Genomic DNA, 57,671 nt, shown 5'->3' with positions numbered 1-57,671 from the left:
AGCACGGTCTGAACTCAGAAAACTTCACTGTATTTAACCTAACAGAGCGCATGCAGCTGATCGGTGGTACGTGGTACGGCGGAGAAATGAAGAAAGGTATGTTCGCCATGATGAACTACTTCCTGCCGCTTAAAGACATCGCATCGATGCACTGTAGTGCAAACATGGGTGAAGAAGGCGACGTTGCGATCTTCTTCGGCCTATCTGGCACAGGTAAAACCACCCTATCAACTGATCCTAAACGCGCACTGATTGGTGATGACGAGCACGGTTGGGATGACGACGGCGTATTCAACTTCGAAGGTGGCTGTTACGCTAAGACCATCAAGCTATCGAAAGAGGCTGAGCCTGATATCTACAACGCGATCCGCCGCGACGCACTACTAGAGAACGTTACGGTTCGCAGCGATGGTTCTATCGACTTTGATGATGGTTCTAAGACTGAGAACACCCGTGTGTCTTACCCACTTCATCACATCGACAACATCGTTAAGCCAGTATCGAAAGGTGGCCACGCAAACAAAGTGATCTTCCTATCGGCTGACGCATTTGGCGTACTACCTCCAGTGTCTAAGCTGACACCAGAGCAAACTAAGTACCACTTCCTATCTGGCTTTACTGCTAAGCTAGCGGGCACAGAGCGTGGTATCACGGAGCCAACGCCTACCTTCTCAGCGTGTTTCGGTGCAGCATTCCTAACACTACACCCAACTAAATATGCTGAAGTACTAGTAAAACGTATGGAAGCAGCAGGTGCTGAGGCTTACCTAGTCAACACTGGTTGGAACGGTAGCGGCAAGCGTATTTCTATCCAAGATACGCGCGGTATCATTGACGCCATCCTAGATGGTTCGATTGAAAACGCTCAAACTAAACATATCCCTATCTTCAACCTAGAAGTGCCGACTGCTCTACCAGGTGTAGACCCAAGTATTCTTGATCCACGCGATACTTATGTTGACCCACTACAATGGGAAAGCAAAGCCAAGGATTTAGCAGAACGCTTTATCAATAACTTTGATAAATACACGGATAATGCAGAAGGCAAATCACTTGTAGCTGCTGGCCCGCAAGTTGACTAAGCTCAACGTGATTTAGTTACAAAAACACTTCACAAGCCCCTCTTTTGAGGGGCTTTTTATTGAAACCTCTTCAATATTGATACACTCTAAGCAGCAAGCTGGCCAAAGGTTCTCAATGGAATGAAGACAGTAATAAGGATTCTCACACTCGCTCTTGTCATATTGATTTGTGTACCAATCGTACTCGCGGGCTTGTTAACGACATCATACGCACCACAAACATGGCAGCTTATCTCACAGCCATTCCCCCTTAATTGGCAAGCCAAAAGTGTCCATTACCAATTTCCTTATCATATTTCTCTGCAGGGGGTAACAACATCCTCAGAGCAAATACCCTACATTGAACAAATCGACCTCTGGTTCAATCCAGATATCAGACGCGATAACCAATGGATACTAGACAGCCTGTTAATTGATGGCGTTGAAGCGCAGCATGGCCTGCCAGAAGTCCAAGTTCCAAGCAATATTTGGCTTCACCAACTCGCTCTAAAGAACATCAACTATGCTGATGACCGTTATACTGCTCGAAACGTAAATATTCAGATCCAAGATCCAATCTGGCTAACAAAAACACAAACCATACCCTATGGTGAGATTCAGTTGTCTGCCGACCAACTCTACTGGAAAGGGGAAGCGTTCAATCAACTGCTGCTTGATATCGATTACAAAGCGCAAGACAGCACGCTTTATGGCGCTTCATTTAACTGGCGTGGCAGCGAGGTCTCCGGTCAGGGAGAGCAGTACTCGCAAGGCTGGTCACTGGTAAATGTGACCGTAGATAAACTGAAAATCGATAACCTACAACTGCAATCTTTACTCACCAAACCATGGCAAGCACTGCCAATTAATATCACTCATATCAATAGCCTCGATCTATTGAACGCAGATATCGAGTACGGCGATTGGCACTGGCAAAACCTAGAATTGTCTCTCGAAAATGCCTCCCTACCACTGTCACTATGGAACACAACGGCACAGATTTCTCTGCAAGCCGACAGTGTCAGCTTTCAAGATCAAACTGCGGTAGAGCCTCGCTTGAATGCCCAGTTCAAACCGGGGGCGATTCAACTGCAAGAGCTGAGCTTGGATTGGCAACAAGGCACAATACAGCTATCAGGCATGTTTGAACCAAAGCATTGGACAATTAACAACGCCACCGTCAGTGGATTAAAATGGGCTATCCAGCCTGATGATAAAACCGACTGGTGGCAATTCACCACAGAAACGCTCCAGAAAGTCAATGTGAAGCAATTAGAGATTGAACGCAGCCAAGTTATCCAGTTATCTAAACAACCTTACTGGCAGCTTTCTGGGTTGAATTTGGAAGGTAACCAACTCGAAATAAAACACAGCAATGACAACTGGGGTATTTGGAACGGCAAGCTTGATGCTAGCGTTGTTAACGCCAGCTACGATCAAGTCATCACATCACACGCAGCAATTTCAACACGAAGTGATAATGGCTTGTGGCAACTGACGCGTTTGTTCGCCCCTCTGGAGCAAGGCTATATTGAAGGCTTAGGACAAATCGACCTTAGCACCACCAGCCAACCTTGGACGCTTAACCTCAACGCCGATGGACTCCCTCTGCAACTGTTCCACCCTTACTTACCAACGGTGCTCGCGGTCAATGGTTTCTCTGACTTAAGCCTCGACTTAAAAGGCTTAGCCGGCGATCAAAATATGCTTGCTTACAGCTTGTCAGGCGAAGTGGAAGCCAATCTGCGCGATACCACCTTAAAGTCACAAGCTGATGATTCACTCAAGGCGATCACCTTCAGCCCGCTGCGTTTACGTGCCCAACGCGGCGAAGTGAAGTTTCAACCAGTGACCATTTCAGGCAAAGCCATCTCGGGTAACCTTTCCGGAGAGTTTGATATGGCGAACAACCCAATTAGTGGTGTGATTTATCAGCTCAGAGAAACATGTGGTTCGATTCAAGGTGACCTGCTGAGTGGAGAAGTCAAAGCAAATGAATGCGTCAATATGTCAAAACAGACTGAGCCAGAAGAACCCAAACAGAGTTCACCGAAAGCGACGAACAGCACCAGCATTAAACCAATCAACTTAGAGCAATATGAGGAAGAATTAAGTGAAGAAGTGGTAGAAGAAAAAGAACCTACTGCTGCGCCGCCCTCAGAAGAGCAGCTTATCTCTGTTCAAGAAAGCTCCCTTATCGAAGAAAAGTCATCTGAAGAAAGCGCTACTTCAGAAGCAGATAACTCCAAGATAGAACCGGGCGCATCGCAAGAGCAAGATGCGCCACAAGAAGCACTAAAATCAACGGACCTAACAGCTGAGTAGCTTAGAGTAATTCGGCAGCAACATGTACGTACCAACAAAATCCACCGCAGGCACGTCGCCACTGTAAATCACCACGTGGATAACAATGCGCGCTTTACGCCCTGATGCGAGCCTGTCCAAATCACCACTGATACCATCTAGTGATGTACTCGCGACAGGGTTCTCTTCGACAGGATGGCGATAACGAATCGAACTGTCTGCCAATACAATATCACCGTGCAAACCACGCTCTTTCATTAACAACCACGCCATCCCCCACCCTGTAAGCGTCGCCAAGGTAAAGGCTGAACCAGCAAACATGGTATTATGTGGATTCAAATTCGGGTTAAGCTGTGCGCTGCATTCAAACTGATAGCCGGTGTATTGGTTAATTTTAATCCCCATTTTATCGGCAATTGGGATCTGCGCTTCCCAACGTTGTTGCAGCTCAGTACACCATTCAGGTCGACGAAGCACATCGGCCATCGGATCAAGTGGCTTTACCATTTGTTGGTGACGCACTGGACCGCGCTCGTCTGTGAGTTCACCGCGACGCTCGAAACCATTTTTTTCATAGAAGGCAATGGCATCTTCACGTGCATTACATACCAGACGCTTCGCCCCTTCTTGTCGTGCCAGAGACTCAAGCGCCACCAGCACCAGTGAACCCATGCCTTTGCTGCGACGGTTGTTTTTTACCGCCATGTAACGGATCTGACCGTCGTTATCTGGGGTAATGTACAAACGACCGATCGCCATCGGACGGCCACGACCGTCGGTAATCATCCGGTGATGGCTCATACCATCATACTCATCACGCTCAGAGCCTACAGGCATGCGCCATGGTTCTCGCAGCATCTGCCAACGAAATTGATAGTACTTGTTAAGCTGATTTTCAGTTTTTGGAGTTATAAGTTTGAACATATCAATCCTTTGAAAGCACAAATCAAATACAAGCCATAAGGCAAATAACCCAAGTAAAATCAATTCACTTGGGCTTAAAGCTTAGACTATGCAGCTAAGGTTTCCAGATTAGACCTGTAACCAAAAAGTCACCGGGCCGTCATTAATCAATGACACTTTCATGTCTGCTGCAAAGCGGCCACGTTGCGTTGGCAGTACTTCCTCACACAGATCTGAAAAGTAGTCATATAAACGCTCTGCATCCGCAGGATGCGCGCCGCGAGAAAAGCCTGCGCGAGTGCCCTTTTTGGTGTCGGCTGGTAACGTAAATTGAGACACCACCAAAACCTTACCATTCACTTGTTTGACGTTGAGGTTCATTTTGCCTTCATCATCTTCAAACACACGATAAGTGGTTACACGCTCCATCAAACGTTTTGCTTTTGCTTCATCATCGTCCTTTTCTACTCCAAGTAGGACAAGTAGACCTTGGTCGATTTCACCGACAACTTCACCGTCTACACGAACGGCTGCTTCACTGACTCGTTGAATTAGCGCTATCACGACTCTCGCTTCCTTCATCTGTTAATTGCAATTCAGCGGTCGAGTGTATCATTTCTAGGTCGTCACTCCAGTGCTCTCTTTCGCCCAGAGCGGCCGTGACTTCCGCGCCAATCAATACGATCAGCCAACACAAATACACCCACACAAACAGGATCGGAATCGCGGCAAGTGCGCCGTAAATCAGCTGGTATGACGGGAATTGGGTAATGTAGAACGCAAAACCTTTCTTACTCAATTCAAACAGCACCGCGGCGATAGCTGCACCAATGGCACCGTGAGACAGATAAACTTTTTTGTTTGGCACTAAGAAGTACAAACCCATGAATGCAAAGAATGACAATAACAATGGCAGCCAGCGCAAAAACAGGTTGTAAGCGCCCGATAAGGTTTCGTTTTCAATCAGCTTAAGCGATGTTACGTAAGAGGTTGCAGCAATACTCGCACCGACCAGAATCGGACCAAGGGTCAGCACCATCCAATACATGGAGAAAGAAAACACTGGGCGACGTTTGTCTTTCACTCGCCAGATGTAGTTTAAGTTCTTATCGATGTTGGAGATCAGCATCAGGGCTGCAACAAACAAAAACGCACCACCCACGGCGGTCATCTTGCCTGTGTTTGAGACAAACTCTTGCAACGCAGTTCTGACTGCATCACCAGAAGCGGGGACGAAGTTATCGATGATGTAACCCTGCAGCACTTCGCCGACATTCTCAAATACCGGAAACTTTGACAAAATCGACAGTAATACCGTCAACATCGGCACAATAGACAACAAAGTGATGTAAGCTAGATAGCCTGCATTAACGTTGACGCGATCGTGCGTCATACGCTTGAGCAAATATTTGAAAAACGCGACGCTCCCCGGCACGAGCTTGCTCAATCTCACCTTGTAACTCTCTGATAACTGGTTCATAGTTCATCCCATAAATTAGCGTCGAGGACATAAGAATGCCTTATTTATTAGCAATTGTACTATCAATTTTCACTTTGACAGGATGTCAGTCCGCATATTATTCAGCAATGGAGCAAGTGGGTTACCACAAGCGCGATATCATGGTAGATCGCGTGGAAGACGCCAAAGAGTCACAACAAGATGCACAAGAAGAGTTCACCAGTGCATTAGAAGCACTTTCTGCGCTGACCAACTTTGATGGTGGTGAACTGGAAAGCGTCTACAACAACATTAACGATAAATACGAAGACAGCGAAAAAGCGGCGCAAGACGTGCGCGACCGTATTGCTGCGATTGAAGATGTATCGGATGCCCTGTTTGATGAATGGCAAGGCGAGCTAGACCTGTACACCAGTGCGAAACTGCGTCGCTCTAGCGAACAGAAGCTGCGTGAAACCAAAGCGTCTTACAAAACCATGCTTAACGCCATGAAGCGTGCGGAAGACAAGATGACACCGGTTCTGAATACACTGCGTGACAACACGCTTTACCTAAAGCATAACTTAAACGCGAGTGCGATTGGCTCACTGAAAGGTGAATTCTCTAGCTTAGAGAAGGACATTCAATACGCAATTAAGCAAATGAATGCCGCGATTGCTGAATCAGACAAGTTCCTACAGCAGCTGAATCAAAAGTAATTCGATAAAGCCTCCTCCTCGTGAGGAGGTTTTGCTATTTAGCGGAAGAGCTAACTTATTCACCACGTAGTCACCCGTTTATCTTCCGAGCTCTATCAGCGTTTCTCACCTTCTACCTCAGCAACTAAGCCCATTACTTGTCGAACAAACGCCACTCGTTCAGCTACGCTTCCCCATGGCACTTCAACCACGTCATACCCCAGTTCAGTATAGGTATCGACTAAGGTTTGATGAATTTGTAGCGCCTCTTCAAAACTGTGTGGACGCACATCATCTTGAACATAAATAGAGGCCTCAGGTCGACAAGTGAGCACCTTACTCTGGTACCCAGCACTCTCGGTCAAGAAGGTTTGCTCAACAGGACAACCGCCTACTTGCAGGTATGCCACGATGTCTGGGATAGCGCGGTCAACGAAAGCGACCTCATGACTCAGTGCCTCTTGCTTTTGCTTGCCCATCAACTCAAGGCATAAGTTAGCGAACTCAGGTAGGTTGGTCCAAGGCAAGACACCGTTGTCCAGCTGGCTTTGCTGCTCAATCAAGCTACGAGAACCTTCAGCAAAGGTGGCATAGCCCAACTGACCTAAAGCATTCAACAAGGTGGTTTTACCTGCACCCGGACCACCGGTAATCACGATTGGCTTCATAGTGTTATTCCTTCAGATACAAAAAGCCCCGAGCATAACTCGGGGCTTGTTCTTAATCGAATCTGTTACAGCAGATTATTTTGCTGAACGTGAAGCACGCTTACGATCGCTTTCCGTTAGGAATTTCTTACGGATACGGATGCTTTCAGGTGTTACTTCTACTAGTTCGTCATCATCGATGAACTCTAGTGCTTGCTCAAGAGTCATCTTGATTGGCGGAGTAAGAACCTGTGCGTCATCTGTACCAGATGCACGAACGTTGGTTAGCTGCTTACCTTTCAGTGCGTTTACTGTTAGGTCGTTGTCGCGGCTGTGAATACCGATAACCATGCCTTCGTAAACTTCAACACCGTGACCGATAAATAGACGACCACGCTCTTGAAGGTTGAATAGTGCGTTAGTTAGCGCTTTACCCATCGCGTTTGCGATTAGTACACCGTTTACACGTTGACCGATGTTACCGCCTTTGTGTGGCGCGTAGCGATCGAACGTATGGTAAAGAAGACCAGAACCAGAAGTCAGCGTCATGAACTCAGTTTGGAAACCGATCAGACCACGAGATGGCATTTCAAAGTCCATACGTACACGGCCTTTACCATCTGGAGACATGTCTTTCAGCTCACCTTTACGCAGGCCGATGTTCTCCATGATGCCGCCTTGGTGCTCTTCCATAACGTCGATAGTTACTGTCTCGAACGGTTCCATTAGCTGACCATCTTCTTCTTTGATGATTACTTCTGGACGAGATACAGCAAGCTCGAAGCCTTCACGGCGCATGTTTTCGATCAGGATAGATAGGTGAAGCTCACCACGGCCTGATACGCGGAATTTGTCTGGATCGTCTGTTTGCTCTACGCGCAGTGCAACGTTGTGTACCAGTTCCTTCTCTAGACGCTCAAGGATGTTACGTGAAGTAACGAACTTACCTTCTTTACCAGCGAATGGAGACGTGTTTACTTGGAACGTCATTGTTACTGTTGGTTCATCAACAGACAGCGGCGGTAGAGCTTCTACTGCGTTTTGTGCACAGATAGTGTCAGAGATTTTTAGCTCGCCAAGACCAGTGATCGCAATGATATCACCCGCGTTAGCTTGCTCAACTTCGTGACGCTCTAGGCCAAGGTAGCCCATTACTGTACCTACTTTACCGTTGCGAGTTTTACCGTCAGCACCGATAACAGTTACTTGTTGGTTTGCTTTCACGCTACCACGAGTTACACGAGCAACACCGATAACACCAACGTAAGAGCTGTAGTCTAGCTGAGAAACTTGCATCTGTAGTGGACCGTCTAGGTCAACTTCTGGAGCCGCTACTTCTTCAACGATAGTTTCGAATAGTGGTTCCATGTTTTCGCCAGTTTCGCCCTCTTCTAGAGTAGCCCAACCGTTTAGTGCTGAAGCGTAAACCACTTTAAAGTCTAGCTGTTCGTCAGTTGCACCTAGGTTGTCGAATAGGTCGAATACTTGATCCATAACCCAATCAGGACGAGCACCCGGACGGTCAATCTTGTTGATTACAACGATTGGCTTAAGGCCGTGAGCAAATGCTTTTTGCGTTACGAAACGCGTTTGTGGCATTGGGCCATCAACAGCGTCAACGATAAGTAGCACTGAATCTACCATCGACATGATACGTTCTACTTCACCACCGAAGTCCGCGTGTCCCGGAGTATCTACGATGTTGATACGGTAATCATTCCAGTTGATTGCTGTGTTCTTAGCAAGAATGGTAATACCACGTTCTTTTTCGATGTCGTTTGAGTCCATGACTCGCTCTTCAGCTTCGCCGCGAGACTCTAGAGTACCTGATTGTTGTAGTAGTTTATCAACCAGTGTTGTTTTACCGTGGTCAACGTGCGCGATGATCGCGATATTTCTTAATTTATCAATCTGTGGAGTAGCCATGGATTAGATTCACTTAGATAGATGAAATGCCCCCACGCTGAGAACGGGTGCTCTCTGGTGACATTTGCTGATTAAAAAAACGGCCATAATGTACCAGATTTTAGCAAAAAGCCTAGAAATATGTGATCTACTCCCGAGCTTTTCTGCGAAATTTACGCTTAATGCCCACTTTCCCGAGCAAAGCGAATTGATTCAAAGCAATTTTATTCCAATCGTTGCTTATTAGAAATTGACTCTTGCTCAAAAACTGGGCTAGATAAGCAACGTAGTTGTCACATTGTGGTGCAATAATTAAAAGGTGCACCATTACAGTGCAATTAAAGATCATTTTGGTGCAATCGTTTGCACCAAACTTGCTCCTTAAAACATAATTCCTTGAAATTAATGGAATAATTTTTTTGGCACGGTTTTGGCTTTAGAGAAACCAGCATCGATTAATAAAATTTCAAGCAAATTAATCAATGCTGGATTTAATCAAGAACTCATAAATCGAGCTTTTACCGCTTTATTAACACTGGAGGTTATCCAAGATGTCAGTAGAAAACGTTTTATCACTGATCCAAGAAAACGAAGTTAAGTTTGTTGACCTACGCTTCACTGATACAAAAGGTAAAGAGCAGCACATTTCTATTCCTGCTCACCAAATCGACGCAGACTTCTTCGAAGAAGGTAAAATGTTCGATGGTTCATCAGTTGCTGGCTGGAAAGGCATTAACGAATCAGACATGGTTATGATGCCAGACGCATCTTCTGCAGTGCTTGACCCATTCACTGAAGATGCAACACTAAACATCCGTTGTGACATCCTTGAGCCTGCAACAATGCAAGGCTACGACCGCGACCCTCGCTCTATCGCTAAGCGTGCTGAAGACTTCATGCGTTCTACAGGCGTTGCTGACACAGTACTAATTGGTCCTGAGCCAGAGTTCTTCCTATTTGACGACGTTAAGTTCGCAACTGACATGTCTGGTTCTTTCTTCAAGATCGATGACGTAGAAGCAGCTTGGAACACAGGTTCTGATTACGAAGAAGGTAACAAAGGTCACCGTCCAGGCGTTAAAGGTGGTTACTTCCCAGTAGCGCCAGTTGATTCATCTCAAGACATCCGTTCTGCTATGTGTCTAGTAATGGAAGAGATGGGCCTAGTTGTAGAAGCACACCACCACGAAGTAGCAACTGCGGGTCAAAACGAAATCGCAACTCGCTTCAACACGCTAACAACTAAAGCTGACGAAATCCAAATCTACAAGTACGTTGTACACAACGTTGCACACGCATTTGGTAAGACGGCGACATTCATGCCTAAGCCACTAGTTGGTGACAACGGCTCTGGTATGCACGTACACCAATCTCTAGCAAAAGATGGCGTAAACCTATTTGCTGGTGATAAGTACGGCGGCCTATCTGAAATGGCACTTTACTACATCGGTGGTATCATCAAGCACGCTCGCGCAATCAATGCGTTTGCTAACCCATCAACTAACTCGTACAAACGTCTTGTACCAGGCTTCGAAGCGCCAGTTATGCTTGCTTACTCTGCACGTAACCGCTCTGCTTCAATCCGTATCCCAGTGGTACCAAGCCCGAAAGCACGTCGTATCGAAGTTCGTTTCGGTGACCCAGCGGCTAACCCATACTTATGTTTCGCAGCAATGCTAATGGCTGGTCTTGACGGCATTAAGAACAAGATCCACCCAGGCGAAGCGATGGATAAAGACCTTTACGATCTACCAGCTGAAGAAGCAGCAGAGATCCCAACAGTGGCATACTCACTGAAAGACGCGCTAGAAGAACTAGATGCAGACCGTGAGTTCCTAACTGCTGGCGGTGTATTCTCTGACGACTTCATCGATTCTTACATCGACCTTAAAGCGCAAGATGTAGAGAAAGTAAACATGACAACTCACCCACTTGAGTTTGAACTTTACTACTCTGTATAAGGTCTCAACTGTGTAAAATGTAAACACAGAAACAAAATATTAGGCTCGCCTCGCAGGCGGGCCTTTTTTGTATTCGCCTGATCAACCCAGACCTTTAGCATGGAGTGATAATGAGAAGATGCCAAGTCACCCTCACAGAGCCAATCGCGGGGATGTTACTTGAGTCAATAACGTGGAATCATAAAAAGAAGGTGAGCAATGAAAGTTCAGCTTTTATCAACCTTAATCATACTCGGCGGCCTAGTCACGGCTGCATCTCCCTTTGCACAAGTTGCATACACATGGGTCGACAAAGATGGCGTAATACACTTCAGTGATACGCCTCAAAATGGAGCAAAGGCAATCGCTTTACCTGACTTACAAGGTCAGGCACCAGCACCAAAGGTAGAAAGTACCGAAGCGCTTTCTACGTCACCACCACCCAACACGGTAAAGAAAGATAAACCAAAACAGCCAGAAGCTCCTAAGCCTCTGTCTTTAGCTATGCTGACCCCTGTGCATGACGAGACGATTCGCAGCAATCAAGGCTTGATTAACATCCAATTGGAAGCCAACCGCAAACTAGGTATTGGAGAACAACTGCAGCTAATGCTCGATGGAAAGCCGTACGCAGCCCCACAAACTAGACTCACTTGGCAAATTAACAATATCGATCGAGGCACCCACACCCTTGCTGTTCACGCCAAAAGAAGCGGCAAGCTTATTGCATCTACTAGCCCTATAACAGTGCATTTACATAGAGCGAGTGTGAAGCCTAAATTACCAAGGCCGAAACCAGAAAAATAGCGCAAATAACAGATGCTCTGAGTGCTATTTTACTTTTTCTTCTGAGATTTATTCGCCATACTTACGTTCTATCGCACCAATTTGGTGCAACGCACAACAATAACGCAAACAAGGACGTAATGTGGATACCAGTCTCTCCAGTGCCATTCTCAATAACATGGTGGCAGCAACGTTGATTCTTGATGACGGATTAGCGGTGCGCTATGCCAACCCTGCGGCAGAGTTATTGTTTTCGCAAAGTGCTAAGCGCATTGTTGAGCAGTCGCTATCTCAGCTAATTCAACATGCGTCATTGGATCTCGCACTACTCACCCAACCGCTACAAAGCGGCCAAAGCATTACTGACAGTGACGTTACCTTTGTCGTCGATGGGCGCCCTTTGATGCTGGAAGTGACTGTCAGCCCAATAACTTGGCAGAAACAATTAATGCTGTTGGTAGAGATGCGCAAAATTGACCAACAACGCCGTCTCACTCAAGAGCTTAACCAACACGCCCAGCAACAAGCGGCAAAGCTGTTAGTGCGTGGGTTGGCGCATGAAATAAAAAACCCACTCGGCGGTTTACGCGGGGCGGCACAACTATTAGAAAAAATGCTTCCCGATCCTTCATTGAAGGAATATACCCAAATCATTATCGAGCAAGCAGACCGATTAAGAGCATTAGTCGATCGTCTTCTTGGGCCGCAAAAGCCGGGTAAAAAGACCCAAGAAAACCTTCACCAAGTACTGGAGAAAGTGCGCCAGTTAGTGGAGTTGGAATCTCAACATTCGATTGTGATCGAGCGCGACTACGATCCGAGCTTGCCAGAAATCTTGATGGATGCTGACCAAATCGAGCAGGCGATGCTCAACATCGTCAGTAACGCAGCACAGATTCTGTCCCACCAAGAACACGGAAAAATAACCATACGCACCAGAACGGTGCACCAAGCTAACATTCATGGTCAACGCTGCAAACTCGCCGCACGTGTTGAGATCACGGACAACGGCCCGGGGATTCCACCAGAACTACAAGATACCCTTTTCTATCCAATGGTCAGTGGTCGAGAAGGCGGTACGGGTCTTGGCCTGTCTATTTCACAAAATCTGATCGACCAGCATAACGGCAAGATTGATGTCGAAAGCTGGCCCGGTCACACCACTTTTACGATTTATTTGCCAATCTGACTTGATTAAATGGCTTTTCGATTCGTCAGTTTTTAGGCTTTTGCTGCAAGGATTTATTACATGAGTAAAGGATATGTTTGGGTCGTCGATGACGACAGTTCGATTCGCTGGGTAATGGAGAAAACCCTTTCCTCTGCCAACATCAAATGCGATACCTACGCGGATGGAGAAAGTGTGCTGATGGCGCTGGAACGTGAAGTACCTGATGTGTTGGTTTCCGATATACGCATGCCAGGTATCGATGGTTTGGAGCTGTTAAAGCAAGTTCAACGTGATTATCCCGATTTGCCCGTGATTATCATGACGGCGCATTCCGATTTAGATGCTGCAGTGAACGCTTACCAAAAAGGCGCGTTTGAATACCTACCTAAGCCATTTGATATCGATGAAACACTCACGCTGGTAGAGCGAGCGATAGCTCATAGCCAAGAAACCAAGCGTGAGCAGATGTCTCACGAAGAGCTTCCAACCGATACGCCAGAAATTATCGGTGAAGCGCCAGCCATGCAAGAAGTGTTTCGTGCAATTGGACGTTTGTCTCGCTCTTCCATCTCCGTATTGATCAACGGTGAATCAGGTACGGGGAAAGAGTTAGTTGCTCATGCCCTGCACCGCCATAGTCCGCGCGCCAACAAACCTTTTATCGCCCTCAATATGGCCGCGATTCCAAAAGACCTGATTGAATCCGAGCTGTTTGGCCACGAAAAAGGCGCGTTTACTGGTGCAAACAGCGTTCGACAAGGCCGCTTTGAGCAAGCCAATGGTGGCACACTGTTTCTAGATGAAATTGGTGATATGCCACTAGACATTCAAACCCGATTATTGCGCGTATTAGCAGACGGACAGTTCTATCGCGTAGGGGGCCACTCTCCTATTCGCGTTGACGTGCGTATCGTCGCTGCCACACACCAAAACCTTGAAAAGCTGGTCCATGAAGGCGATTTCCGCGAAGATTTGTTCCATCGACTCAATGTAATTCGCGTTCAGATCCCCGCCCTAAGAGAGCGAAAACAAGACATTGAGAAACTCACTCAACACTTTCTCGTTCGCGCAGCCGATGAGCTAGGCGTTGAAACCAAAACACTGCATCCATCTTCAGTCGAAATCCTTAACCGCCTTGATTGGCCGGGCAACGTTCGCCAATTGGAAAACATCTGTCGTTGGTTAACAGTCATGGCCAGTGGCAGTGAGGTGCTACCTAACGACCTGCCGCAAGAATTACTAGAAGAAAAGAAAGTCAAACCGGAGTCTGCAGGGGAAAGCTGGCAAGAACAACTAGCTGACTGGGCAAAACATGCTCTCGAAGCTGGGGATAAAGAGCTATTATCTTATGCATTACCTGAATTTGAGCGAATCTTACTAGAGGCTGCGTTAGAACATACTAAAGGTCACAAACAAGATGCCGCTAAAGTATTAGGCTGGGGAAGAAATACATTAACCAGAAAACTAAAAGAGTTGTACTAGTTTGATATTTAGTCACTAAGCGAGTAAAAATTGACTCGCTTGGTGACAAGAACGCCAGTACAATTACAGTATAGCAACCCATAATAAACACTAGGCCATGTCATCACCGACTACACAAATCACTTTACGCACTGCTGTTTTGATTCCTTTCTTGCTGATATTTCTGTTTGCAATCGGGGTGATCATTTTTGTCCAAAAGCAGAGCTATGAAGAGGTCGTCACTGACATCAGTAACAAACAGCTGACGGTGTTAACGGAAGGCGTTCATGATCACTTGAATGACTACCTAAGAAAACCATTTGCAGCGGTTCAAGCACTGGGCCATAGCGTCAGCTTTCACAATCTATTCCATCCCAATAATACTGCCGATATTGAATCGTATTTATTAAGCGCCTTCCAAGATCTCTATAGCTCCATTCCTCAGTTGGATGTTATTGGCTTTGGTTCGATCACCGGAGACTATGCCGGCTTTCGTCGCGAAGCAAACGGTGAATACACCTTAATGATTCAAGACAAGCGAACTGATGGTAATTTAGCAATCTATAACGGGAAGACGCCAAGTACAGGTTTACGCTCGGTTATCTCACAGTATGACCCCCGAGTTCGGCCTTGGTATACGCCCGTGGCAGAAGCTCATCAGCCGACTTGGTCGCCAATCTATGCGAACGCGGATGAACGTCAAGAAATCACGCTATCCGCGATGACTCCTGTTTTCGAGCATGGCGACTTTGCTGGTGTGCTCGTCACTGATATTCGCATCAACACGCTCAATGCCTTCTTAAGAGAGCTGCAACAGAATACCAAAGCTTCTGTGTTTATTATGGATGAAGAGCATCGCTTAGTAGCGCAATCAAGTGCAGGTAGCGTCGTTTCTTGGGGAACCAAATTCACTCATAAGGGCCAGCGCTTGCTTGCTAAAGAAAGCACCGACCCAATCATCCAAATCAGTGCATCTAGGGTGAGTGCACTTGCTTTAAACTCAACTTCACAGCCTTATACTTTTCAGCTAGAACACTCGGGTGAACGCTTGTTTAGCCGAATCACACCTTACACTGATGATTATGGACTCACCTGGTTTATTGGTATTTCTGTCTCTGAATCAGATTTAGTTGGGACACTTCCGAACAGCCAAAGAAAAAGCTGGTTGGTGGGTTTACTTGTGACCCTACTGGGTATTTCGATCACTTGGTTTATCTTTAACCGAGTCACTCGTCCGATCAATGCTACCGCCTCAGCAGCGCAAAACCTAGCCAAAGGCAACTGGGATGGCTCAATGCCTCGTCCTGGCTACGTTTATGAAACCACGACGTTGGTGCACGCGTTCAATGAGATGGCGAATAACCTAAAAGTATCGTTCAAAGCATTAAGAGAGCAGTTGATATACGACTCATTGACACGCCTGTATAGCCGACAAGGCTTAATTGAAATCAGCAGTACCATGCCAAGCCAACAAGGTGGCAGTGTATACCTGCTCGGAATTAACCGCTTCAGAGATATCAATGACAGCGTCGGTCATCATAATGGTGATCAACTGTTGCTCCGTATTGCAGAGCGACTCGATCAGCAGTTTGGTGATGAGTTTGTATTAGCTCGTATTGGTGGTGATGAATTTGCAGTTTACGCACCCAACTTGCAAAAAGAGCCGGAAGTTCGCCTAACCGTTAGACGGCTGCAACAAGTCTTCGCCTCTCCGTTTCTCTGCGCAGATGAAACTGTCATCATGAATATTGCCATTGGTGTTGTGGAAACGCAGCCTGAATACCAAATGCAGCAATGGTTACGTAATGCCAGTATTGCATTGAGTTACGCCAAGCAAGAAACCCATTCTGGGGTGTGTTATTACAGTCCAGAAATGGCCAGCGCCTCTAAGTTCCGAACTCAGATGATTGCCAAAATACAGCAAGGTATTGAGCAAAAAGAGTTTATACCGTATTACCAATCCATCATTGATTTATCTAGTGGTGAGGTTGTTGGTGCAGAGGCTCTAGCACGTTGGCACAGTGCCGATGGCGTAGTCTCGCCTTTGGACTTTATTGCTCTTGCTGAAGAGAGTGGCATGATCAAACAAATCGGTCACCAAATCTTACTTAAGGCCTGTCAAGAAACTCAAACCGCAATTGAAAATGGTCGTTGGCATAAAGATTTCCAACTGCACGTGAATGTTTCAGTCAACCAACTTTCATGTCCTGAGTTCATCTCAGATGTCGCCCAAATATTATCTCAGACAGGATTGTGCGCTCAAAACCTCACACTTGAAATCACTGAGTCCAAAATTGTTGGCGGAGACCCAACAACCCTAGACAATATGCTCAAGCTACGCGAAATGAATGTTGGGATTGCCATTGATGATTTTGGCACAGGCTACTCCTCGCTAGCGTACCTAGATAGCTTGCCATTTACTTGTCTGAAGATAGACAGGACGTTCACTAATAGATTAAACCCAAATAATCTGGAAAACTCCGTTTTCGCAGCAATCATTACCATCACTAAAGGTTTGAAAGCAAACGTGGTCGCGGAAGGTGTGGAGACGGCAGAACAAGCACGGCTTTTACGCTCATTAGGCTGTACACAGGTTCAAGGGTTCTATTACAGCCGTCCATTACCGATCGAAGAATGGCCAACACATTTGGTTAACATGAAGTAGAAAAGAGCTGAAATTGTTGATTTCGTAGTCATCCTCTACTGACAATCTACCGAACTGTTATTTATACTTAACTGCAATTCTATTCCTGTTCACAATTATCTGGATCGACATAATGATAACTAAGAATCTACCCCTAACAGATTTGCACCGTCACCTCGATGGTAATATCCGCACTCAAACGATTCTCGAACTTGGCCAAAAGTTCGGTGTAGCGCTTCCGGCATACGATATTGAGTCTCTTACACCACACGTTCAAATTGTCGAAGCAGAACCATCTCTTGTAGCTTTCCTTTCTAAGCTAGACTGGGGTGTGGCGGTATTGGGCGATCTAGATGCATGTCGCCGTGTTGCCTACGAAAACGTAGAAGACGCACTTAACGCACAAATTGATTACGCTGAACTTCGCTTCTCGCCTTACTACATGGCAATGAAACACAAACTACCAGTAGCTGGCGTAGTTGAAGCCGTCGTTGATGGTGTGCAAGCGGGCATGCGTGACTTCGGTATTAAGGCAAACCTAATCGGTATCATGAGCCGTACTTTTGGTACAGATGCTTGTCAACAGGAACTGGAAGGTATCCTAAGCCAAAAAGATCACATCGTAGCTGTAGACCTTGCTGGTGATGAACTTGGTCAACCTGGCGATCGTTTTGTTTCTCACTTTAAACAAGTGCGTGATGCTGGTCTAAACGTCACTATTCACGCAGGTGAAGCAGCAGGCGCGGAAAGCATGTGGCAAGCAATTCAAGAGCTTGGTGCAACGCGTATCGGTCATGGCGTTAAAGCAATCCAAGATCCTAAATTGATGGACTACCTTGCAGAAAACCGCATTGGTATTGAATCGTGCCTAACATCAAACTTCCAAACCAGTACGGTTGAGTCACTAGCAAATCACCCTCTGAAGCAATTCCTAGATCACGGTGTGCTAGCGTGTCTAAACACGGACGATCCTGCGGTTGAAGGTATTGAGCTACCTTACGAGTACGAAGTGGCAGCACCAGCAGCAGGTCTAACCCAAGAGCAAATTCGCCAGGCGCAAATCAATGGCCTAGACATCGCTTTCCTATCAGATGCAGAAAAAACTGAACTGAAAGAAAAAGTGAAAGATCGCGTTTAATTGCCGCAAAAACATAAAAAAATGCCAGCATCTGCTGGCATTTTTTGTATCCGGAATCTGTAAGAGATTAAATCACGCGAGAGAATTGCTGCTGGCGTGCCTTCGCGCGCAAGTACTTATCGAAACACATACAGATGTTACGAATCAATAGACGGCCACGAAGAGTTACGCGAATTTCGTTGTCATCCACTTCCACCAGCTCATCATTGATAAAAGTTTGTAGCAACTCTAAATCTTCTTTGAAGTATTGCTCGAACTTCACGCCAAATTCAGACTCAATCGCTGTCTTATCTAGCTTGAAGTTACAGATAAGCTGTTTGATGACTTCACGACGTAGTAAATCGTCGGCATCCAAAGACACCCCTTTCCACAGCGCATGACGCAGGTCATTCACTTGCGCGTAGTATTTCTTCAACTCTTTTTGGTTTTGCGCATACGCATCACCAACCATTGAAATCGCCGAAACACCAAAGCCTACCAAGTCGCATTCGCCTTGTGTGGTGTAGCCTTGGAAATTACGATGCAAAATGCCTTCACGTTGAGCGACAGCCAGTTCGTCATCCGGCTTAGCAAAGTGATCCATACCGATGAACTGGTAACCTGCACCCGTTAGCGTTGCGATGGTGTCTTGCAGAATCGCCATCTTCTCTTCTGCTTTAGGTAGGTCTTCGTCTTTAATCTTGCGTTGTGCAGCAAATAGTTGAGGCATGTGCGCGTAGTTAAACACGGACAAACGACCCGGCTGCATTTCTAGCACTTGCTCTAATGTCTTAGCAAAAGACGCCTTAGTTTGCTTAGGTAAACCGTAAATCAAATCAAGGTTAGTAGAGCGGAAGCCAAGTTCTTTCGCACGCGCAACCATAGCAAAGATAAATTCTTCATCTTGTTCACGGTTCACAAGCTGTTGAACTTCTTTGTTGAAGTCCTGCACACCGATGCTCAGGCGATTGAAACCTTCACCACGTAGATGATCCAGCATAGTTAGCTCGATTTCACGTGGGTCGACTTCAATACTAATTTCCGCATCAGCGCTAAATGAGAACTCTTGGCGCAACAAGTTCATCACTCGCGTGATTTGCTTTTCAGATAGGAAAGTTGGCGTACCACCACCAAAGTGCAATTGAGTGACTTTACGCTCCCCCAGCAACGATGCGCGTTGACGGATCTCGTGCTCAAGTACATCTAGGTATTCGTCTGCTTTGTGCGAATGGCGAGTAATGACTTTATTACAGCCACAGTAGTAGCAAAGCTTATGACAGAACGGAATATGAACGTACAGTGATAACGGACGCTCTGGGTACTGAGTGCATGCCATATCGTAGTCCGAAATGGTGAATGCTTCATGAAACTCCAGTGCCGTTGGGTACGAGGTGTAACGCGGACCGGAATAGTTGTACTTATCCAATACCGTTTGGTCCCAGACGATTTGCTGTTTCGATTCAATATGTTGATTCGACATGGTGGTACTTTCCGTTAAATGCTAGGGAGACGAAAGCCGTCACCCGATATTCAGAAACCGTTATTTTGCCATACCATGATGACAACTACGGTAACCACTGGCGGCTTTTTAAGTATAAAACCAAAGAAGTGCTAGCGTGATCACGTACCCCCGTGACGATAAAGAAACCGTTGGGGGTATCAGTTAGATCATCTGAATATTGATTTGGTTATTCAGTGGCTGAACGTTTTTCTGCAACACTTTGAGCTCTTCGATGATCGCGTCTGTTAAGCGCTGTTCTGCTTTGTGACGCGTCAGGTTCTGCTGCATACGCTCTTTCTTCGCAAGTTGCTGACGATCTTCGCCACGCGCCATATCTTTCACAACATGGTAAAGCTCAGAAATCGCAGGATATGTGGCGTCGAAATCGATACGGTCTTCACCTTGAACATAGTCCATGATGTTGTAAACACGGATACTGATTTCAGACAAATCACACTGACCTTGGATTCCCGCCTGACACAGAGTATGCACGTTCTCAAAAATGTTGGCATTACGCTTATCAATCGCCAACTTTTGATGCTTCAGCTGCAATTCCTTTTGCTTTTTCAATTGAAGCAGAAGGTAACCTGCATAAGAAGCCAGCGCGATAATGATCACTGCACCTGCAATCGCTAATAAGGTTACATTCATGAATTACTTATCCTTTGTAGTCGTCGAAGTTGATATCGTCGAAGTCTGCAAGTAAATCGTCATCGTTACGAGAACCTTTCGCTGCTGGTGCAGTGAAGTCTTCCTCTTCTTCCGGCTCTAGTAGACCTAGTTGGTCCATCAGCTTCTCGATGCGATCTAGCTTCTCGTCTACATATTTCTGTAAACCAGTACCTAGGTTCTCACCCGCTTCGATACGATCCAACAACACGTTCAATTGCGCATCGTTTTCTAGCATCTCTAGCTCTTGCTCAGCAGATAGACGACGCTCTTGTTTGGTTTGCTTCTTCGCTGGCTCAACAATCAGAGGAATCTTCTTCTTGCTGCCTAGGCGAGGATCGCGTTTTTGCGCTGCTGCTTGTTTCTTCTGCTCTTCAGCGTCAGAGTTGCGACTACCGGTCTTCAAGCCTTTACGCTTTTTCGCGCGCTTGCGTAGACGGCCTTCTACATCTGATTCTGTACGGTTACGAGTTACAACAAACTCAGGTGCGCCAGAGGCACCCGGCTTTCTTGATTTCTTTTTACGGCTCATTACTGGGTCTTCCTCAGTAAAATTACATCATTACCAATAAATTCGAGTTCGAGCTTATCCCGCTCTGCTAGGAACTGGAACGTGTCACGGCTAAAGAACACCACATGCGTAGGATCGTTCTTATAGTGCCATGTCCGAAAGGCTTCTACGTCGATGACCATTTTCGTCATCAGGCCTATCCAGCCACCTGGCTTAACTAAATTCAACCATTGCTTCCACACCATATCTGGGTGGTAGAGGTGTTCGATCACCTCTGTTGCTGTCATGAAATCATACTGCCTTTCTAGCACCGATGTATCAGGGTGGTAGTAAAGATCGTACAACGCCATGTTGTGCCCCGCTTCTTCTAACATTAAGGAAAGCGTTGGGCCCGGACCACAACCAAAGTCGATTCCGTTCGATTGTGGTGAAATTCGCTCTGCGACTGGGTCAGCAATTCGCGCCAAAAAGCGGCGATATCCCATATCTTCAGGATTGTTCTCATGCAGATCATAGTGAGCTTTTTCAGTTTCCGCATCCAAACGTTGGTCTGGATTGACGAATACCAAACTGCACTGCTCACACTGAAGATACTCGCGTTGCTTGTCTTCAAAAAAGTGGTGAGTGCGCTGATTCTGGCATAAAGGACAGGTGTGCATGCTGACTTCCTCAAACAGGGATGCGAAACATACCAGAAAGTAGACTCAGATTGGAGTGTTGCTGGATACTTTTTCAGCAGTTTTTGTTAAAAAAGTTTTTATCGGAATTGAAGATATAAAAAAAGCGACAGTGAGACTGTCGCTTTCTGAATGCCACCTATAGCGGCGAAACTGTGTTGCACTCATTTGGTGCACCAAGAATCCTTTTGTTTTTCAAGCTTTCCCTGCCAAAAAGTGTTGTTCTTCATCTTCCTGATGAGTTTTGGCTATCCATTCACTTCCTGTCTACTGAGCTACTTCCTGAGCTTGATCCATTTCACTGTCTTAACCGTTAGACGAGATGACCATCCATATCTGATAGGCTCCTTGCCTATCTAAGTCCCTTTTCCGACTACCAAACGTCCTTCGTTTGCGTCCTTGGAGACCTTATATCCATGGTCTAAATTCCTGTGATTCACTCCTTGTGAACAGCTTCTACTTTACAGATTGGATAAAAACCGACAAGTCATGGAAAGAAATTATTGATAGGATTTTCTCTCCCAAAACAAATTACCCAACCTATCAACAAGTTAAAACAAGAAGCGAGAAATCACATCGATCAAGTATGGCGAATGTCTCACAAAGTACCGAGCTAACTACGCTTTTGGAGGGAAGTTCACGAGTGATCAAAATCACGAACAAAAATGCCCCAGCGAAAACGCTAGGGCATATTTGTATAACTGTGCTCGAACTTTGTAGGGGATTTAGTGCAGACCGCCAACGTATTTCGACAGAGTTTCGATATCTTCATCTGTCATTTTTTTCGCGATATCACGCATCATGGCGTTCATATCGTTTTCACGATTACCATCGCGGAATTTGATCAGCTGAGCTTTGATGTAGTCAGCGTGCTGACCAGAAATTTTAGGGAAACCTGAAAGCTCAGTGCCGTTACCACGAGGGCCGTGACATGCAATACATGCGGTTAGACCACGTTCTGCATCACCAGCTGTGTACAGTGTTTTACCTTTAGCCACCACATCTTCTGGTGTTGACTGCTCTGAAATAGGCAGCGAGGCATAGTACGCAGAAAGATCAGCGATATCTGTATCGGTTAATGGCATAGCCATGCCACTCATAACCGGGTCGTAACGACCTTGTTTACCACCGCTTGTCATACCAAGCTTTAGATCTTTCAACTGCTTCTCAAGATACTTAGCGTGCTGACCTGCTAGTTTAGGGTACATTGCGATTGCACTGTTGCCATCTGCTCCATGACAGGCGACACAGGTTTGTGATTTTGCTTTACCAGCTTCAATACTACCTTGGGCCCATACTGAGCAGCTGGCTAAAAGACTCAAAATTAGCGCTAATTTCTTCATGACATTCCATTATAATTATCAAGCTTCCAGTACCACGGAATGTGAACATACCGTGTACACTCATGGTACAATAGGCGACCTTATGCCGAGCACGGTTATTTTACACAATTTCACAAAAAAGTAATCAATCGACTACACAAAGTCGAGATGGAGTTAACAGTGAGCGTAAAAATTCATTACCAAAACACGCATTTCATCACCAGCGCACCCGATATTCGTCACTTACCAGAGGACGAAGGTGTCGAAATTGCGTTTGCAGGACGCTCAAACGCTGGTAAATCGAGTGCACTTAACCGTCTAACTAACCAAAAGAGCTTAGCCAAGACATCAAAGACCCCTGGTCGTACTCAATTGATCAACCTTTTCAAAGTGGAAGAAGGTTGTCACATTGTTGATTTGCCTGGGTACGGTTTTGCTCAAGTTCCTGTTGAGATGAAAAATAAGTGGCAGAAATCACTAGGTGAATACCTACAAAAACGCGAATGCCTGAAAGGCTTAGTGGTTCTGATGGACATTCGCCACCCAATGAAAGATCTCGACCAGCAAATGATCTTCTGGGCTATCGACAGCCGCATCCCTGTTCAAGTTCTTCTGACTAAAGCAGACAAACTGAAAAGCGGTGCTCGCAAACAAACGCTACTAAAAATCCGCAAGCAAGTGGAGACATTTGGTGGTGACGTATCAGTTGACGTGTTCTCTTCACTGAAAGGTCTGGGTGTCGATCAGCTGCGTGCCAAACTGGACACTTGGTTTGCACCTGCATTTGCACACTTGATTGAAGAAGACGAGCAAGATGCTCAAGAGAGCGGCGAAGAATAATTAACAAAATTTGTTAAAATTTTTCGACACAGCCCTGCCTTTTGGTGGGGCTTTTGTTTATCTGCTACCCAAAACTGTGAATTTCAGGCAATAAAAATCCCCACCTTCCTGGCAGGGATAACGGGAGAGAAAAATTGGTAATTATTGTTATGTGGCGAAGCATTACCGAACTAAGATTCGATTTCAATAGGTTAAAAAGCAATCTTATTTCCTGCCTCGAGCCAAATACTCCCACCCCAACCTTACAATAATTTTAATATTCAGATAGTTAAGTCAGATTGAACATCAAAAATGCGTCACTTAGTTTCTTTCAAGAAAAAATAATAGTGTGACTGGTGTAAATTTACAGGATGAATAACGCAATAAATTTGAGGGAAAAATCGAGACTTTGCAGTGACTTAGAAAGGTCAGAAGAGAAGATTTTTGAGGGTTTAATTTAAATTACTGATCAAAAAGAAAAATTTTCTTTCGCCCAATAAAAAACGCCCCAGTCAAAAACTGACTGGGGCGGCTGAATCAGCCTAATCCAATAACGTGAAACAAAAGGTCTGAAAGATAGAACATCTTACCTCTGTACCCTACGAGAGATAATGTACAACAATTGGTCAGATTTGCAAAGAACTTTTGTAGTTTTTTTTCATTAATCTTTTATTAAGCAACAACAATTATCACAATCAAATCGCTTTTTTATTAGCACAAAAAAGCCAGCGTTTGTGCGCTGGCTCATAATAAATCGACCAAATTGGCTTAAAAATGACTAGTGTGCTTGATCCCAGTTATCACCATGACCAGCATCAGCGACTAGAGGCACTTTCAGCTCTGCTGCAGATTCCATCAAATTCTGTACTTTACTTTCAATTTCGGACAAAGACGACTCTTCAACTTCAAACACTAATTCATCGTGCACTTGCATCAGAAGTTTCACACGACCGTTGCCTTCTTCTTGAATCCACTGATCAACCAGTAGCATCGCTTTCTTGATGATATCCGCTGCGGTACCTTGCATTGGTGCGTTGATCGCTGCACGCTCTGCCGCTTTACGGCGCATACCGTTACGCGATTGGATTTCAGGCAGGTGCAGGCGACGACCAAAGATAGTTTCTACATACCCTTGGGCAGAAGCCGCACTGCGCGTGTCTTCCATGTACTGCATCACACCTGGATAGCGCTCAAAGTACTTGTCCATGTACGCTTGTGCTTCGCCACGCGGAATACCTAGCTGCTTCGCTAAACCAAATGCACTCATGCCGTAGATAAGGCCAAAGTTAACCGCTTTTGCGCGACGACGCTGCTCGCTGGAAACGTCTTCAATAGAAACGCCCATGATTTCTGCAGCCGTCGCTGCATGGATATCTTTGCCATGGCGGAATGCATCAAGCAGCGCTTGGTCATCCGATAAGTGCGCCATAATACGCAATTCAATCTGTGAGTAGTCGACAGCCAGAATCTTGTACCCTGTAGGAGCAATAAATGCTTGGCGAATACGGCGACCTTCTTCGTTACGAATTGGGATATTCTGCAAGTTAGGATCGGTCGATGATAGACGACCCGTTGCGGTTACCGCTTGATGATAAGACGTGTGTACACGACCCGTTGATGGATTGATCATCTTCGGCAATTTGTCAGTGTATGTGGATTTTAGCTTCGCCAGACCACGGTACTCCAAAATCAGTTTTGGTAGTGGGTAGTCCAAAGCCAGCTCTTGCAGCACTTCTTCATTGGTAGAAGGCGTACCTGAAGGCGTCTTCTTAATAACTGGTAGACCCATTTTCTCAAATAGGATTGCTTGTAGCTGCTTAGGTGAGTTCATGTTGAACTCTTGTTCCGCAATCTCGTAGGCTTTTTGCTCAAGCTCTTCAAGACGAGCTGCGATTTCTACCGACTGCGCGCCCAACTTCATGTCATCAATCAGTACACCAGTGCGCTCAATACGAGACAACACTGGCACGAGTGGCATTTCAATCTCTTCGTAAACCGTTTTTAGCTTTTCATCTTGATCGATGTTCGCCGATAGACGGTTGTGTAGACGAAGTGTCACGTCCGCATCTTCTGCCGCGTATGGAGAAGCTTCATCAAGCTCAATTTGGTTGAAGGTTAGCTGGTTCTTACCTTTGCCTGCGATTTGTTCGAATGAAATACAGCTGTGCTGCAGGAATCGCAGTGCCAAGCTGTCCATATCGTGTTTACCGCCAACACTGTTGTATACGTAAGATGCCAACATGGTGTCGTGCTTGATGCCTTTCATCTCAATACCGTATCGAGCCAGCACCGACGCGTCGTATTTTAGGTTCTGACCGACTTTAGCTTGAGCCTCATCTTCAAGAATCGGCTTTAGCTGTGCCAATACCCAATCACGATCCAGTTGCTGCGGCGCATCTAGGTAGTCGTGAGCCACTGGTACATAAGCAGCAATGCCTTCATCTGTTGCAAATGACAAACCAACCAAGTTTGCCACCATGTAATCTAGGCTGTCGGTTTCAGTATCAAACGCGAATAACTCCGATGCTTTTAGTTTGTCTAACCAAGCATTGAATGAAGCTTCATCTAGGATGGTTTCGTATTGGCTACGGTCGATTTTTACCGCTGAGGTATCCATATCGGCTTTAGATGAAGCAGAACCACCACGCGCTGCGCCAGTTGATTCATCCGCTTCAACCACGCCTGTGCCGCCTTCTAAGAGCTCATTTAGCCAAGATTTAAACGTCAACTGACCGTACAGTTTGATCAGCTCATCTGTGCTTGGTTCTGCTTTTAGCAATGATTCTGGCGTCTCTTCCAGCTCCACATCAAGCTTGATGGTGGCAAGCTCGTAAGACAGCATGGCATTGTCTTTGTTGTCGACTAGCTTCTTCGCCATGGTTTTCGAACCACGGAAGCCAAGTGCAGCGATATCATCAAGGTTTTCATACAGCTTTGTCAGACCGCCAATGCCTTGTAGCAGAGCCGTTGCGGTTTTGTCACCGACACCCGGAACGCCAGGAATGTTATCAACTTTATCGCCCATCAACGCTAGGTAGTCGATGATCAATTCTGGTGGGATACCAAACTTCTCAACGACACCTTCGCGATCCATCACGACGTTGGTCATGGTGTTGATCAAGGTAACGTTGTCATCCACCAACTGCGCCATATCTTTATCGCCAGTACTGATCAAAACAGGCATGCCTTGCTGCGATGCCTGATAAGCCAGAGTACCGATCACATCATCGGCCTCTACACCAGGAATACAGATTAGAGGCAGACCCATGGCACGAATGACGTTGTGCAGTGGTTCAATCTGGCAACGAAGATCATCCGGCATTGGTGGGCGATTTGCTTTGTATTCCGGGTACATATCGTCACGGAAGGTTTTACCCTTCGCATCGAAAACCACCGCGATACGATCAGAAGCGAACTGGCGCATCATGCTGCGTAACATGTTCACCACACCGTAAACAGCGTTAGTTGGGATTTCACCGTTACTCATCGTGCCAGGGTAAGCGTGAAAAGCGCGATATAGATAAGAAGAGCCGTCGATCAGAATCAACGGATTTTCAGGAATACTTGCCATAATTGTCTGTATCCAAATCAGTACTTAATAGATCTGCTTAGAATGCCATGACTACTGATCCGAATCTATCTTGTTCGCTCGATCCAGCTCTCGTAAATATCCCCGTTTCATACAAACAAAAGCCACCAAGCTGTGGATAACTCTGTTAGTAGAAATTATCCACTGGTTTTCCTCAACTTAAAAAAACTGCAAAATAGCAATTTAAATCATTGTTTTTTAAAAAGATATTTATAAAAAGACGAAAAGATCAACGTTCCTAAAATGATCATGTTATGTGGAAAAGTTAAAAATGATGGCGTCAAATAGAAAAATTAGAAAAGAAAAAGCGACCCATATAGGGTCGCCTAGCAGAAGCGGTAAAGCTATTTCCATTTGTATGGCAGCTTGACCAAGAAGCTATAAATTACACTGGAAGCAATGTGAGCAATGTCGTGTCAAAAAGAATTCGTGCAAGTTCTGGGAAAATGTTTCATTACCTTCTCAACATTCAGTTAATTAGCAATTCAACGTCCTTGTGAACTTTCCTCATTCCCTAAGACAGGTTTAATAATAATGATTCTCATTTAACAGTCAATAGCTAAATGAGAAAAAATCTCATTTATTTTTATAGCGCCTTAATAAAGTGGACTCGAGACTCACGCAAGTTAGGTTTTTCTTCAAATTTTTCAATGATGTAATCATTTCTTAGCAACAAACGGAGCATGGCAGGAAATTGGTTACGTGATTTCACTTTTAAGGTTTTATAGCCCTGCTCAGCGACCCAGTCCTCTTGAGCTTCTAACAACATCTGCGCAACACCCTCATTGCGCGCTTCTGGCGCTACGCCACCGAACCAGCTGTAGAATGAGTGATCATCTAGCTCATAACCAATTTTAAAGCCAAGGATCGCGCCTGCTTTCTCAGCCACTAAGATTAAACTTTTTTTATCTCCAAGGCGCCCTGCCATGGATTCAACCGTCTCACCACGTGCAAACTCAGTAACACGAGCCACCACTTGGATCGCTTCTTCCAGCGTGCCTTCACGAATCAGCATTGTCATTGTCTTACTCTCCAGAAATAAATATACCCAAGTAACTTCAAGCCGTGTGTATTCCGTCTTGAGGGTACTTGGGTATATTCAGACCGACAACAATTGTCGGCCTGGCTTTTCTCATTGAGCGATAATTACTCTTCTGTCGCTTCTTGAGTCTTTACTAGGTGCTCTGCAGCTTGTGCGTTTTCTTCCGCTAACCACTCAGCTACGTCTTTCGCGAAGTAAGTCAGGATGCCATCAGCACCGGCACGTTTGAAACAAAGCAGAGATTCCATCACGGTCTCACGCTCTTTCAACCAACCATTCATGATGGCCGCTTTGTGCATCGCATACTCACCAGAAACTTGGTAAGCGAATGTTGGAACTTGAAGCTCAGTCTTAACACGGCGAACCACATCAAGGTAAGGCATACCAGGCTTAACCATCACCATGTCTGCGCCTTCATTGATGTCGAGTGCTACTTCATGTAGCGCTTCATCGCTGTTTGCAGGATCCATTTGGTAGTTTTTCTTGTTGCCACCTTTTAGGTTCGATGCTGAACCGACCGCATCACGGAATGGACCGTAGTAGTTTGATGCGTACTTCGCAGAGTAAGCCATGATTTGAGTATGGATGTGACCCGCTTCTTCTAGTGCTTCACGGATTTTACCGATACGACCATCCATCATGTCTGATGGTGCAACCACGTCTGCGCCCGCTTCTGCGTGAGACAGCGCTTGTTTTACAAGTACTTCAGTTGTCTCATCATTCATCACGTAGCCATCTTCATCGATGATGCCATCTTGGCCGTGAGTAGTGAACGGGTCGAGTGCCACATCTGTGATCACACCGATTTGAGGCACGTGCTCTTTTAATGCACGTACTGCGCGCTGAACCAAACCTTCTGGGTTGTATGCTTCAGCAGCACATAAGCTTTTAGCGTCTTGGTTTACGACAGGGAAAAGCGCGATTGCTGGTACGCCTAGGTTTGCTAGGTATTGTGCTTCCTCTAGCATTAAATCAATCGACAAACGTTCTACACCCGGCATCGATTCAACACTTTCACGACGATCTTTACCCATCAGAATAAACATTGGGTAAATTAAATCGTTTACTGAAACTTGGTTTTCAGCCATCAGACGACGACTAAAATCGTGCTTACGCATACGACGCATACGGCGCGCAGGGAATGGACCTTGAATTGATACAGACACCACTTTCTCCTTGTCTGGAAGGTTACGATGATCAAATCATCTGGTGGCAAAATCATATCACTCTTGATGCACCTTGCGAGCAGCAATATGGAAAAACGGCATGAAAAAAACCGAAAATGACCCCGCACTCACACTCAAGTATACTTCTCACTAATTCCATACACCGATGAACCATAGAGACCAACCATGATCGATACTCACGCTCATATTTACGCTAGCGAATTTGATAACGACCGCGACGAGGTAGTGAAGCGCGCTTTAGAACAAGGCATTGATAGAATCCTGCTGCCGAACATCGATCTTGAGTCTATTGAGCCAATGCTAAAAACTGAAGCAGCTTATCCTGAGGTTTGTCGTTCTATGATGGGTCTGCATCCGTGTTACGTCGATGGCAATGTCGAGCAAACTCTGGAAATCATCCGCGGCTGGTTTGAAAAGCATAACTTCATTGCAGTGGGTGAAATCGGTATCGATCTTTACTGGGATAAAACTTTCCGCGCAGAGCAAGAGATGGCGTTTGTGACTCAGTTAAACTGGGCTAAAGAGATGGATTTACCTATCGTTATCCATACACGTGACTCTATTGAAGAAACACTGACCTTACTTCGTCAAGAACAAGACGGTCGCTTACGTGGTGTATTCCATTGTTTTGGCGGCAGCGTAGAAGAAGCACAAGCGATCAACGAGCTTGGGTTCCACTTAGGTCTGGGTGGCGTATCTACGTTTAAAAATGGTGGTATGGATAAGGTCATCCCGCATCTGGATATGGACTGGGTAATTCTAGAAACAGACTGCCCGTACCTAGCGCCTGTACCACATCGTGGTAAACGTAACGAGCCGGCTTATACTTCGTTGGTGGCAGCACGCGTAGCGGAATTGCTTGAAGTGCCAATCGAGGAAGTGGATCGCATCACCACTAATAATGCAGAAAAGTTGTTTGCTCTATCATAAGGCCATCTTTAGATAATCATATTGAAGCGGCAAACCGTTGACCGCTTCAAACAACCGACCAAGCCTAGTAGTTCTTCACATAATCATACAGTTGGGTCGTTCTCGATTTAATTACGCTCGCTTTGTAATGGAATCGCGATAACCTTGAGGAAGTACCAAGGTTTTCTTGTACCCAATTAACATCAATAAACTCAAATTCTGCATCGCGATATTTAATCCACTGACGTTGTGATTGCTTTAAGTTATCAAATTCTTTTGAAGGTATTTTTTCTCTAGCCAAACCATAGGCGTTGTTCAATTCTGAATCCAGAAAATCCATATAGTTAGAGTATTTTGCCAACACATCAACACCTGTTGAATCTATTGCATTCAACTGACTCTCGTATTGACTCACAACTTCCAAATACCGTTGGGTATAATCAACAGCATCAGGGTTATCGATTGCAAAGCTAGAACTGGAAAAAAAGACAAAACAATAAGTCAGGATATATGTCATAAATTTCTTACCAACCACGATAAACTCCTAAAGATATCAATAGATTCATTAACTTACTGTCCTTGTTATTCACAGGATACTAATTCACTCCACTACTTAAGTCTGTAAATGCTATGAGCGTTTATAACTACCTAATAGTTTTTCGACGGCCTTCTACATTATGGGGTTTTCTATTGCATAACATTGTCAGCACTAACGCCTCCGTACTCCTTCTTCCAATACGAAAAACCCTGCTAAAAGCAGGGCTCTATATTCGATTAATGAAAGGCGCAGGCCTATAACCTCAAGCTTACTCTTCCACTTCTTCTTGTTCGTCGTCTTTACGTGTGTAGAAACGCGCGAAGAACAAACCCACCTCAAACAGCAAACACATCGGAATTGCGAGTAGGGTTTGCGAGATCATATCCGGCGGCGTTAATAGCATGCCGACAATAAACGCACACACAATAATGTATGGGCGCTTCTCTTTCAGATCTTGTGGTGTGGTTGCGCCAGTCCAACATAGCAAGATAATCGCTACAGGCACTTCAAACGCAATACCAAACGCCATAAACAGCGCCAGTACAAAGTCGAGGTAACTCGAGATGTCGGTTGCGAACTCTACCCCACCAAGAGAGATAGCAGTAAAGAAGCCAAACACCAGCGGGAATACCACGAAGTAGGCAAACGCCACGCCGCAATAGAACAACAGTGAGCTCGAGAACAGCAGTGGCATGATCAATCGACGTTCATGCTTGTACAAGCCCGGTGCAACAAATGCCCACACTTGGTACAAGATAAACGGCACCGCAATAAACACCGAAGCAATCAAGGTTAGCTTCAAAGGCGTGAAAAACGGTGAAGCCACATCAGTTGCGATCATCGTTGCACCTTCAGGTAGGCGTTCTACCAAAGGCGCTGAAACAAACTCATAAATGTGGTTAGAGAAATAAATTAGTCCAACAAACACCACCAATACTGCAGCAATGGCTTTGAGCAGTCGGTTGCGAAGTTCTAATAAATGACTAATTAAAGGTTGTGTCTGCTCGACGGTAGACATGGCAAACCTCTTTTTTAAAACCTGATCAAAAAGGAGCTACCAATCACTAGTAGCTCCTCCTAATGAGACTATTCGGCTTTCTTATCTGCCGCTGTAACCTTAATCTCTTCCGCTTTCTCAACGGTTTCAGTCGCAGGTGCCTCTTGTTTAGGCTCCGCTTCTGATTTGGTTGGTTCCGCGTAAGGGCGGTTAACAGATTGCGCCGCTTTTTTCAACTCTTCGACCGAAGATTTCAGCTCAGGAGACAGATCATCCATCCCCATTTGCTCAGCTTTGCGCAAGTTTTCTTGCAGTTCTTGAACTTTCAGCTCGTGTGACAACTCGTCTTTGACGCTATTTGCCATACTCTTCGCTGCTCCGACAAAACGAGAGACACTGCGGATGGCATGTGGCAAACGCTCTGGACCAAGAACAACCAGACCAACAACAGATATTAATACCAGTTCCCAAAAACCGATATCAAACACGTTTTACGCCTGCTCTTTGTCTTTTTTCGATTCAGGAGCTGCTTCTTTCTTTTGCTGCTCTTCTAGACTTTTTGGCTCGAAGTCTGCGTCTTTGTCGTCTTTCTTCGCAGGCTCATCTTCGCTCATTGCTTTTTTGAAGCCCTTAACGGCACCACCCAGATCGCCACCGATACCGCGTAGTTTCTTAGTTCCGAATAGCAATACAACAATTACAGCAATGATTAGAAGTTGCCAAACACTGATACCACCCATTCTTTTTACCTCGGGTCTTTAAACAAAATTATTTCAAGAGTTTAACGTCTATCGACGATAAGCTCGCCAACTAAGCAACCAAAATGTGACCCCTGCGATACCGCTAGCGATCGATAGTTGCTCATAAGCGTTATCCACCAATATTGCCGAGCATACGACTAAAGTGGCTCCAACGCCAAATAAAAACTTTCCTGTCGCCTGCTGACGCTTGCTGTGACGGTAGCCTTGATAAAGCTGATCCATGCGTTGATTCATGGCTTTACCTTGTTTAAGGCTATCGTAAAGCAGCTCCGGCAGTTCCGGTAACTTCTCTGCCCAAAACGGCGCTCGGTCTTTAATGGCATTCACTAAAGCCTGCGGACCGACTTGGTTCATCATCCATTCTTCAAGGAAAGGTTTCGCGGTCTCCCACAAATCTAGTTGCGGGTATAACTGGCGACCCAGTCCTTCGACGTACAACAGCGTTTTTTGTAGCAATACAAGCTGCGGCTGCACTTCCATATTGAACCGACGCGCAGTGTTGAACAGGTTCAACAGTACGTGACCGAAAGAGATTTCACACAGTGGTTTAGCAAAGATTGGCTCACACACAATGCGAATCGCAAATTCAAATTCATCGACATTGGTATCGGCAGGTACCCACCCCGAATCAACGTGCAATTCCGCTACGCGGCGGTAGTCACGATTGAAGAAAGCGAGGAAGTTTTCCGCCAGATATCGTTTGTCTTCACTATTAAGTGTACCAACGATCCCGCAATCCAGCCCAATCCACATTGGATTCTCTGGATGCTCCGGCTTAACAAACACGTTGCCTGGGTGCATGTCGGCATGGAAAAAGCTATCTCGGAACACCTGAGTGAAGAACACACTCACACCGCGTTCCGCGAGCAGTTTCATATTGGTGCCATTCGCTTCCAAGCCTTCAATATCAGAGACTTGGATGCCATATATTCGCTCAGAAACCATGACAGTTTCATTACTAAAGTCAGGAAAAACTTCTGGTACGTAAAGCTCTTCACTGCCTTCGAAGTTGCGACGCAGTTGAATCGCGTTCGCCGCTTCACGACGCAAATCGAGTTCATCAAGTAAGGTTTTTTCGTACTCGCGAACCACTTCAACTGGTTTCAAACGACGTGCTTCAGGCATCGCTCCGGCGACTATACGCGCCATTCGGTGCATCAGTTTTAGATCTGAATCAATCACCGGACGAATATCTGGACGGATGACCTTTAATACCACTTCTTGGTTAGTGTCTTTTAAGCGCGCGGTATGCACCTGAGCAATCGACGCAGACGCTAACGGTTTAATATCAAATTCAGTAAACCAGTTTTCTAATGGTCCGCCCAAAGCGAGTTCCATTTGTTCTTTTGCTAACTGCCCATCAAATGGTGCAACTTGGTCTTGCAAAAGCGCAAGAGGATCAGCGATATGCGGAGGGAAAAGGTCACGGCGGGTCGACATCATCTGACCAAACTTAATCCAAACCGGACCAAGTTCTTGCAGAGCGAGGCGAAGACGCTCACCTAACGGTTTATCTGGGTGCTTGTTCTTAATCCAGAATAGGCTTTTGCGCATCAAAAGCGGTGCTTTGGTCAGTTGATGATCAGGCAACAACTCATCCAAGCCGTATTCCAGCTGAACTTTAATGATTTGGTATAAGCGCTTTATTTCTGCTGGCGTCATGAGTTCTCCAGCGCAGACTTATCCGAGTCGAATTTGTTTAGTAGTGCGTTTAGGCGCGCTTCAAAGCGAGAAGCTTGGCTGCGAACGTCATCCACTTGGTCACAGAAGTGGGCGATTTCCAGCGGTGCTGGTGCCAATTTCCACTCTTCTGTTACCACTTGAGCAAGATGGCGTTGGTGTTTTTCTGCTTGAGAAGCAAAGAAGCCACCGACGTTTTTGGTGCCTTGCACAAAAGTATGCGCCACAACATCACCCGTCACGCGAGACAGCCATTCTTCGATATCAGGTTTGCAATCCACCATTAATTGAGAGAATTTCTGTGCCAATTGAATGTCACCTTCAAGCTCAAGTTTGTCTTGCTTGATAAGGCGGGTGATCTTGGCTTGATCGCGCAGCTCAGGCAGGACGCTTAGATTCAGCGACAGATAACAATCTGGCTGACCTTCGTAGTTGCCCAAAACATCGATTTGCTGGCTGAAGATGAACGTCAATGTCTTATTGATTTCTTTCAGATGAATTTGAATCACCTGACCTTTAAGACGTGACAAACGACGACCCAATTCAGGATCGTCTTTAATCAGCGTATTTAGCGTCGTTTCAATAACGGCAGTGATAAGAGGTTCAAATGGCATACCGCTTATCCTTAGAATTTGTAGCCGCGGTGCAGCGCCACAATACCACCCGTTAGGTTGTAGTATTTGGTGTTTTCGAAGCCTGCTTCTTTCATCATGCCTTCCAGCGTATCTTGATCTGGGTGCATGCGGATAGATTCTGCTAGGTAACGGTAGCTGTCTGCGTCATTTGCCACTAGCTCACCCATTTTAGGCAATAGGTGGAAAGAGTACGCGTCGTACACTTTTGATAGCGGCTCTAGAATTGGTTTTGAGAACTCAAGCACCAACAGACGACCACCTGGCTTCAACACTCGGAACATAGAGCGCAGTGCTTTGTCTTTATCAGTTACGTTACGTAGACAGAAGCTGATAGTGATCACGTCAAAGTAATCATCTGGAAAAGGCAGTTCTTCTGCATTCGCTTGCACGTAATGCACGTTACCTACAATGCCGTTGTCGCGTAGCTTGTCACGACCTACATTCAGCATTGAGTTGTTGATGTCCGCTAGGATTACGTGGCCTTGATCGCCTACAATGCGCGAGAATTTCGCCGTCAGGTCGCCAGTACCACCACCTAGGTCAAGAACACGTTGACCTGGACGAGCGCCACTGCAATCAATAGTAAAACGCTTCCAAAGGCGGTGAACACCACCTGACATCAGGTCATTCATGATGTCGTATTTCGCTGCCACTGAGTGAAAAACTTCGGCAACTTTGGTCACTTTTTCGTCTTTTGCCACTGTAGTAAAACCAAAGTGGGTAGTGTCATTTTCTAACGCTGTATTTGATTGCACGCTTGTGTCCGTCATTCTGATTCCTCTTGGGCAGCACTTTCTCACTTCGGGGCGGTTGCTGACAAATATAGTCGCCCACTGTACTGCGGGCGATTAGTTTACTTTATCCTCAGCCGGATGTCTTTCTACTAAAGAAGCATTTTCCGAAAATGACTCACTCTGCGCTAACTGGGCAAGATCAGGAGAAATAGGACGTTTCACCTCAACGCCGAGTTGCTTAAAGCTTTCCGCCTGACGGATCACGTTGCCGCGCCCTGTCGCCAACTTATTCATCGCGCCTTGGTACGTTTGGTTGGCTTTGTCTAATGCGCCGCCAAGCCCTTCCATATCGTCTACAAACAAGCGCAGTTTGTCATACAGCTTCGCAGCGCGTTCAGCGATCAGTTGGGCGTTTTCGTTTTGGCGCTCGTTACGCCACAAGTTATCTATCGTACGTAGCGCCACCAGCAAAGTGGTAGGACTGACCAAAATAATGTTTTGCTCCATCGCATCTTTAACCAAGCTCGGGTCAGCTTGAATTGCAACTTGGAATGCAGGTTCCACCGGAATAAACATCAGCACGTAGTCTAAGCTCTGAATGCCTTTTAACTGGTGGTAATCTTTAAGGCTCAAACCTTTGATGTGCGCGCGCAGCGCGGCTAAGTGATCGCTCAGCGCCTGGTCACGTTGAACGTCGTTCTCTGCGTTGAAGTAGCGCTCGTATGCCACCAGCGCCATTTTCGAATCGACCACCACTTGCTTGTTTTGCGGTAAGTGAACAATCACATCCGGTTGATAGCGTTTGCCCGCTTCGTTTTGCAAGCTCACCTGAGTTTGATACTCATGCCCTTCACGCAAACCAGACTCCGCCAAGACACGAGCCAGAACCACTTCACCCCAGTTGCCCTGCTGTTTGTTGTCACCTTTCAGCGCTTGAGTCAGATTGACCGCTTCTCGGGTCATGTGCTCGTTCAAGCGCTGTAGGTTTTTAAGTTCGTGTACTAAGGTATGACGCTCTTTGGCTTCTTGGCTAAAGCTGTCGTTGACTTGCTTTTTGAACCCTTCTAACTGCTCTTTTAGTGGAGACAGTAAGCCTTCCAAACTTTGGCGGTTTTGCATGTCGACTTTGGCGGTTTTCTCTTCGAATAGTTGATTCGCTAAGTGTTCAAATTGCTGCTTCAAACGCACTTCTGCTTGCTCAAGAATCTGCAGCTTTTCTGCATTGGCTTGGTTGATTTGCTCGTGGCGCGCTTGCTGCTCACCAAGCTGGGTTTCAAGACGTGATTTGTGCTCTCGCATCTGCCCTAGCTCATCAAAATACTGCTGGCGCTCTTGTTTTACTGCTTCGAAATAGCGCAACTTTTCCATCGCCGCCATCAATTTACCATGGGTTTGGCGCACCTCGAATGCTGCTTTATCGCGTTCATCATCGAGTTCATCTAGTTCTTGCTGCGCCTCAGCAAGGCTTTGCTTCACTTGCTCAAGTTGTTGTTGATGAAGTTGTTTTTCAGAAAAGATCTGTTGTTCAAGTAGCTGGGTTTGCGTGGCAAAACGTTGTTTGACCCACCAACCCACTGCAATGCCGCTAATAGTCGCGGTAAAAAGAGAAGACAAAATGAGAGATTGATGCTCAAGAATCCATTGCATAATAGCGAGTTAGCCTGTGTTTTTTATCTTTAACAATGGTATTTACATACTGGATAAATGTCCAGTTTGTTGGATGAAAAATCCTCGCATACACTAGGTGCTCCGTACAACATACTCACACCAGCTCAAACCAACAACAATGAGCGGTACTTCATCACACAGAGGCATCATGAACGAGCGTCGCGCCCTAGGATTTGGGCTATCAGCGGTATTACTTTGGTCAACAGTAGCAACCGCATTTAAATTGACTTTAGCGGAATTCACACCAATTCAGATGCTGACCATGGCGAGTATTGTCTCAGCCATCGCACTCATCATGGTGTGTGGTGTGCAGGGTAAGCTCAATCAGCTCAGCTCGACGTTTCTTTCTAATTCTTGGTACTACTTACTGCTCGGTTTAATTAACCCACTGGCCTACTACCTGATTTTGTTCAAGGCCTATGATTTGCTACCCGCCTCCCAAGCACAGGCGATCAACTACAGTTGGGCGATCACCTTGACTTTAATGGCGGCGGTTTTCTTAGGCCAAAAAATCCGAGGTAAAGACTGGATCGCATGCTGTTTTAGTTATTTGGGAGTCATCGTGATTGCCACCAAAGGTAATGTGTTAGGGATGGATTTTGAAAGTCCGCTTGGTGTCGGGCTAGCTCTGCTCTCGACTCTGCTTTGGGCAAGTTACTGGATTCTCAATACCAAAAACAAAGCCGATCCTGTAATTGGCGTACTCCTTGGCTTTTTGGTTGCCATCCCATTTGCGATTGGCTTGAGTATCTACGAAGGTGCAGACTGGGGCCAAATTACCGCGAAAGGCTGGGCGGCAGTAACCTACGTGGGTCTGTTTGAAATGGGGGTCACCTTCGTACTTTGGTTATCAGCACTGAAGCTAACCGAAAACACAGCTCGCATTAGCAACCTGATTTTCGCTTCACCATTCATCTCGCTCATGCTGCTTGCGACCATCATTGGTGAAGAGATTCACCCATCCACTTTGATTGGCTTAGTGCTGATCATCAGCGGCTTGGTGATCCAACAAGTAAAATTTGGCAAAAAGCAGCTTTCAGAGCCCCAGCAATAAATAAAGCGAAACTTTACAAAACCAAATGCAATTTCGTTAAAAAGAGAGATAGCTAACAAATTACTCATCTTATCTCTCATTCTTGACTTGGATTTATGGGGGCTTTGGATACGATATAACCAAAGCCCCAAATTAACTACTCATATTGGTGCACGTGGTAGCGCGCCAAACAGGGGCATGTCAGGATAATTAATTTAATATGTTTCGCTTTGCAATTTCACCAGACCAACTTAATACTTGGCAAGCAGCCCTTGAGCAGTGCTGCCAAGCTTATCAAGCCCAAGGTCAGTTATTTACTTTTAGCTACACTCGCCAATGGCAGTTAAGTGAAGTTAAAACCACCACTGGGCACAGTCGCGATATTGCTGTCCAGCTCGCTTCTGCAACAAGCGATTTCCAACCCCCAAGTTTAACTGTAGAAAGTATCAGCTTTGCCAATCAAGTATTAAGCTACTGCCCTATCTGGTTGCCCGATGAAACGCTATTTGCAGCGATTGCTCTTGTTCATGATAACCATAACTGCGCTGAGTTAGAGGGCTGGCTATCTTCACTCGCAGGGCGCATTAGCTTTGATGCGGGCACTTGCTTTCATCGCGAGCAATCAAGACACCTGCACCAAGACACGTCGCTGCTACCAAGCTTGCAAGAGTTTGTTGATTGTCTTGATGATCATACATGGATAAAGAGCATTGATGGCCGCTACTCTTTGACCAATCGCAGTGTGGAACAAGCATGGAACATGACCAGCAATGACATTGTCGGGAAAAACGACTTTGAGTTATTTAGCCAAGCTCGCGCGGAAAAGTTCATCGATACCGACCAGTTGGTGATCGCGACAGGCAGCCAAAACACTGTTGAAGAGTGCTCTTTGATTGATGACAACAATAACCCGACTTGGCTAGAAACCATCAAATCCCCCGTCCGCAACCATGCTGGTGAGCTGATTGGTATTTTGGGTATGACACGCAACGTTACCCGCAGGAAGATGATAGAAACGCAACTTTCTCTCGCTTCAAAGATATTCAATAACTCTCAAGAAGGGATGGTGATCACCGATCGTCGTGCCAATATCTTAGACGTTAACAGCGCATTTACTCATATCACGGGTTACTCAGCCGCAGAAGTGATAGGAAAAAACCCTAATATTCTTCGTTCTGGACATCATGATGACCGATTTTATCAAGAGCTGTGGCATCAACTAGAAACAAAAGGACAATGGAAAGGCGAATTTATCAATCGCAAAAAGGATGGGTGTATCTATCCGCAGTTAGCGACCATCAGTGCAGTAAAAGATGATAAGAATCATCTGATTAATTATATCTGCGTATTTGAAGATATTACCGTTCGCAAAGCGCATGAAGAGAAGCTTCAACGCATGGCATTTTATGATCCGCTCACTAATCTGCCAAATCGTACACACCTAATCACTCTGCTAGAACAACACATTGAAAGCGGACAAAAAAACCAACAGTCTTTTGCTACGCTATTCCTTGATATTGACCACTTCAAGCATATCAATGACAGCTTAGGTCATTTTTGTGGCGACCAATTGCTAACAAAACTTGCGGAAAGACTGCAACATGTCCTTGATCTATCGGCTCATGTAGCTCGAATTGGTGGTGATGAATTCGTGATCATTTTGCCAGAGATCGATGACAATGAGCACCTAATCACGACGATTAAAGACATTCTCACTGTCTTCAAAAAGCCTTTTTCATTGGCAAACCACGAATCACTGAGAGTATCAACCAGCATCGGTATTGCGCTCTACCCTGAAGATGGTCGAGACAGTGAAACCTTACTTAAAAATGCCGATACGGCTATGTACCTTGCTAAGAAGAATGGACGAAATGGTTATGCTTTCTATTCTCCAGAGCTAACCGATAAGTCGGTATCTCACGTCCGCCTACAATCTGCTTTGCACGAAGCCATTGAGAAAGACGAACTGTATCTCGTGTATCAGCCACAATATCAACTCAGTAATAAAAGCCTAATCGGCGTAGAAGCCCTACTACGTTGGAAACATCCAGAACTTGGCCAAGTTTCTCCAGCGGATTTCATCCCGATCGCTGAAAAAACAGGTTTGATTCAAGTGATTGGTCCTTGGGTCATGGAGCAAGCATGCAAACAAGGCCGATACTGGTTAGATAAAGGCATCGCCTTTGGAAAAATGGCGATCAACGTTTCAGCACTTCAACTGCAAAAAAACGGCTTTATTGAGCGATTGAAAGACATTCTCGAACGCACTCAATTTCCCGCAAACTTGTTGGATCTGGAAATTACCGAGAGCTTTTTGTTGAACGACCCGCGACATGCCATTGAGTCGTTAAACCAACTAAGAGAGCTCGGCGTTGAGATTTCACTGGATGACTTTGGTACTGGCTACTCTTCATTGTCATACCTAAAAGGCTTACCTATTACTAAGCTCAAAGTAGACCGTTCATTCGTCTCTGATGTGCCAAGTAATGAAGATAGCAAAGCCATTGTTGATGCCATCATCGCAATGAGCAATAGCTTGTCATTGAAAGTAGTCGCAGAAGGTATTGAAACAGACGAACAAGCAAAATATCTAAAAGAGAAAGGATGTTTGTACGGGCAAGGCTACCGATTTAGCGCTCCAGTACTGCCAGAAAGGCTGTTTCATTAATAAAAAGACCGAGCACTAGCTCGGTCTTTTTATTCGATCTAATTACACCCACTGACCCGCGACAAAGCCGCTCGACCAACACCACTGGAAATTATAACCACCTAACCAGCCAGTCACATCCATCACTTCACCAATGAAGTACAAACCTTTGATGTTCTTACATTCCATGGTTTTTGAAGACAGGTGATCAGTATCTACGCCACCTAAAGTAACTTCCGCGGTGCGGTAGCCTTCTGTGCCGTTTGGTGCCACAGCCCAGTTCTCTATACGCTCAACGATGGTTGCCATCTCTTTCGGGTTGAACTGTTTAAGTGGTTTATCTGCTAATTCTTTACGTTCAATCAGCACTTCAACCAAACGCTTTGGTAGCACTTTCGCCAGTGTATTCTTTAGGGATTGGTTCGGATGCTTCTCACGGCTGCGCTCTAGCAACTCTGCGATGTCGTCGTTTGGCACGAGGTTAATTGTCACCTTCTGACCCGCTTTCCAGAATGACGAAATCTGCAGAACCGATGGACCAGATAAGCCGCGGTGAGTAAACAGCAGCGCTTCTTTGAACATGGTGCCGTCTTGCGCGGTGATTTCTGCTGGAATCGCAATGCCCGATAGCTCAGCGAAATCTTCTTTGTCTTCTTTATGCAGCGTAAACGGCACTAGACCTGCCGTAGTGGTAATCACTGGAAGCTCGAACTGCTCAGCAATCTTGTAGCCAAATGGCGTCGCGCCAAGCTTTGGCATCGACAGACCGCCGGTGGCAACCACCAAAGATTCACATTCGATATTTTCAGCACCCGCATGCAGACGGAAGCCCGCGTCGGTTTTCTCAATCGAATGTACGTCACATTGGTAGCGTTGTTGGATGTTTGGCATGTCGCATTCTGCTAGTAGCATCTTAACGATGTCTTTTGCGGTAAACGCATCAACACAGAATAGCTGTCCGTGATCGCGCTCTTCAAACTCGATGCCATGCTTACTGACCATCGAAATAAAGTCCCAGTTGGTGTACTGCGACAGCGCCGATTTCACGAAATGCGGGTTTTGGCATAAGTAGTTGTTTGCGGAAACATCGTAGTTAGTGAAATTACAACGACCACCACCTGAGATAAGGATTTTACGTCCTGGCTTTTTCGCATGATCCAGCACGAGCACACTGCGTCCGCGCTTACCTGCTTCCGCAGCACACATCAAACCTGCCGCGCCAGCGCCAATTACAACAACATCAAATTTCTTACTCATCGGTAACGCTCAATTACTTATTTAAATTGGTTTATACCCAAGTAACCTCAAGATGCTTGGTTCAGCGAGAATGACTTGGGGTATATAAGTCCAAAAATAAAAAAGGATGTGCGTAATGCACATCCTTGCTTTCTGCGGGCGCTATTCTAACGACAAAAGTCGAGCGGGAAAAGCGCTTAAATTCCAAGCACTGCTTGCTGGCTTATAGAATGAAGGCAGCCAGTAGGGTTACACCGAGTAAAGCGGTCGATAAAATGAAGAGTCCACGTACCCTCTCACACTTACCCGTAAAGATCTCATCGTGGTGATGGTCATATTCTTTACTTTTAATGTAATGGAACAACCTCACTTGTTTGGTGACGTTGCCATGAGTAGTGAAAAATCCATTACCATCCACTTGCTGATACAGCAAAGGATGTGCTTCACGCATGATGTAAATTAGAGAACGAAGAGCGGTTAAGTAACGAACCATATTCAGTCCCGTTACAACCATTAGCGCAAATAAGATTGTGTCTCCACTGATCATCTTTTCCTCCCTACATCTTCAATGATGCTCAAGAGAAAAAGACGACCAATGCTTCGTCCTTTACCCGCTACTTATCGCGTTGAGAACGCGTTATGCAGCTGGAGCATCCATAATTGAAGATGAACCTTCTTTTGCCATTTGTGCTAGATCTTTATCGATGAAGAACAATGCCTTACCATCTTCACCAACCAATTCGATCTTGTCTAAAATCCCTTTAAATAACTTCTCTTCTTCGTGCTGTTCAGCCACGTACCACTGTAGGAAGTTAAACGTTGAGTAGTCTTGGCTTGTAAATGCAACATGCGCTAGTTTGTTGATTTTTTCCGTGATCATTTGCTCATGTTCATAGGTTTCACGGAAAACATCACCTAGGCTCGCAAAATCATGCTTTGGTGCTTCAATTGCACCCAGGATTGGCATTGAGCCAGTTTCACTCACATAAGTGAAAAGACGTTGCATGTGCTCCATTTCTTCTACGGCGTGAGCGCGTAAAAATTCAGCCGCACCTTCAAAACCTTTGTCTTCACACCAAGCACTCATTTGTAAGTATAGATTGGATGAGAAAAATTCTAGGTTAATTTGCTCATTCAATTGTTCAACCATAGTTTGAGACAGCATGTTAACTCCTATTTATGTGCATGCAATATACCCAAATGACCTCAAAAGAGATGGTTCAAAGACAACAAAGTCACTTGGGTATAACGCCACTATAACATGATTCCTTTGCCATGAGATTCTACCTACTAGATTGATATGAGATCACTTCAGCAAAATTATCTTAGACTTAGTGCTAATCTGACAGTATGACCTTATCAAGGAGATGGCAATATGAGTTACAAACACATACTTGTGGCAGTTGACCTATCAGACGACAGTAAAGTGTTGATTAAGAAAGCCGTATCACTGGCTAAACCTCTGGATGCGAAAGTCTCTTTCATTCATATCGATGTGAATTACGCCGAGCTTTACACCGGGCTTATCGATATCAATATGGCGGAGGCGCAACACCAAGCAATGGAAGCGTCGCGCACACAATTGGCCAACTTTGAGGAATATGCGGGATACCCAATCACTCATACTTTGGTTGGTAGCGGTGATTTAAGTAACGAACTGTGCGATACCATTCAAGACTACAGTATCGATTTGGTCGTTTGTGGTCATCACCAAGACTTCTGGAGCAAGATTCTCTCATCGACTCGTCAGCTCATTAACTGCTCACCAGTCGACATGCTGGTCGTACCGCTAAAAGACTAATTTGCATTGGCGTGACCTTAAAACTTGGTTAGACTGCGGGCACATTTGTTGTTGATAAAGATTCTCATCCATGGCTTATCTATCCGCAGTTACCCTACTTTGGGCATTCTCATTTAGCCTGATCGGCGTTTACCTAGCCGGTCAGGTCGATTCTTGGTTCTCCGTTTTCATGCGCGTTGCGTTGGCGAGCCTCGTCTTCATTCCTTTCTTAAAATTCCGTGGCGTAAGCAAGTCTCTGATTGCAAAACTAATGATCGTCGGCGGCTTCCAGCTCGGTTTGATGTATTGCTTCTACTACCAATCTTTCCTACTCCTTTCTGTACCAGAAGTACTGCTGTTCACCGTATTTACGCCTATTTATGTCACCTTGATTTATGACTTCTTGAAAGGTCGTTTCTCGCCTTGGTATTTGGTTACCGCTGCAATTGCGGTGCTAGGCGCGGCGTGGATTAAGTTTGCAGGCATCAATGAAAACTTCTTGATGGGCTTTTTGGTCGTACAAGGGGCAAACCTGTGTTTTGCCATCGGTCAGGTCGGCTACAAGTACATTATGGAAACCGAACCGGTGGATCTGCCGCAGCATACAGTGTTTGGTTATTTCTACTTAGGTGCATTGTGCGTGGCGACCGTTGCTTTTGCTCTAATGGGTAACTTAGACAAGATGCCAACGACAGCAACACAATGGGGTATTTTGACGTACCTCGGCTTGATCGCATCAGGCTTTGGTTACTTTGCGTGGAACAAAGGCGCGACTATGGTCAATGCTGGCGCACTTGCGGTGATGAACAACGCGCTTGTCCCTGCTGGATTGATTGTGAATATCGTTATTTGGAACCGCGATGTTGATGTGACGCGACTTGCTATTGGCGGCGCGATCATCATGCTGTCGCTGTGGATCAATGAGACTTGGGTGAAAAAACGCGTAGAGATGAGTTACGCCAACAAGTAACACATCGATCCCAACAAACATTCCAACCATAAAAAAACGCTCTTCAGTTGGAGAGCGTTTTTTGTTGATTCGATTAATGCACTTTGGCTTGCGAGCTTGTGCTCATCAACGCATTAGTTGGTGTTGGTAGCAGCACCTCAAGTTTGGCATTACGCGCTTCAAGCTTGCGCTGGCGTTTGAGCAATTTTTGCTGCTTTTTGGCTAACTTAAGCAACTTCTTCTGCTGCTTATAGTGTTTCTTAACCGCTTTTTTCGCCTTTTTCAGCGCTTTCTTATCTGATAAATCAAACATCGCTGACGTCTCTAGCTGAGTGGCAGGGGTTACGGCTGCTACTTTCGCTGCCAATTTTTTCTCTTTCACTCGTTCCACTACGCGCTTCACGATCGCCGCTTTCTCTGCGCTTTGCTCAGGCGCCATAATGATTGGCGTATCTTGTGTAAGGGATGGAGTTGGTAGCGCCTCTGCCAACAAACCACATGCTTGCTGTTCAGACAACGGCTTATCTTGGCATTTTTGAGGAGGAATCGCGGCTGGCTTACATAAGGTATCTTTCGAGGCAGAAGAGCGAGCACAAGAGCGGCAGACAAACTTAGGTGCTACCACCAAGCGGTGAATGTCACCCAAACTCTCAGCAATCTGTTTGCGGCTCATCTTACATAATCGTTTCGCCATGCTACTACTCCAGCTTCCCAATTCTCGACTGTCTTACTCTACGACATCACACAAGTGTAATAATAATAATTCTTAGTTAGATATACAGTCAGTATGCCGAATTAGCAAGAGAAAAGTATCAATAAGCGGAGCAAACGCCAGATACAAATACAGCGCCAAATCAGGCGCTGTGAGAAGAAGCTTTGTGTCGTCAGGTGTTTAGTCGAATTACGCCATTGATGCCTTCACATACACATCGAAACGGTTCTTTTTGGTTTCAATTGCCATGCTTGGCTTTTGCTCATCAAGCCAGTCCGCGTAATCTGGGCGCTTGACCACTACACGCTTACTCGCCAATGCCATTGCTGGAGCCAGCAAACCATCTGCATCAAGATCTGCACCAACCAAAGATTGGAATACTCGCATCTCTTTCTTTACTAATGCCGATTTCTTTTTGTTTTCAGGGTGTGGGTACATCGGGTCGAGATAAACCACATCTGGCTGAACGAAGTCTTTATCTTGCGCCAATTGTTCCAACGCATCATGGCTAGAAGCGTGAATCAAAGACATGCGCTCTGATACCCAAGTGCCAATTTCTGGATCGTGTTTCGCACGCGCCAAGCCATCATCCAGCAATGCAGCGACCACTGGGTGACGTTCAACCATTTGCACTTTACAGCCTAACGACGCCAATACAAACGCATCACGCCCTAATCCCGCTGTGCCATCCAGTACCGTTGGGGTTGCACCTTTGTTCAAACCCGCGGCTTTCGCGATTGCCTGACCTTTACCGCCACCAAACTTGCGACGATGACCTACTGCGCCACCAATCAAATCCACAAAGATTGCACCCAGCTTTGGCTCATCCACTTTACGCAGCTCTAAACGCTCTGTCGTGAGGACTAAGGCAAAGTCACTGTCATCTGTGTGAGAAAGCTGCCAACGCGCAGCGAGTTCATCAAGGTGAGACTGTTGAGATGGGTCTTCACAAATCAATTGCAGTTGCAAAAGGAGGCTCCAGTAAAAATCGGTTTAACTGGCGCTGAGTGTATACCTAATGGCCGGTGAATTGCTAGGCTAGCCTATTCACTCACTCTAGCACGATCGCTCTTGTTCAAGCTCTTCGACTAACTGCGCCAGAGGTTTGGGATGTCCGATAACATAACCTTGTCCATAATCGACACCAAGTTCTAGTAAATGATCGATAATCTGGCTGTTTTCAACAAACTCAGCGACCGTCACTTTACCCATCTGTTTAGCAAGATCATTAATCGAACGAACCATGACTCGATCTGTTTCATTCTTATCCATATCTTTCACGAACAGGCCGTCAATTTTCACGATATCTACTGGAAGCTTCTTTAAATAACCAAAAGAAGACAAACCCGAACCAAAATCGTCCAATGCAATCATGCAGCCAAGCGCTTTCACTTTGGTAAAAAATGCGATCGCTTGATCAAGGTTACGCATTGCCGCTGTTTCAGTGATCTCTAAACAGATTTTATCGCAAGGCATAGAAGACGTTTCCAAACGTTCTAATAGAAAATCGATAAATTCCTGATTGCCCATTGAGTGACCAGATAAATTTATCGAGCATCGTCCAAGATTCTCTACCTTTTCTGGTCTTTGCTCGAACCACTCCAAGGTTTGATTCACCACTTGTTTATCAATCCAGTGAGCGATGTTGTAGCGCTCTGATGCTGGCATAAAGATACCGGGAGAGATGTATTCTCCTTGAGAATTGCGGATCCGCACTAATATCTCAAAGTTCATCTTCGAATCTTCGTGCTGTAGACAAAGAATGCGTTGCGCGAATAGCTCCAAACGTTGACCAGCTAGAGCATCGTGTACCAAATTAACACTTTGCATTTCTCGCTGTCGTTGCTGTACTTCTTCATTATCGTGGCTAAACAAATTGTAGCGATTCCGCCCTAGCTCTTTGGCCACATGACAAGCTGAATCCGCTTGTGCATGCACCATTTGCGGTGTTTCAGCTGTGTGGTCAATAACCCGAATACCAACGGAGCAACTCATATGCAAACGAATATCTTCCCAAATGAATGGCTGTTTACTCAGTGTCGAGATGATCGATTTTGCAATCATGATCGCCCCATGCTCACCACAATCTTTGAGTAGTACCGCAAACTCATCACCACCCATTCTTGCCAAAATGGCACTATAAGGTAAGACCTCTTCCAACATACTGGCACAAAACTGAATTGCCGCATCACCAGCATCATGACCCGCGGTATCATTGAGCACTTTCAACTGATCAAGATCGAGATACAACATTGCGTGTACACGGCGATGACTTTCCACTTCTCGCAGTGCGGTTTGCAGCTCTAGTTCGAAGTGGTTGCGATTGTAAGTGTCGGTCAGCAAGTCATAACGTGCTTGATATTCTAGCTGTTTGGCCAGTTTTTTCGTTTCTGAGATGTCTTCACCCACGATCAGTAACTGGTCAGAATCTCGTAACGGACGAATATTTTCGCGAACCCAGACGGAATGACCGTCCGCATGAAGATACTCTATCTCTCTTCGCCACACACCATGGACAACATGGTTTGGCTGAAGCAAAACTTGACGCGGAAACAGTGCCTTGTCGTCTGAATAAAACTCCCGCAAGCGATGACCAAGCATATCCAGCGGTTGATATCCCAACAGTTGCTGAGCAAAGCGGTTTACTTCTTGGATGCAGTTATTGCTGTCCAATGTCACCATCATCACTGGTTGCTGTTCGTAGTAATTACGCAAGCTCGCTTCACGCTGATAAAGCTTGTCTTCCATAAGTTTACGGCTGGTAATATCACGCGCCTCGAACAAGTATTGGTTTTCATTTCCGACCTTCTGAGAGAAAGGCTTGAGTGAAACTTCCAACACCATCGCACCATGCTCTTTACTCCAAATATCCGCTTCAAAAGTCGTCACTTGTCGGTGATGATTCTGAAAGAATTCAGATATTTTCTGGCGTGCATCGACACTCCAGTGCTTGTGGTGCCACAGTGGACGATCGAGTCGTAAATCTTGATGATAGAGGAGAGACTGTAGACGATCGTTACCGGATTTTAATAAACCGTGTTGGTCGAGTATGCCCATATACTGCATGCTTTGGTCGAAAACCGATTCTAAAATCGTTTGAGCCTCGCGAGCAGACGCTTCGCTACGACGGATACGCTGTAAGTAATAACTCAATAGCAAGATTACAATGGACATCAGCACAAATACGCTGCCAAAGACTTTGATTTCTTTTGCAAAACGTTGTGAAAATGGCATCGGCTTATTAAGAAATACAGCCGTCGGCTCTTGCTCTACACCAAGGCCCCAGCGAACCACCGATTGATAATCTAATTTGATTTCTGATTCGCTCTTTGTTACGGATGGTAACGGTGCTTTAGGGTTATCTAACACTTGCTCAAGCAGTTGAGCTGCCTCAAACCCCTGTCGGTAACCACTCTGGATTACGCCTCCGACAGCACCATGTCCTAAGCCGACATCGTGCACCATAAAGAGAGGTGCATTCGAAGCTTGGTTCACCTCACGCCAGTCCCGGTCACTACTCACAATGCCATATTTGTCGCGATAGTAAGTCCAAAACAACACAACGTTGTCTTGGGTTAATTCTGACACCTGTTGTTTGAGCTCATCGATAGTATCTGGCACAAGATGTGCCACTTTGTGGCGATATTTGGGCGTTTGTTCGAGAAAATCGGCAACCTGAGCTCTAAGTGCTGCCCCAGTAACCGAGTGGTCACTAACAATCAGAATTTGTTGGAATTTAGGGTGCAGTCGCTCAATCAGCTCTAGGTTTGCAGCGAGATCAATATCTTCAATAACGCCAGTCGCGTTAAGATTTTGATGAAGTGAAGCATGATAATTGTTGATACCACTAAAGATAACTGGCGTGTCCTTAATTACGGGCGCTAAACGCTGCATTAATGCCAACGCATTGTTGTCGCTAACGACAATCGCATCAAAACGCTCTTTGGACAGCTTAGTGCGATACAGAGAGTCAAGCTGTTGAAAAAAAGTTGGGCTTTGGTTGCGCTTCGAGTCTAGATACAAAACGCGCATATCCAACGACCGATCAGCCACTTGCTGCGCAATTCCCCTCTGAATAGAGTCCGTCCAGAAAAAGCCTTGATGATAGGAATGCACAACAAGAACTTTTTGCTCTTGCGCGATGGCAACGCTACTCCAGCATATCGCAATAAAAATCAGTAAAACCTGCACATCATCTCCGTGATATCAGAGCCAACTCTCGGTTATCTCTGCTTAAACCTTGTGAATCCTATTCATGGTGAGTATAAAATGAACTCAAAGCCTCATATCCTAACGGAATTACTAATATGAACGCGAGTCTACCTAAACTCGATGACCTTGATCGTGCCATTTTAAAAACGCTGATGGCCGATGCACGCACACCGTATGCAGAGATGGCAAAGCAATTTGATGTTAGCCCTGCCACCATCCATGTTCGCATCGAGAAAATGAAAGCGGCCGACATCATCGAGGGAACAGAGGTTATCGTCAATACAAAAAAGCTAGGATACGATGTATGTTGCTTTATTGGCATCAACCTTAATGCTGCACGCGACTATCACTCAGCACTAGAAAAGCTCAACGCTCTCGATGAAGTGGTAGAAGCTTACTACACCACGGGCGCGTATAACATATTCGTTAAATTGATGTGCAAGTCAATTGAGGAGCTGCAATTTGTATTGATTGATAAGCTTCAAGCGATCGACGAAGTGCAATCTACCGAGACGCTAATTTCACTGCAAAACCCAATCAATCGCAACGTAAACCCATAACAAGTTGAATCAATAAATAAAAAACGAATCTGAAAATAAAAAAGGGCAGCCACTTGGCTGCCCATCTTGATTCTCAATGAGATTACGCTGCGATACCTGAATGACGCAGTAGCGCATCGATTTCAGGCTCACGACCACGGAAGCGCTTAAATAGCTCCATTGGTTCTTCACTACCACCCATTTCTAGGATGTTGTTCAAGAAACTTAGACCAGTTTCTTTGTTGAAGATGCCTTCTTCTTCAAAGCGAGAGAACGCATCTGAAGACAACACTTCTGCCCACAGGTAGCTATAGTAACCTGCGCTGTAACCACCAGCGAAGATGTGACCAAAGCTGTGTGAGAAACGTGCCCACTCAACCGCTGGTACAACTGCCACTTTCTCTTTCACTTCTGCCAAGGTTTCAAGTACACGAGCACCCACTTCTGGGTCGTATTCTGTGTGCAGAGTGAAATCGAACAAGCCGAACTCTAGCTGACGTAGGATGCCCATCGCCGACTGGAAGTTCTTCGCTGCTAGCATTTTGTCTAGCATCGCTTTTGGTAGCGGTTCGCCAGTCTCATAGTGACCAGAAATAAACGCCAGCGCGTCTTCTTCCCAACACCAGTTTTCTAGGAACTGGCTTGGTAGCTCAACCGCATCCCAAGGCACACCGTTGATGCCCGATACCGCGCCTGTTTCTACTTGCGTCAGCATGTGGTGGATACCGTGACCAAACTCGTGGAACAGAGTCACGACTTCATCGTGCGTAAACAGTGCAGGCTTGTCGCCCACAGGACGGTTGAAGTTACACGTTAGGTAAGCAACCGGTGTTTGTAGCTCGCCCGCTAGCGTCACACGACGACCTCGGCAATCGTCCATCCACGCACCGCCACGTTTGTGTTCACGTGCGTATAGATCTAGGTAGAAGCTGCCGCGCAGTGTGCCTTCGCCATCGAAGATATCAAAGAAACGCACTGATTCGTGCCAAGTATCCACGCCTTCACGCTCTGTCACTGTCATACCAAACACGCGGTTTAGCACTTCAAACAGACCACTTACCGCTTTTGATTCAGGGAAGTAAGGACGCAGTTCTTCATCCGAAATTTGGAACAAGTGCTGCTTTTGCTTCTCGCTGTAGTACGCGATGTCCCATACGTTTAGCTCGCTGACACCAAATTCCGCATTCGCAAACTGGCGTAGCTCTTCGATTTCGCGCTCACCTTGTGGTTTCGCTTTGGTTGCCAAATCGTTCAAGAAGCCAAGAACTTGCGCAGGATTCTCTGCCATTTTAGTTGCCAGAGATTTCTCGCTGTAAGTGTTGAAACCCAACATACGAGAGATTTCATGACGCAGTTTTAGCTGCTCAGTGATGATTTCTGTGTTGTCCCATTTACCTGCGTTTGGACCTCGGTCAGAAGCACGCGTTACGTACGCTTCGTACACTTCTTTACGTAGGTCTTGGTTATCACAGTACGTCATAACCGGTAGGTAAGATGGGATATCTAGCGTGATTAGGTAGCCATCGAGCTCTTTTGCTTCTGCTGCCGCTTTTGCCGCTGCAAGTGCAGATTCTGGCATACCCGCTAGGTCTTTTTCGTCTGCAACGTGCTTAGTCCAACCCATGGTTGCATCTAGCACATTGTTGGAGAATTTTGAGCTCAGCTCAGACATGCGCTTGCTGATTTCGCCGTAGCGATGTTGCTCGTCTGATGGTAAACCGATGCCCGACAGCTCGAAGTCGCGTAGAGAATCCGAAATGGTCTTCTGCTGTGCACGCGTTAGCGTCGCGTACTCTTCGCTGGCTTTGATCGCTTTGTACGCTTCGTAAAGACCTTTATGCTGACCAACCCAAGTACCGTACTCAGACAGGATTGGTAGGCAGCTTTCATACGCTTCACGCAGCGCTTCGCTGTTCACTACTGAGTTCATGTGACCCACTGGTGACCAAATTCGGCTCAAGCGGTCATCCGCTTCTTCAATTGGCGCGATCACACTGGTCCAGTTTGGGTTTGCGTTGTCTTTTAGTACCTCGTCAACCTTAGCACGACAATCCGCAATCGCCTGCTCCACTGCAGGTTTAATGTGTTCTGGTTTGATTTGCGAAAACGGAGGAAGATCCGTAAACGTAAGAAGTGGATTAGACATGAATAATTCCTTTTGTGTTTTGGCTCTGTATTTGCCCATTCGCATTTGCATAGAAATAGGCGAACTCAATGCACAGGCAAGCCAACAACATGGATGGGGGGATCTCCGTTCCCTTTCTCGATGCAGCAATGACCAAATCGGTCAAAGAGTGCTTACTCTGTCCTTGAGTCTTGTTATGCCTAAGTCAGGTTTCGCACTCTATTGGAGCGGTGCAATCCCACTTAGGTTCAATTTGTTTACTCATACTAAGTATGGGTGACTTAAAGAAATTTCAATAGCGAATCCCTATCAGTGATACTGATTTGAATCGAAGTTCTACTTCTTCAAGTTACTTGAGTATAATACCGCCATATCGCGAAAATCACAGACCACACTCAGTCAAAGAGTGTTTCGAGAGTTTAATTTGTTAAGTTACCGCCACAGCTTCCACGCTGGCAACCACGCTGACGTGGTAAAACACATCGTTCAAAGCCTCATTCTTGATGCGCTAAAGCAGAAAGATAAGCCGTTTGTTTATCACGATACCCACTCGGGTGTGGGACGTTACGATCTGACTCACGAATGGTCTGAAAAAACGGGCGAATACAAACAAGGCATCGCGCGCATTTGGGACAACCCAAACATTCCTGAAGAGATCGCAAGCTACATCGATTCAATCAAAACATTGAACAACGGTGAAAAGCTGCGTTTCTACCCTGGTTCACCGCGCGTTGCACGTGCGCAAATCCGCCCACAAGACCGCATGGTTCTGACTGAGCTGCACCCAGCCGATCACCCACTGCTGGAACAAGAGTTCCATCGCGATCGTCAAGTGAGCATCTACAAAGAAGATGGCTTCAAGCGTCTGAAAGGCAGTCTGCCACCGCAAGAACGTCGTGGTTTGGTGCTGATTGACCCACCATACGAGCTAGCGAAAGAGTACCGCGACGTCGTGCAAGCGATTTTCCAAAGCCATAAACGTTGGGCAACAGGCATCTACGCGATTTGGTACCCAGTGGTAAACCGCTGTGATATCGAAGACATGATTGAAGGCTTGGAAGGACTGGGCATTCGCAAAATCCTGCAAATCGAATTGGGCGTCTCTCCAGACACCAACGAGCGTGGCATGACGGCATCGGGCATGATCGTGATTAACCCACCGTGGAAACTGGAAAGCCAGATGAAAGAAATTCTGCCATTCCTGCAAGAAGCAATCGCGCCAGCAACCGGCCACTGGAAAGTCGACTGGATCGTTCCAGAATAAAAAGCACTGAATTTCATAACCTTAAAGCGCAACGATGACCTCGTTGCGCTTTTTTTATTTATTTTTTCAAAAATTTTCGTCTGCGCTTCGTCTTTTCTTTTTTGCCTGCGTCTTAGGGATGTAAACAAACTAAAACATAGAGAGAAATGACCATGCTTAAAGTTATCAGTTTTAAAATTTGCCCATTTGTTCAACGCGTAACCGCGGCACTAGAAGCAAAACAGATCCCTTACGAGATTGAATACATCAGCTTAAAAGACAAACCACAATGGTTCCTAGATATCTCACCAAATGGTCAAGTACCAGTGATGGTGACAGAGTCTGGCACGGCGCTGTTTGAGTCGGATGCGATCATCGAATACATCGAAGACGAATACGGTCCATTAGAGCAAGGTGTGACAAACGAACAACGTGCACTGGATCGCGCATGGAGCTACCTAGGTTCAAAACACTACTTGCCTCAGTGCGGCACCATGGGCAGTAAAGACCAAGCAACCTTTGAAGAGCGCGCAGAGAAACTGATCAAAGCGTTCCAAAAAGCAGAAAACCAACTGTCTGGTGAAACCAAGTTCTTTAAATCCGATGAACTAAGCAATGTAGACATGGCTTGGTTGCCGCTTCTGCATCGTGCTGCCATCGTCAAAGCGCACTCTGGTTATGACTTCTTCTGTGGTCTACCAAAAATGCAGGCATGGCAAAAGCACATCCTAGAATCAGGATTAGTAGAGAAGACGGTGTCGGAAGACTTCGTGCAGCTGTTTAGCGATTTCTACCTAACCAACACTTACCTAGCAGACGGTAAAGACGTGCAAGCCCAGTCAGGCTGTGGCACATCAAGCTGCTGCGGTTAATGAACTTTCCTTACCCTAAGCATGAAAAACACCAAGCGGAATAGCGCCTTATTCCGCTTTGCTATCCTCTCATCGCTATTTGTCATAAGTAATGTCACTTTTTCCCATTTAGGAAATTGCTAGACTCGATTTATGATAGGGACAACGGATCATGCTTAAGTCACTTCAACAGGCTTAGGCAGGTAACAATTTATTTAGGGATGTTGAGTTCATCACCCACTACCCCAATGTAATTGTTGTCAGACAAAAATTAATAAGCTCTTGGAGAAAGTAATGGCGACTCATTTTGATTATATCTGTATCGGTGGCGGCAGCGGCGGCATTGCATCAGCAAACCGTGCAGCAATGTACGGTGCTAAAGTAGCGCTTATCGAAGCTCAAGACCTTGGCGGTACCTGTGTAAACGTTGGTTGTGTGCCTAAAAAAGTAATGTGGCACGGCGCGCAAGTTGCAGAAGCAATGAACCTGTACGCAGAAGACTACGGCTTCGATGTAGATGTAAAAGGTTTCGACTGGAGCAAACTGGTTGAGAGTCGTCAGGCTTACATTGGTCGTATCCACCAATCTTACGATCGCGTTCTTGGCAACAACAAAGTAAATGTTATCAAAGGCTTTGCTAAGTTCATTGACGAGAAAACGGTAGAAGTAAACGGTGAGCACTACACAGCGGATCACATCCTGATCGCAGTGGGTGGTCGTCCAACGATTCCAAACATCCCAGGCGCAGAATACGGCATCGATTCAAACGGCTTCTTCGAGCTTACTGAGCAACCAAAACGCGTTGCAGTGATCGGTGCAGGTTACATCGCGGTAGAAATCGCCGGCGTACTGCATGCACTAGGCACAGAAACACACCTATTCGTTCGTAAAGAATCACCGCTACGTAGCTTCGATCCAATGATCATCGAAACGCTAGTAGAAGTGATGGACGCTGAAGGCCCAACGCTACACACCCACTCTGTTCCAAAAGAAGTGGTAAAAGAAGCAGACGGCAGCCTGACTCTGCACCTAGAAAACGGTGAGAGCCAAAACGTTGATACCCTAATCTGGGCAATCGGTCGTCACCCAGCAACTGACGCTATCAACCTAGCATCAACTGGCGTTGCAACGAACGATCGTGGCTACATCAAGGTAGACGAATACCAAGAAACGAACGTGAAAGGCATCTACTGTGTAGGTGACATCATGGAAGGTGGTATCGAGCTAACACCAGTGGCTGTTAAAGCGGGTCGTCAACTTTCTGAGCGTCTGTTCAACAACAAACCAAACGCGAAGATGGACTACGATTTGGTACCAACTGTGGTATTCAGCCACCCACCAATCGGCACTATCGGTCTAACGACTCAAGAAGCGGAAGAGAAGTACGGCAAAGACAACATCAAAGTCTACACGTCTGGCTTTACTGCGATGTACACAGCGGTTACTAAGCACCGTCAACCATGTAAGATGAAGCTAGTGTGTGCTGGCGAAGAAGAAACGGTTGTTGGTCTACACGGCATCGGCTTTACTGTTGATGAAATGATTCAAGGCTTCGGCGTAGCAATGAAGATGGGCGCAACCAAAGCAGACTTCGACTCTGTTGTGGCTATCCACCCAACGGGCTCTGAAGAGTTCGTGACGATGCGTTAATCACGCGTGAATCACTTTGCGATTTAAGCAGATAAACAAAAAGGGTCATCAATTACTTGATGACCCTTTTTCTATTCACGTTTTAAAACGTTCGGGGGTATTTCGGAGCCGTTTGCGCGTTTTACTTAACTGCGCGAACCAATTCAGCAATACCTTCCCAATCGCCGTTGTCCATCATAGCGGTTGGCACCATCCAAGTACCACCACACGCGACAACCGATTTCAGCGCTAGGTAATCTTCCACGTTAGATGGGCTTACACCACCTGTTGGCATGAATTCCACTGGGTAAACCGCCGTTAGTGCTTTAAGCATGTTTACGCCGCCTGATGGCTCAGCAGGGAAGAACTTCAGGGTACGTAGACCCATTTCCATCGCTTGCTCAACCAAGCTTGGGTTGTTTACACCCGGTACAATTGTCACGTTGCGTTGCTGACAGTATTTCACTGTGGTTGGGTTGAAGCCCGGGCTCACAATGAAGTCCACACCCGCTTCAATCGCAATGTCCACTTGTTCAGTTGTCAGTACAGTACCAGCACCGATCAGCAGTTCTGGGTACGCTTCACGCATGATGCGGATCGACTCAGCCGCCGCTTCAGTGCGGAATGTCACTTCCGCACATGGTAAACCGTTTTCTACCAACACTTTTGCCAGTGGCAGAGCGTGTGCTACATCGTTGATTGCGATAACTGGGACGATTTTGATTTCTCTTAATCGTTGTTCAAGTGTTGTCATGGGTAACCTCTAAAGAATAAAGCTTAATGTTGCTACGATAATAAATGCGATACCACCAAGTAAAGTTTCCATTACCGTCCAAGTTTTTAGCGTTGTTTTCTCATCCATCTCTAGTAGACGAGATACTAACCAGAAACCAGAATCGTTGAAGTGAGAAAGCACTGTTGCACCACCTGCAATCGCGATAACGATAAAGCATAGGTCTAGCTCGCTCAAACCAGTTGATGCTGCCACTACTGGCGCGATAAGTGCTGCAGTTGTCGTTAGTGCCACGGTTGCTGAGCCTTGAGCAACGCGCAGACAGGTAGAGATAGCAAACGCCGCTACGATCACTGGCATGCCAGTGTCAGTTAATACGTCTGCAAGTGCATCACCGATACCACTTGCACGCAGTACGCCACCGAACATACCACCCGCACCAGTTACTAGGATAACACCACAGATAGGCGCCAATGAATCGCCACACAGCTTCTCAAGTTTCGCCATGCCGTAGTCTTTTGCAAACACTGCAAGACAGACGATTAAGGTAATCAGTAGTGCAACTGGCGTTTTACCTAGCATACGTAGGAACTCAACCAGTGCTGTTTTGCCATCAATCACACCCGCAACTGCTAGCGTGTTCAATACTGTGTCTAAACAGATTAACA

General features: G+C 45.9%; 50 protein-coding genes (2 of these 50 cut by a window edge). 19 read left to right on the top strand and 31 right to left on the bottom strand.

The window, feature by feature from the left end:
* Both pckA and J4N37_RS00510 read left to right on the top strand, forming a co-directional pair.
* On the top strand, nucleotides 1–1,082 hold the 3' portion of the coding sequence (pckA, locus tag J4N37_RS00515; protein ID WP_010444979.1) for a phosphoenolpyruvate carboxykinase (ATP). The gene continues 547 nt to the left of window position 1, outside the view; the window shows 1,082 of its 1,629 coding nt (coding positions 548–1,629); its start codon lies beyond the left edge, outside the window; it ends in the stop codon at nucleotides 1,080–1,082.
* Nucleotides 1,083–1,202: 120 nt separating this feature from the next.
* Entirely contained in the window at nucleotides 1,203–3,386 is a 2,184-nt protein-coding gene (locus J4N37_RS00510; protein WP_252041437.1) for an AsmA family protein, read from the top strand.
* Here J4N37_RS00510 and J4N37_RS00505 read toward each other — a convergent pair.
* The 3 genes from J4N37_RS00505 to J4N37_RS00495 all read right to left on the bottom strand — a co-directional run bounded on the left by J4N37_RS00505 (nucleotide 3,372) and on the right by J4N37_RS00495 (nucleotide 5,748).
* Nucleotides 3,372–4,289 carry a bifunctional GNAT family N-acetyltransferase/hotdog fold thioesterase gene (locus J4N37_RS00505; protein ID WP_038884236.1) on the bottom strand — a complete coding sequence of 306 codons (918 nt, stop codon included), beginning with the start codon at nucleotides 4,287–4,289 and terminating at the stop codon, nucleotides 3,372–3,374. The genes J4N37_RS00510 and J4N37_RS00505 overlap by 15 nt on opposite strands.
* A gap of 108 nt (nucleotides 4,290–4,397) precedes the next feature.
* Nucleotides 4,398–4,832: a D-aminoacyl-tRNA deacylase gene (gene dtd / locus J4N37_RS00500; protein ID WP_038884235.1), complete on the bottom strand. Its 435-nt coding sequence runs from the start codon at nucleotides 4,830–4,832 to the stop codon at nucleotides 4,398–4,400.
* Nucleotides 4,804–5,748, bottom strand: coding sequence for a virulence factor BrkB family protein (locus J4N37_RS00495; RefSeq protein ID WP_010444975.1), 945 nt, complete (start codon nucleotides 5,746–5,748; stop codon nucleotides 4,804–4,806). Before J4N37_RS00495 ends, dtd begins: the two co-directional genes overlap by 29 nt.
* A 35-nt stretch (nucleotides 5,749–5,783) precedes the next feature.
* On the opposite strand from J4N37_RS00495, the gene J4N37_RS00490 reads away from it, so the two are divergent.
* Complete coding sequence (locus tag J4N37_RS00490) at nucleotides 5,784–6,425, top strand: DUF2959 domain-containing protein (protein ID WP_005448522.1); 642 nt, start codon at nucleotides 5,784–5,786, stop codon at nucleotides 6,423–6,425.
* A gap of 95 nt (nucleotides 6,426–6,520) precedes the next feature.
* On the opposite strand, the gene J4N37_RS00485 is transcribed toward J4N37_RS00490, so the two are convergent.
* On the bottom strand, nucleotides 6,521–7,072 hold the full coding sequence (locus J4N37_RS00485) for an AAA family ATPase (protein ID WP_252041435.1): 552 nt from the start codon (nucleotides 7,070–7,072) through the stop codon (nucleotides 6,521–6,523).
* A gap of 75 nt (nucleotides 7,073–7,147) precedes the next feature.
* Entirely contained in the window at nucleotides 7,148–8,977 is a 1,830-nt protein-coding gene (typA, locus tag J4N37_RS00480; RefSeq protein WP_010444969.1) for a translational GTPase TypA, read from the bottom strand.
* Between the two features lie 530 nt (nucleotides 8,978–9,507).
* On the opposite strand from typA, the gene glnA reads away from it, so the two are divergent.
* The 6 genes from glnA to add all read left to right on the top strand — a co-directional run bounded on the left by glnA (nucleotide 9,508) and on the right by add (nucleotide 18,096).
* Nucleotides 9,508–10,917, top strand: a complete 1,410-nt coding sequence (gene glnA, locus J4N37_RS00475) for a glutamate--ammonia ligase (RefSeq protein WP_045386178.1) — start codon at nucleotides 9,508–9,510, stop codon at nucleotides 10,915–10,917.
* Between the two features lie 198 nt (nucleotides 10,918–11,115).
* Nucleotides 11,116–11,703: a DUF4124 domain-containing protein gene (locus J4N37_RS00470; protein WP_138954953.1), complete on the top strand. Its 588-nt coding sequence runs from the start codon at nucleotides 11,116–11,118 to the stop codon at nucleotides 11,701–11,703.
* A 157-nt stretch (nucleotides 11,704–11,860) separates the two neighbouring features.
* Nucleotides 11,861–12,871, top strand: a complete 1,011-nt coding sequence (glnL, locus tag J4N37_RS00465; RefSeq protein ID WP_216604290.1) for a nitrogen regulation protein NR(II) — start codon at nucleotides 11,861–11,863, stop codon at nucleotides 12,869–12,871.
* Between the two features lie 60 nt (nucleotides 12,872–12,931).
* Nucleotides 12,932–14,335, top strand: a complete 1,404-nt coding sequence (gene glnG / locus J4N37_RS00460; protein WP_010444958.1) for a nitrogen regulation protein NR(I) — start codon at nucleotides 12,932–12,934, stop codon at nucleotides 14,333–14,335.
* A 97-nt stretch (nucleotides 14,336–14,432) separates the two neighbouring features.
* Entirely contained in the window at nucleotides 14,433–16,979 is a 2,547-nt protein-coding gene (gepA, locus tag J4N37_RS00455; RefSeq protein WP_252041433.1) for a phosphodiesterase GepA, read from the top strand.
* Nucleotides 16,980–17,091: 112 nt separating this feature from the next.
* The gene (gene add / locus J4N37_RS00450; protein ID WP_010444953.1) at nucleotides 17,092–18,096 is read left to right on the top strand and encodes an adenosine deaminase; all 1,005 of its coding nucleotides are present in this window, start codon (nucleotides 17,092–17,094) and stop codon (nucleotides 18,094–18,096) included.
* A gap of 67 nt (nucleotides 18,097–18,163) precedes the next feature.
* On the opposite strand, the gene hemN is transcribed toward add, so the two are convergent.
* The 5 genes from hemN to J4N37_RS00425 form a co-directional block, all read right to left on the bottom strand.
* Entirely contained in the window at nucleotides 18,164–19,555 is a 1,392-nt protein-coding gene (gene hemN / locus J4N37_RS00445) for an oxygen-independent coproporphyrinogen III oxidase (protein ID WP_252041432.1), read from the bottom strand.
* A gap of 183 nt (nucleotides 19,556–19,738) precedes the next feature.
* Entirely contained in the window at nucleotides 19,739–20,227 is a 489-nt protein-coding gene (locus J4N37_RS00440; RefSeq protein ID WP_252041430.1) for a DUF2489 domain-containing protein, read from the bottom strand.
* 7 nt (nucleotides 20,228–20,234) lie between these two features.
* Entirely contained in the window at nucleotides 20,235–20,777 is a 543-nt protein-coding gene (yihI, locus tag J4N37_RS00435) for a Der GTPase-activating protein YihI (protein ID WP_010444947.1), read from the bottom strand.
* Entirely contained in the window at nucleotides 20,777–21,415 is a 639-nt protein-coding gene (locus J4N37_RS00430; RefSeq protein ID WP_038884225.1) for a class I SAM-dependent methyltransferase, read from the bottom strand. Before J4N37_RS00430 ends, yihI begins: the two co-directional genes overlap by 1 nt.
* 743 nt (nucleotides 21,416–22,158) lie before the next feature.
* Nucleotides 22,159–22,776: a c-type cytochrome gene (locus J4N37_RS00425; protein ID WP_010444943.1), complete on the bottom strand. Its 618-nt coding sequence runs from the start codon at nucleotides 22,774–22,776 to the stop codon at nucleotides 22,159–22,161.
* A 159-nt stretch (nucleotides 22,777–22,935) separates the two neighbouring features.
* On the opposite strand from J4N37_RS00425, the gene yihA reads away from it, so the two are divergent.
* Nucleotides 22,936–23,595: a ribosome biogenesis GTP-binding protein YihA/YsxC gene (yihA, locus tag J4N37_RS00420; RefSeq protein ID WP_010444941.1), complete on the top strand. Its 660-nt coding sequence runs from the start codon at nucleotides 22,936–22,938 to the stop codon at nucleotides 23,593–23,595.
* 516 nt (nucleotides 23,596–24,111) lie between these two features.
* On the opposite strand, the gene spfP is transcribed toward yihA, so the two are convergent.
* The 4 genes from spfP to hemB form a co-directional block, all read right to left on the bottom strand.
* Entirely contained in the window at nucleotides 24,112–24,159 is a 48-nt protein-coding gene (spfP, locus tag J4N37_RS25240) for a small protein SpfP (protein ID WP_438356636.1), read from the bottom strand.
* Nucleotides 24,160–24,352: 193 nt separating this feature from the next.
* Complete coding sequence (gene polA / locus J4N37_RS00415; RefSeq protein WP_252041428.1) at nucleotides 24,353–27,145, bottom strand: DNA polymerase I; 2,793 nt, start codon at nucleotides 27,143–27,145, stop codon at nucleotides 24,353–24,355.
* A gap of 604 nt (nucleotides 27,146–27,749) precedes the next feature.
* Entirely contained in the window at nucleotides 27,750–28,184 is a 435-nt protein-coding gene (locus tag J4N37_RS00410) for a GNAT family N-acetyltransferase (protein ID WP_171305021.1), read from the bottom strand.
* A gap of 125 nt (nucleotides 28,185–28,309) precedes the next feature.
* The gene (gene hemB, locus J4N37_RS00405) at nucleotides 28,310–29,371 is read right to left on the bottom strand and encodes a porphobilinogen synthase (protein ID WP_252041426.1); all 1,062 of its coding nucleotides are present in this window, start codon (nucleotides 29,369–29,371) and stop codon (nucleotides 28,310–28,312) included.
* A gap of 186 nt (nucleotides 29,372–29,557) precedes the next feature.
* On the opposite strand from hemB, the gene J4N37_RS00400 reads away from it, so the two are divergent.
* Entirely contained in the window at nucleotides 29,558–30,322 is a 765-nt protein-coding gene (locus J4N37_RS00400; protein ID WP_252041424.1) for a TatD family hydrolase, read from the top strand.
* 64 nt (nucleotides 30,323–30,386) lie between these two features.
* Here the strand turns inward: J4N37_RS00400 and J4N37_RS00395 are convergent, their stop codons facing one another.
* The 8 genes from J4N37_RS00395 to rmuC form a co-directional block, all read right to left on the bottom strand.
* On the bottom strand, nucleotides 30,387–30,836 hold the full coding sequence (locus tag J4N37_RS00395; RefSeq protein WP_252041423.1) for a lysozyme inhibitor LprI family protein: 450 nt from the start codon (nucleotides 30,834–30,836) through the stop codon (nucleotides 30,387–30,389).
* A 271-nt stretch (nucleotides 30,837–31,107) separates the two neighbouring features.
* Nucleotides 31,108–31,857 carry a twin-arginine translocase subunit TatC gene (gene tatC / locus J4N37_RS00390; protein ID WP_005429982.1) on the bottom strand — a complete coding sequence of 250 codons (750 nt, stop codon included), beginning with the start codon at nucleotides 31,855–31,857 and terminating at the stop codon, nucleotides 31,108–31,110.
* Between the two features lie 68 nt (nucleotides 31,858–31,925).
* The gene (tatB, locus tag J4N37_RS00385) at nucleotides 31,926–32,324 is read right to left on the bottom strand and encodes a Sec-independent protein translocase protein TatB (protein ID WP_005430029.1); all 399 of its coding nucleotides are present in this window, start codon (nucleotides 32,322–32,324) and stop codon (nucleotides 31,926–31,928) included.
* 3 nt (nucleotides 32,325–32,327) lie between these two features.
* Nucleotides 32,328–32,576, bottom strand: coding sequence for a Sec-independent protein translocase subunit TatA (tatA, locus tag J4N37_RS00380; protein ID WP_005429959.1), 249 nt, complete (start codon nucleotides 32,574–32,576; stop codon nucleotides 32,328–32,330).
* Between the two features lie 48 nt (nucleotides 32,577–32,624).
* Complete coding sequence (ubiB, locus tag J4N37_RS00375; protein ID WP_252041422.1) at nucleotides 32,625–34,259, bottom strand: ubiquinone biosynthesis regulatory protein kinase UbiB; 1,635 nt, start codon at nucleotides 34,257–34,259, stop codon at nucleotides 32,625–32,627.
* Nucleotides 34,256–34,891, bottom strand: a complete 636-nt coding sequence (locus tag J4N37_RS00370) for a ubiquinone biosynthesis accessory factor UbiJ (RefSeq protein ID WP_252041421.1) — start codon at nucleotides 34,889–34,891, stop codon at nucleotides 34,256–34,258. Before J4N37_RS00370 ends, ubiB begins: the two co-directional genes overlap by 4 nt.
* Before the next feature lie 11 nt (nucleotides 34,892–34,902).
* Entirely contained in the window at nucleotides 34,903–35,682 is a 780-nt protein-coding gene (gene ubiE / locus J4N37_RS00365) for a bifunctional demethylmenaquinone methyltransferase/2-methoxy-6-polyprenyl-1,4-benzoquinol methylase UbiE (RefSeq protein WP_010444918.1), read from the bottom strand.
* 78 nt (nucleotides 35,683–35,760) lie between these two features.
* Nucleotides 35,761–37,293, bottom strand: a complete 1,533-nt coding sequence (rmuC, locus tag J4N37_RS00360; protein ID WP_252041420.1) for a DNA recombination protein RmuC — start codon at nucleotides 37,291–37,293, stop codon at nucleotides 35,761–35,763.
* 169 nt (nucleotides 37,294–37,462) lie between these two features.
* On the opposite strand from rmuC, the gene J4N37_RS00355 reads away from it, so the two are divergent.
* Entirely contained in the window at nucleotides 37,463–38,368 is a 906-nt protein-coding gene (locus J4N37_RS00355; protein WP_252041419.1) for a DMT family transporter, read from the top strand.
* Between the two features lie 199 nt (nucleotides 38,369–38,567).
* Nucleotides 38,568–41,015, top strand: a complete 2,448-nt coding sequence (locus tag J4N37_RS00350) for a sensor domain-containing protein (RefSeq protein WP_045386151.1) — start codon at nucleotides 38,568–38,570, stop codon at nucleotides 41,013–41,015.
* 42 nt (nucleotides 41,016–41,057) lie between these two features.
* Here J4N37_RS00350 and J4N37_RS00345 read toward each other — a convergent pair whose 3' ends face one another.
* From J4N37_RS00345 to ftnA, 3 genes are all read right to left on the bottom strand, one after another.
* Complete coding sequence (locus J4N37_RS00345; RefSeq protein ID WP_252041418.1) at nucleotides 41,058–42,251, bottom strand: BaiN/RdsA family NAD(P)/FAD-dependent oxidoreductase; 1,194 nt, start codon at nucleotides 42,249–42,251, stop codon at nucleotides 41,058–41,060.
* 202 nt (nucleotides 42,252–42,453) lie between these two features.
* Entirely contained in the window at nucleotides 42,454–42,777 is a 324-nt protein-coding gene (gene uspB, locus J4N37_RS00340; RefSeq protein WP_010444905.1) for a universal stress protein UspB, read from the bottom strand.
* A gap of 90 nt (nucleotides 42,778–42,867) precedes the next feature.
* Entirely contained in the window at nucleotides 42,868–43,395 is a 528-nt protein-coding gene (gene ftnA / locus J4N37_RS00335; RefSeq protein ID WP_010444903.1) for a non-heme ferritin, read from the bottom strand.
* Between the two features lie 210 nt (nucleotides 43,396–43,605).
* On the opposite strand from ftnA, the gene uspA reads away from it, so the two are divergent.
* Together uspA and J4N37_RS00325 are read left to right on the top strand one after the other, a co-directional pair.
* Complete coding sequence (uspA, locus tag J4N37_RS00330; protein WP_010444901.1) at nucleotides 43,606–44,031, top strand: universal stress protein UspA; 426 nt, start codon at nucleotides 43,606–43,608, stop codon at nucleotides 44,029–44,031.
* A gap of 70 nt (nucleotides 44,032–44,101) precedes the next feature.
* Nucleotides 44,102–44,980, top strand: coding sequence for a carboxylate/amino acid/amine transporter (locus J4N37_RS00325; protein ID WP_010444899.1), 879 nt, complete (start codon nucleotides 44,102–44,104; stop codon nucleotides 44,978–44,980).
* Between the two features lie 73 nt (nucleotides 44,981–45,053).
* Here the strand turns inward: J4N37_RS00325 and J4N37_RS00320 are convergent, their stop codons facing one another.
* The 3 genes from J4N37_RS00320 to J4N37_RS00310 all read right to left on the bottom strand — a co-directional run bounded on the left by J4N37_RS00320 (nucleotide 45,054) and on the right by J4N37_RS00310 (nucleotide 49,862).
* Nucleotides 45,054–45,653 carry a hypothetical protein gene (locus J4N37_RS00320; protein ID WP_252041417.1) on the bottom strand — a complete coding sequence of 200 codons (600 nt, stop codon included), beginning with the start codon at nucleotides 45,651–45,653 and terminating at the stop codon, nucleotides 45,054–45,056.
* A gap of 207 nt (nucleotides 45,654–45,860) precedes the next feature.
* Entirely contained in the window at nucleotides 45,861–46,640 is a 780-nt protein-coding gene (locus tag J4N37_RS00315) for a class I SAM-dependent methyltransferase (RefSeq protein ID WP_010444895.1), read from the bottom strand.
* Nucleotides 46,641–46,727: 87 nt separating this feature from the next.
* Nucleotides 46,728–49,862: an ABC transporter substrate binding protein gene (locus J4N37_RS00310; protein ID WP_252041416.1), complete on the bottom strand. Its 3,135-nt coding sequence runs from the start codon at nucleotides 49,860–49,862 to the stop codon at nucleotides 46,728–46,730.
* Between the two features lie 116 nt (nucleotides 49,863–49,978).
* Here J4N37_RS00310 and asnC point away from each other — a divergent pair, with 116 nt between their 5' ends.
* Nucleotides 49,979–50,443, top strand: coding sequence for a transcriptional regulator AsnC (asnC, locus tag J4N37_RS00305; protein ID WP_010444891.1), 465 nt, complete (start codon nucleotides 49,979–49,981; stop codon nucleotides 50,441–50,443).
* A gap of 82 nt (nucleotides 50,444–50,525) precedes the next feature.
* Here asnC and prlC read toward each other — a convergent pair whose 3' ends face one another.
* Nucleotides 50,526–52,568: an oligopeptidase A gene (gene prlC, locus J4N37_RS00300; RefSeq protein WP_252041415.1), complete on the bottom strand. Its 2,043-nt coding sequence runs from the start codon at nucleotides 52,566–52,568 to the stop codon at nucleotides 50,526–50,528.
* Nucleotides 52,569–52,971: 403 nt separating this feature from the next.
* On the opposite strand from prlC, the gene J4N37_RS00295 reads away from it, so the two are divergent.
* The 3 genes from J4N37_RS00295 (at nucleotide 52,972) to gorA (ending at nucleotide 56,291) form a co-directional block, all read left to right on the top strand.
* Nucleotides 52,972–53,811, top strand: coding sequence for a 23S rRNA (adenine(2030)-N(6))-methyltransferase RlmJ (locus J4N37_RS00295; RefSeq protein ID WP_252041413.1), 840 nt, complete (start codon nucleotides 52,972–52,974; stop codon nucleotides 53,809–53,811).
* A gap of 152 nt (nucleotides 53,812–53,963) precedes the next feature.
* Nucleotides 53,964–54,662 (top strand): glutathione S-transferase family protein, encoded by a 699-nt coding sequence (locus J4N37_RS00290; RefSeq protein WP_033008983.1) that lies wholly within the window; start codon nucleotides 53,964–53,966, stop codon nucleotides 54,660–54,662.
* A 273-nt stretch (nucleotides 54,663–54,935) separates the two neighbouring features.
* Nucleotides 54,936–56,291, top strand: coding sequence for a glutathione-disulfide reductase (gene gorA, locus J4N37_RS00285; RefSeq protein WP_252041411.1), 1,356 nt, complete (start codon nucleotides 54,936–54,938; stop codon nucleotides 56,289–56,291).
* A 121-nt stretch (nucleotides 56,292–56,412) separates the two neighbouring features.
* On the opposite strand, the gene J4N37_RS00280 is transcribed toward gorA, so the two are convergent.
* Complete coding sequence (locus J4N37_RS00280) at nucleotides 56,413–57,024, bottom strand: bifunctional 4-hydroxy-2-oxoglutarate aldolase/2-dehydro-3-deoxy-phosphogluconate aldolase (protein ID WP_005430025.1); 612 nt, start codon at nucleotides 57,022–57,024, stop codon at nucleotides 56,413–56,415.
* Between the two features lie 9 nt (nucleotides 57,025–57,033).
* Nucleotides 57,034–57,671 carry the 3' portion of a GntP family permease gene (locus tag J4N37_RS00275; RefSeq protein ID WP_252041410.1) on the bottom strand. Its footprint extends 739 nt past the window's final position, so 638 of the gene's 1,377 nt are visible here — the last part of the coding sequence; its start codon lies beyond the right edge, outside the window; its stop codon occupies nucleotides 57,034–57,036.

Source organism: Vibrio sp. SCSIO 43153 (assembly GCF_023716625.1).
Classification (GTDB): domain Bacteria; phylum Pseudomonadota; class Gammaproteobacteria; order Enterobacterales; family Vibrionaceae; genus Vibrio; species Vibrio rotiferianus.
Note: the sequence above shows the minus strand (reverse complement) of the source record. Positions and strands in the feature narration are given on the sequence as shown.

Bases quoted from the DNA above. Each gene is read 5' to 3' on its own strand.
- glnG (WP_010444958.1), top strand. From the start codon at position 12,932: ATGAGTAAAGGATATGTTTGGGTCGTCGATGACGACAGTTCGATTCGC.
- J4N37_RS00370 (WP_252041421.1), bottom strand. From the start codon at position 34,891: ATGCCATTTGAACCTCTTATCACTGCCGTTATTGAAACGACGCTAAAT.
- J4N37_RS00440 (WP_252041430.1), bottom strand. From the start codon at position 20,227: ATGAATGTAACCTTATTAGCGATTGCAGGTGCAGTGATCATTATCGCG.
- ubiB (WP_252041422.1), bottom strand. From the start codon at position 34,259: ATGACGCCAGCAGAAATAAAGCGCTTATACCAAATCATTAAAGTTCAG.
- yihI (WP_010444947.1), bottom strand. From the start codon at position 20,777: ATGAGCCGTAAAAAGAAATCAAGAAAGCCGGGTGCCTCTGGCGCACCT.
- J4N37_RS00290 (WP_033008983.1), top strand. From the start codon at position 53,964: ATGCTTAAAGTTATCAGTTTTAAAATTTGCCCATTTGTTCAACGCGTA.
- J4N37_RS00485 (WP_252041435.1), bottom strand. From the start codon at position 7,072: ATGAAGCCAATCGTGATTACCGGTGGTCCGGGTGCAGGTAAAACCACC.
- J4N37_RS00350 (WP_045386151.1), top strand. From the start codon at position 38,568: ATGTTTCGCTTTGCAATTTCACCAGACCAACTTAATACTTGGCAAGCA.
- hemN (WP_252041432.1), bottom strand. From the start codon at position 19,555: ATGTCGAATCAACATATTGAATCGAAACAGCAAATCGTCTGGGACCAA.
- uspA (WP_010444901.1), top strand. From the start codon at position 43,606: ATGAGTTACAAACACATACTTGTGGCAGTTGACCTATCAGACGACAGT.
- J4N37_RS00280 (WP_005430025.1), bottom strand. From the start codon at position 57,024: ATGACAACACTTGAACAACGATTAAGAGAAATCAAAATCGTCCCAGTT.
- gepA (WP_252041433.1), top strand. From the start codon at position 14,433: ATGTCATCACCGACTACACAAATCACTTTACGCACTGCTGTTTTGATT.
- J4N37_RS00430 (WP_038884225.1), bottom strand. From the start codon at position 21,415: ATGCACACCTGTCCTTTATGCCAGAATCAGCGCACTCACCACTTTTTT.
- prlC (WP_252041415.1), bottom strand. From the start codon at position 52,568: ATGTCTAATCCACTTCTTACGTTTACGGATCTTCCTCCGTTTTCGCAA.
- glnA (WP_045386178.1), top strand. From the start codon at position 9,508: ATGTCAGTAGAAAACGTTTTATCACTGATCCAAGAAAACGAAGTTAAG.
- rmuC (WP_252041420.1), bottom strand. From the start codon at position 37,293: ATGCAATGGATTCTTGAGCATCAATCTCTCATTTTGTCTTCTCTTTTT.
- ubiE (WP_010444918.1), bottom strand. From the start codon at position 35,682: ATGACGGACACAAGCGTGCAATCAAATACAGCGTTAGAAAATGACACT.
- J4N37_RS00425 (WP_010444943.1), bottom strand. From the start codon at position 22,776: ATGAAGAAATTAGCGCTAATTTTGAGTCTTTTAGCCAGCTGCTCAGTA.
- J4N37_RS00510 (WP_252041437.1), top strand. From the start codon at position 1,203: ATGAAGACAGTAATAAGGATTCTCACACTCGCTCTTGTCATATTGATT.
- polA (WP_252041428.1), bottom strand. From the start codon at position 27,145: ATGGCAAGTATTCCTGAAAATCCGTTGATTCTGATCGACGGCTCTTCT.
- J4N37_RS00495 (WP_010444975.1), bottom strand. From the start codon at position 5,748: ATGAACCAGTTATCAGAGAGTTACAAGGTGAGATTGAGCAAGCTCGTG.
- J4N37_RS00355 (WP_252041419.1), top strand. From the start codon at position 37,463: ATGAACGAGCGTCGCGCCCTAGGATTTGGGCTATCAGCGGTATTACTT.
- glnL (WP_216604290.1), top strand. From the start codon at position 11,861: ATGGTGGCAGCAACGTTGATTCTTGATGACGGATTAGCGGTGCGCTAT.
- asnC (WP_010444891.1), top strand. From the start codon at position 49,979: ATGAACGCGAGTCTACCTAAACTCGATGACCTTGATCGTGCCATTTTA.
- J4N37_RS00320 (WP_252041417.1), bottom strand. From the start codon at position 45,653: ATGGCGAAACGATTATGTAAGATGAGCCGCAAACAGATTGCTGAGAGT.
- J4N37_RS00490 (WP_005448522.1), top strand. From the start codon at position 5,784: ATGCCTTATTTATTAGCAATTGTACTATCAATTTTCACTTTGACAGGA.
- typA (WP_010444969.1), bottom strand. From the start codon at position 8,977: ATGGCTACTCCACAGATTGATAAATTAAGAAATATCGCGATCATCGCG.
- J4N37_RS00410 (WP_171305021.1), bottom strand. From the start codon at position 28,184: ATGACAATGCTGATTCGTGAAGGCACGCTGGAAGAAGCGATCCAAGTG.
- J4N37_RS00400 (WP_252041424.1), top strand. From the start codon at position 29,558: ATGATCGATACTCACGCTCATATTTACGCTAGCGAATTTGATAACGAC.
- J4N37_RS00505 (WP_038884236.1), bottom strand. From the start codon at position 4,289: ATGTTCAAACTTATAACTCCAAAAACTGAAAATCAGCTTAACAAGTAC.
- J4N37_RS00325 (WP_010444899.1), top strand. From the start codon at position 44,102: ATGGCTTATCTATCCGCAGTTACCCTACTTTGGGCATTCTCATTTAGC.
- J4N37_RS00345 (WP_252041418.1), bottom strand. From the start codon at position 42,251: ATGAGTAAGAAATTTGATGTTGTTGTAATTGGCGCTGGCGCGGCAGGT.
- ftnA (WP_010444903.1), bottom strand. From the start codon at position 43,395: ATGCTGTCTCAAACTATGGTTGAACAATTGAATGAGCAAATTAACCTA.
- gorA (WP_252041411.1), top strand. From the start codon at position 54,936: ATGGCGACTCATTTTGATTATATCTGTATCGGTGGCGGCAGCGGCGGC.
- add (WP_010444953.1), top strand. From the start codon at position 17,092: ATGATAACTAAGAATCTACCCCTAACAGATTTGCACCGTCACCTCGAT.
- J4N37_RS00470 (WP_138954953.1), top strand. From the start codon at position 11,116: ATGAAAGTTCAGCTTTTATCAACCTTAATCATACTCGGCGGCCTAGTC.
- tatC (WP_005429982.1), bottom strand. From the start codon at position 31,857: ATGTCTACCGTCGAGCAGACACAACCTTTAATTAGTCATTTATTAGAA.
- tatA (WP_005429959.1), bottom strand. From the start codon at position 32,576: ATGGGTGGTATCAGTGTTTGGCAACTTCTAATCATTGCTGTAATTGTT.
- uspB (WP_010444905.1), bottom strand. From the start codon at position 42,777: ATGATCAGTGGAGACACAATCTTATTTGCGCTAATGGTTGTAACGGGA.